Raw genomic sequence first — 54,553 nt, 5'->3', positions numbered from 1 at the left:
CTCCCGCCCCGCATCTCGGCCCAGGTGGTGCAGATCGGCCATCAGTATCAGGTTCTCACGGCCCGTGAGGAGGTTGTCCACCGCGGAGAACTGGCCGGTGACACCGATCGTGGCGCGGACTGCGTCGGGCTCACGGGCGAGATCGTGACCCGCGATACGGATGTCACCGCCGTCGGCATCGATGAGGGTGGACAGAATCTGGACGATGGTGGTCTTGCCGGCACCGTTGGGCCCGAGGAGCGAGAAGATCGTTCCCTCGCCGATGTCGAGGTCGACACCGTCGAGCACGAGCTTGTCGCCGTAGGACTTTCGCAGTCCGGTGGCCGTTATCGCTGATCGGGTGGTGGTCGACGCCGTCATCACTCTGCCTTTCGACTGGTTGACTTCTGGGAATTCGCGCGGCGAATCACGATGTCGCCGAAGCTGGTACGTGCACGCACATCGACCTTCTCGTCGACCGATTCGGGGCCGTCCACGGAGTCCAGGTGGTTGTGCACCTTCCCGAAGGACGTGTGGGCGTCGAGCCGGGCAGCGGTTCCGGAACGGATGCCGATCTCGATTCGGCCGCACGCAGTCTCGAGCGACGCCGCGCCCCGCACCACCTGCCCGACGCGGATGTCGCCGTTGGCGGTTGCGGCCGTGAGGTCGGCGCGTGCGTCGTCGACGGAGATGTCCCCGTTGGCCGTCTTCACTCGCAGTCCGCCGCCGATCGCGCCGATCCAGTTGTCGCCGTTGGAGTTCTTGATCACGGCGCTGCCATCGATATCGCCGAGTCGGAGCTTGCCCGACCCTGTGCTCACGTCCGCATCTCCCGCGACGTGTTCCACGACGACCGTTCCCGCCCCGGTGTGCACGTCGAGCGCGCCCGTGCCGCCCAGCTGAACGTCACCCGTCGACGTCGTGACGCGGCACGCACCGAGTCGGCCGGTGCCACGGAACGTCGCAACCGACGCCTCCCCCTCGACCTGGGAGCCGGTCGGCAGCGCGATGGTGACATCGACGGACCCGGTCTTGCCGAACAGGCCGAGACCACGTTGTTTCGGCGCCTTGACCAGCAGGCTGCCGGCGGAGAATTCGACGCGGGTCTGCTCGGCGGCGCGGACGTCCGCTTCCCGGGAGCCGTCGCTGGGGCGGACGTCCACGACGGTGTCGTCGCGGTCGCTCGCCGTGATGCGCGCGTCACCGACGACGAGCTCGATCGTGGCCGATATCGGTGCCGGGGTGCTGAATGTGGGCATGGTGATCCTCCGGAATGTGGTGGTGGCGAGAGTCGGTGCGGGTCGGACGGGCTAGCGCACCCAGCCCGTGAAACGGTCGCTGCCGCGTGGTGCGCGCCGTTCGGAGCGGCGACCGTCGCCGTCGGACTCCAGCGCGGCGGCCGCGGACCGGACGAGCCAGGCGTTCACCGACAGTCCGGCCTCCCGCGCCGCCTCCTCGACGCGATCCTTGAGATCCTGCGAGAGACGGAGATTGATCCGGGTCATGGCGCCGTCGTCGACTTCCGGTGTTCGCGGCGGTGACACCTCCGGCGACGCGGCCGGCTCGTCGAATGAGTGCTCGACGGGCGCGGGAGTGACGACGAAGCTGGGCTCACGTCCACGGAGACGAAGATCCACCGAGCCCGGTGCGAGGTCGCGGGTTATTTCGCTGGCGGCCGCCGACAACGCGTCCAGCAGTGCGAGCCGGACTCCGGCTTCCAGAGGTGCGGTGAGTCGCTCGGCCAGGGCCCGGGCGTCCTCTCCCCCGGCCTCGGCGGCTACCGCCAGTTCGTGGCGGAGGGAAGCGACATAGGGTGTGAGATCCATGATGCCATCATGGCATCACAATGGCACCATCGCAATGATTCACGGGAAACTCGTGTGCCATTGTGATGCCTCGGTGGCGCACGGTGGTCTCCGATCGCAGGTCAGGCAACGATTCCGGCAACCCGAAGGGCTCGAAATGTTCCGGCCCGAGGAACGAGGTCAGGTCCGCGATCTTGGTGCCACGCAGGGTCAGCACGGTGATCGACCAGCGGACGTGGGTGCCGGCCTTTTCGTCCCACAGATAGAAGGCGACGGCCGGCTGGCCGTTCGCACTCACCGGGAGGTGACGCCACGAACCGCACCCCGTGAGCGGAACCCGGACCGCGAAATCGGTCACCGCGGTCAGACCGCGGTACCAGTGCGCCATCGGCGGCATCGACCAGGTGACGTCCTCCGTGAGCAGGGCAACGAGGGCGTCGGCATCACCGCGTTCCAATGCCGTGGAGTACCCGGCGACGATGGCACGCAGACGCGTGTCGTCGATCTGTCGCACAGTTTGCGCCTGCGTGACCGGCGGAATCTTCTCGGCGACGATCGCACGCGCCCGCTGCAGCGCGCTGTTCACCGACGCCGTCGACGTGTCCATGGTGTCGGCGATCTCGGCGGCGGAAAAACCCAAGACCTCGAAGAGGAGCAGAGCCGCACGCTGATTGCCCGGCAGATGTTGCAGTGCCGCAACGAATGCCAGTTCGACAGCCTCGCGTTGCTCGTACCGCGCGGCCGGCCCCGCCGAACCGGCGGTCAGACCGGCGTCGGCGTAGGGACCCAGCCAAGCCACTTCCGTGACCGGACCGTCACCGATGACGGCCCGGTCACTGGACGGGCCCAGGTCGACGGGCAGAGCCCGCCGCCCGCGTGATTCGACGGCGTCCAGGCACGTGCGCGTCGCGACGGTGTAGAGCCACGAACGCAGCGTGCTGCGACCTTCGAACCGCGCAAAGCCGCGCCACGCCCGCAACAGAGCATCCTGCAGCGCGTCGTCGGCGTCGTGACTGGAGCCGAGCATGCGGTAGCAGTGGGCGTGCAGTTCACGGCGCAACGGTCCGATCAGGCGGGTGAACGCGGCGTCGTCTCCGCCGCGGGCGCTGACCAGGTCGGCATCCTCGGCTTCCGCCGCCGCGTCGGGTGTTCGTGCAGACATGTCGGTCACAAGGGACGATTCTGCCCGACTGCCCCGCTCGTAGGCCGAAATCATTCCCACTACGAAGGCTGGTGAGCCCGATGGCTGACGACAAGACCGTGCACTCCGTCACCTACGATCCGCTCCGATCGCTAGGTCTGACAACGGTGTTCGGAAACCCAGGTTCGACCGAGCAGACGTTTCTGCAGGACTTCCTGACGATTTCACGTATGTGCTCGGGTTGCAGGAAGCGTCGGTACTGGCGATGGCGGACGGCTTCGCGCAGTCGACGGGCGAGCCCGCACTGGAAAATTTGCATACCGCTGCGGATACCGGAAATGCGATGGGCAGCCTCGTCTCCGCGTACCGCGCCGCTACCCCGCTCATCGTGACCGCCGGACAGCAGACCCGCGAGATGCTGTTGCCGATCCGTATCTGGCCAACCGCGACGAAACGATCATGCCGCAGCCCTGGGTCAAGTGGGCCTATCAGCCCGCACGGGCAGACGATGTGCCCGCGGCGTTCATGCGCGCCTATGCGGTAGCGATGCAGCCGCCCATGGGCCCGGTGTTCCTGTCGATACCGCTGGACGATTGGCACAAGCCCGCCCTCGGGCCTGCGGTGATCAGATCGGTCAGCGAGCGAACGGCTCCCGACACGCAACGGCTGCGTAGCTTCGCGGGCCGGATCAATCGTGCTGAGCGTCCGCTCCTGGCACGGACGGTGTCCCCGCACGACCGCTGCTGATCACCGGTTGGGTCCGCGACGGGCATCCGGAACACGAAACTACCCGACTCGCAACCGAAATCGCTGCTGCCGCCGCGCGGATCACCGGAATCCCGGCCGACCGGGTGTTGGTCGTCTTCCAGAGCAGCCCCGCCCACTATGCAGTCGAAGGCGGCCGCGTCCTTCCCGAGCCCGGCGATGTGAACAGGCGGCCCGGTCCTCACCTACGTCGAGGACGCCGCGCAGCACGCTCCACCACCTCACCTGGTGGTGGTCGGAGCTGGTGTGGGCGCCAGTGACAACCCGGCGTAGATCTCGTCGAGAACTGTGGGCAGCAAAGCGTTCGCCGTGGTCTTGCCCTCTGGCGACAGGGTCAGGTTCGTCCAGATCACCAACGTGACGTCGTTGTCCGGGTCGTAACCGATGAACGAGTTGAAACCAGGCAGCTCACCGCCGTGGTAGTACATCGAGGCGTTCGGCCCGAAACGCTGATAGCTGATGCCGTACCCGTACTGCTGCCCATCAGGTGCACTCGGATCCTCGGGTTGCAGGCTGTGGAGCCATTGCTGCTGGTATTCGGTATTCAGGACGTCGCCCGACACCAGTGCCCGGATCCACGTGGTCAGGTCGTCCGCGGTGGAAATGGCGCCCCCGGCCGCGGTGGCATAGGAGGAATTCTGGTGGGTGTAGTCGAGGGGCTGGAGTGTCCCCGCCCGTGCGGCGGCCTGCATGTCGGCGGGATACTCCTCGTCGACCATCGCGTAGGACGATCCGCCGTACATGTAGCCGTGCGAGTAGCGATCCGGGATGGTCGCGGCGTCGTCGGCGGCGGGAAGCGAGGTTTGCTGCAACCCGAGGGGCCCGAACAATCGATCCCGGAATTGCTCGGCCAAAGGGCGCGCGCCGACCTTCTCTGCGATGAGACCCAGCAGGGCGTAGTTCGTATTGCTGTACTCGTAGGACGTGCCCGGCGGGAATTCCGGTGGCTGCCGGAACGCGATATCCAGAACCTCTCGAGGCGTCCAAGCCTTTGCCGGGTCGGCATCCAGAGTGGCCGCGAATTCGGGCGAACTCGTATAGTTGTACAGCCCACTGCGCATCGTCAACAGCTCTGCGACGGTGATGTTCTCGCCGTTGGGCACATCCGAAACGTAGGCGGACACCGGGTCGCCGAACTCGAGTTTGCCGTCCTGGGCGAGGAGCACGATGAGCGCCGCGGTCATGGTCTTGGTGTTCGAGGCGATCCGGAAATGAGTGTGCCCATCGGGCGGCGTCTGCGCGCCCAGTTCGGTCGTGCCGACCACGGCGTCGAAGTTCCCCTGCGGAGTGCGGAGTTGCACCACCGCGCCGGGGACGAGCAGTTCCTCGGCCGCAGCATCCACCGCGGCCTGGAAGGAAGCCGGATCGATGGGTTTCAGCGCCGCCCCCGCTGGTGCGGTACCGGTCGCGGTCGTCGCGGCGGGCTGTGCACCGTTCGACGTCTGCGACGTCGTCTGCTCGGACGTGGTGGAACAGCCCGCGATCACCAGGGCAACGCCCACCGCGAGCACAGTGAAAAGGGTGGTACGCGGTGCGCGGCGACGCCCTACGGCCGTCCGGCTCGGCGCGTTCTGCGCGGGGGAATCCGTCATCGTCGGCATAAACGCCTCCGCGGCAGGGTTCGATACCGCACCGATGAGCGGTACCAGCTGGGCAGATCTCCCTGTGCATCGTAACCCCGATGCCCCGCCCGTTCCTTTGACTTCACCGGAACAATCCTGCGTGGAACGACATACTTCTCCCTGTACGCGCGAACTGCTTCCCACCACCGACACGGAAGGCAATTCCATGAGCACGCGACGCAGCAGCCATAGCACCTCGCTGACCGACGCCGAGATCGTCGAGCAATCCGATCTCGGCTCCATCACCCGGATTACAGCGGACACGTTCCCGATACTGAAAGGAATGTCGATCAAGCGCGTGCTGATCAATCCCGGAGCGATGCGCACGCCCCATTGGCACGCGAACGCCAACGAACTCACCTACTGCGTGTCCGGAACATCGCTGGTCTCCGTTCTGGATACCGGCAGCACGTTCTCCACCTTCACGATCGGCGCCGGGGAAATGTTCCACATCGATTCGGGCTCGCTGCACCACATCGAGAACGTCGGCGACGATGTCGCGGAGTTCATCATCGCCTTCCGTAGCGAGCGGCCCGAAGACTTCGGTCTGGGCGCAGCGTTCGGCGCGATGACCGATGCAGTCCTCGGCAACACCTACGATCTGGACGCTTCGGATTTCACCAAGATCCGGCGTGACACCACCGACCGCTCCCTGGCGGCACGAATCGGCGATCCCGTGGTGTCACCGGCGGCCCACTTCTCCGATGGTCACAAGTTCGCCGTCGAAGACCAGAATCCGACCATCAGCCTCGCCGTCGGATCCGCCCACCTGGCGCGCGTCCAGTTCTGGCCGGCGCTGAAAGATCTGTCGATGTACTCGCTGCGGATCCGCGAGGACGGGATGCGGGAACCGCACTGGCACCCGATCACTGCCGAGATGGGATACGTGCGCCGCGGATCAGCGCGGATGACGGTCATGGACCCGGACGGCTCCCTCGACACCTGGTATCTCGAGGAGGGTGACGTGTATTTCATTCCCCGCGCGTACCCGCACCACATCGAGGTCGTGGGATCCGAGGACATCCATTTCCTGATCTTCTTCGACCAGCCCACCCCCGGCGACATCGGATACCGCGCAGCGGTCAGCGCGTACTCCCGCGAAGTGCTCGCCGCCACGTTCGACACCCACATCGACGATTTGCCGAACTTCCCGTTCACCTCCGCCGACCCGCTCATCGTCACCCGTAACAACCCGCTCGACGAACGCGGCGTCGGGGAATAATCACCGACAGCATGTGTCGCACACCGAGACCGTTCCCGTTTCAAGAACTGCGCCGAGGGTAATTGCGGTGTATGGGCGCACGAGAGAGGTCGAGCGGCCGGGAAACACCGGCCAGGCCTGACGGTGGAGGCGACAACCTGACGGCAACCGCGGAGTCCAGGACGACGTCTCGGTCCTCCACGAGTGGGAAAAGCTCGACGCGGCCATCCGAAGCACTCCCCGGACGGCTGCCACGAAGGCGACCGCTGCCACCCAGGCGACCGGCCGCGAAACCGACGTCCGCCGCCTCACCTCACAGCCTTCCTCGGAGAACGAAACCAGCGCCCCGATCGACGCGAACAAACGCCACCGCCGACACTGCGACGCCGACGACCCGGAAGCGTTCTCGAGACACTGGGTCCCGCGCAACGCCGGCGCACACCCGCCGGCCCGACCCGATTGCGCAGAGTTCCGAACACGGCCTGCTGTCGCATTCGGTGGAGGTCGTCAGTGAGTGGCTGAAAAACCATGTCCACCGTCTCGTGGACGCGGTGCGCGACCGCGGTGCGGCGATGGCGCAGAATATTCGCCAAAAATTCCAGGATTGGATGGACACGCTCGTCGACGCGATCGCACACAACGACGCGGGAATGGGAGCCGGAATCGCAGCCGTTCGGGCCGCCCTGACGGGTAAGAATCCCGTGTGGGCCGCGATCAAAGCACTGGTGTCCGGGTTGAGTGGCAAGGCTAAGGTCGCCCTCGTTCTCCTGCTGGCGCTCGGGCTGGTCCTTGCACCGGTACTGGTCGTGGTCCTGCTGCTGGTGCTCGTCGTCGCAGCTCTCGTCGCGGCGGTGCGCGCCGCCTCCGCGTAACGCCCAGCACATATCCGGTAAAACACACTGCGGCTCAATCACTTTCGCAATTCGGTACTCACCTCGCAACCTCGCGATACTACACATGGATGCGCTGACTCACGGGTGCGTCACGGTCACTGCGGCAGAAACGCGGGATCGTCCGCTCCCCCACCTCTCGGCAGGCAGCGAAGGGCCGCAGTCGCCGCGCGAAGTTACCTGAATCGAGTTTTCTGCTGTTGGTTGAGTGGCCCGCGGCTGGGGTAGTCGACAAGCGGCGCCCCTTACCGCGCACGGTTGTGCGAGACATTTCCGCGGACGGTTCTGTGACACATTGCCGAAGTGGGCGAGCGGTGCGCCGGTGACTACTCGGTAAAGGGGTTCGACGATGAAGACCAAAGGTCAGGTGGCAATGGCCGTCGGCGCGGGATACATGCTGGGCCGAACACACAGAATGAAGATGGCACTGATGCTCGCGGCTGCGGGTGCGACCGGACGCTTTCCCGGCGGGCCCCGCGACCTACTGGAACGCGGCACGAAAATGCTCGCGAGCTCCCCCGAGTTCGCCAAGATCAGCGACTCGGTGCGAGAAGAGCTGGTCAGTGCAGCGAAGGCCGCTGCGGTCACCGCCGCAAGCCAACGTATCAATTCGCTCAACAACCGGCTTCTGTCAGGCGGCGGAGAAGTCATCGACGACGTGGGCGACACCGTGGACGACACTGTCAGCGGTGTGGGCGGCTCGGTCGGCAAGCTCAGCAGAGTCGGAAAACTCGGACGTAAGCGGCGCGGCACGTCCCAGGACGAGGAGTACGACGAGTCCGAAGTCGACGAAGAGCAGGACGAACAGCCCGACGAACAGTACGCCGAAGAGGACGACGAGTACGAGGAGCCCGAGGAGGAAGAAGCCGCCGAGGAGGAACCCGCCCCTCGCAAGCGCCCCGCCGCGCGTCGACGGACTTCCAGCAACGGTAGCTCCCGGCCGGCAGGCAGGTCGCGGACCGCGGAATCCGACGAAGACGACGATAACGAAGAGGCTCCTGCCCGCAAACGCAGGACGCGGGCCAAGGCCACGACGGACTCTGCGCCCGTCCGACGGGCACGGAGGTGATGGCGATGACGAGCGCCGCGAAGAAACTACAAGAGGCCGTACCGGGTGACGGCAACGGATCGTCCAGCGTGCTGCAGGAGGCAATGCAGAGACTTGTTGGCACGGTCGCCGAGAAGGCACTGTCCTCGGTCTCGGACAAGGTGGCGAACACCTCGGGGCGGCTCACCGAGTACGCCGAGAACGGCGGCGAAGGAGGGCTGCTTGCCGCCCTCACCGGTTCCGAGAAATCGGATGACGATGAGTCACCGGACAAGTCCGACAACGGTGGAGGCTGGTGGGAGGGCGCCAAGCAGACGGTCAAGGACAAGGCGTCCGACCTCAAGGACGCGGTCACCGGCGGTGGCGGTGGCGGTAGCGGAAAAGGCAAGAAGCTGAAGTTGACCAACATCGTCGAAACGATCGATGTCGGGGTCCCGGTTCAGCTGGCCTATAACCAATGGACCCAATTCGCCGACTTTCCGTCGTTCATGAAGAAGGTCGAACGGGTCGAACAGGAATCGGACGAAAAGCTCGAGTGGAAGGCGCAGATCTTCCTGTCGCACCGAACCTGGGAAGCGTCGATCCTCGAGCAGGTTCCCGACGAGCGGATCGTGTGGCGCTCGAAGGGCGCCAAAGGTTTCATCGACGGTGCGGTGACGTTTCATGAGGTGACCCCGGATCTCACTCGCATCGTTCTGATTCTCGAGTATCACCCGAAGGGGTTGTTCGAGAAGACGGGAAACCTGTGGCGTGCGCAGGGACGCCGAGCACGGCTGGAATTGAAACACTTTGCACGCCACGTCATGACGCAGTCCGTTCTCCATCCCGACGACGTCGAGGGCTGGCGCGGAGAGATCCGGGACGGCGAGGTAGTCGAGCCCGAAGAGGACGAGGCGCAGCCGGAGGAGTCGGAAGAGCTCGAGGAAAGCGACGAGGCCGAGGGCGAGGAGCCCGAGGACGAAGAAGCTGAGGAGACCAACGAGGACGAAAACGAGGAAACGGACGAGGACGCCGGCGAGGAGGAAGAGGAAGAGGAAGAGGAAGCAGAAGCACCACCGCCGCCGAAACGCCGAGGTCGCCCGCGCAAGACCGCGGCTGCCGCTGGGGACCAGGCCCCGAAACGGCGAGGTCGCCCGCGTAAGACTCCGGCCGCGAAGACCGCCCGCTCGCGACAGGGAGCACGGCAATGACGTCGATTCAACCGGCGGGGGGAGGCGGCGGTGGCGGAGTCGGCGGTGGTCCCAGCTCGAGTAGCCTCGCCGACGTCATCGACACCATCCTCGACAAGGGCCTGGTCATCGACGCCTACGTGCGTGTCTCGCTGGTCGGCATCGAATTGCTGACCATCGACGCACGCGTCGTGGTCGCCAGTGTCGATACCTACCTGCGGTTCGCGGAGGCCGTGAATCGGCTCGAGATCGGCAGTGGTGAGCCGAAGGGCCTTACAGATCTGGTTGGGGACGTCACCGAGGGAGGCGCCAAATCGAAGACCAAAGGCGCACTCGAGTCCGCCGGTGAGAAACTCGGCGACATCCTCGGCGGCGGGCAGGAAGAACCCGAGCGCGAACGTGTTTCGCGCAAGTCCACACGAGGTGACAAGTGATGTCTACGTCGAAACAGAGCACCGACTCGGCCGAGGAGCCGCGCACCAGAGGTGTCTACGTGTACGGCATCGTGCCCGCGGACGTGCAAGCCGAAGAGGACGCGGTCGGCGTGTGTGACAGACCGGTCAGCATCGTCAAGCACGGCGACATCGCAGCGCTCGTGAGCGAGATCTCGGTGGACAGGCCGCTCGGCAAGCCCGAGGACCTCCGAACCCATGCGCACGTGCTGGACGGCACGTCGCGTGTGGCGCCGGTACTCCCTCTTCGTTTCGGGGCGGTCATGACCGATGAAGAGGCCGTCGAGGAGGAATTGCTCGCAGCACACGCCGACGAGTTCGCCGCGGCGTTGGAGGAACTCGAGGGACGCGCACAGTACGTCGTGAAGGGGCGCTACGTCGAGAATGCGATCCTTCGTGAAATCATCGAAGAGAACGAACAAGCGAGCAAGCTGCTCGGCGCGATCCGCGATCAGCCCGAGGAGACCACCCGCGACGCCCGGATGGCGCTCGGCGAGATCGTGAGTAACGCCATCGAGGCCAAGCGGGACGAAGACACCCGCACGGTGGTCGAGGCGCTCGACTCGCTGTCCGTTTCGGTCAACGTCCGGGAGCCGACTCACGAAGAGGAGGCCGCGCAAGTGGCCGTCCTCGTCGAGGTTGCCCGCCAGGAAGAGCTCGAGAAGGCGGTGGGAGAACTCGCCGAGCAGTGGGACGGCCGAGTCGACATGCGCCTGCTCGGACCGCTTGCCGCCTACGACTTCGTGGTGACGCAGAAGCCGGAGGGCTGACCGATGGGTCTGCTGTCGTTCATCGCCACGCTGCCACTCGCCCCCGTTCGTGGGGTGATCTCGCTGGCCGAGTTGATACAGCGGCAGGTCGAGGAGGAACTCCACAACCCCGCGAGTGCGCGGCGCGCCCTCGAGGAGCTGGAGGACGCCCGCGCGGCAGGCGAGATCTCCGCCGAGGAGGAAGAGCAGGCCCAGCAGGCCATCCTCGACCGAATGACCGGAACGGCACGGCCGTCCTCCGGTACGGAGAAGGAGTGACGGGCGATGGCAGAAGAGCAGCCACCTCCGTTGCCGGCACCAGAGATCGCCGAGATCGCCACGCGTGACATTGCGCAGTTGACCGGCAGGAAACCGCTGGGTGCGACATCGGTCATGCCGACCGACGACGGCTGGGCGGTGGAGGTGGAGGTAGTCGAGGATCGGCGAATCCCGTCGTCGACCGACATGCTCGCGTTGTACGAGGTGGTGCTGGATCTCGACGGAGAACTGTTGTCCTACCGCAGAACCCGCCGCTACGTGCGCGGCGTCGGCGACGGCGGGAGCGCGCAGTCATGACCATCGCCGGTGGCGGTACGAGCAACCTTCCGCAGAGCTCGGGCGGCGGAATGGGTGGCGGGCATCAGTCGACGAATCTCGGCGAGATCCTCGAGCGGGTGCTCGACAAGGGCCTGGTGATCGCCGGGGACATCCAGGTCAATCTGCTCGACATCGAACTGCTGACCATCAAGGTGCGACTGGTGATCGCGTCGCTGGAGACCGCGAAGGAGGTGGGTATCGATTGGTGGGAGCACGACCCCTGGCTGACCGGCAGGAACAGCGACGTCGAACTCGAGAATCGGAAGCTGCGGGAGCGGATCGCCGAACTCGAGTCGGACAGGTCGGTTCGCCCTGCCGTCGAGGCAGCCGAAACGGTCGAGGTGGAGGCGGAACGTCAGGAGCCCGGCGATGACCGCGGATGACGGTGTCTGGCTCTACGTCATCACCACCGACAGCGTCGGCGCCGCACAACTCGCCGGAGTCACCGGCGTGGCCGGCGAGCCGGTCCGCGCGGTGGCGTCGGCGGGGCTCGTCGCGGTGGTGGGGACGGTGAGCCTGAGCGAATTCGGGCAGGAACCTCTCCAGCGCAACCTCGAGGACCTCGACTGGCTGGCCGCCACCGCGAGAGCACACGATGCCGTGGTGGCTGCCGTGGTGCGCTGCGGTCCCACCGTTCCCTTGCGGTTGGCGACCCTCTACCTGGACGACGATCGCGTTCGCCTCCTCCTCGACGAACGACAGGAGGAGTTCGCTGCGACGCTGCGCCGGGTGACCGGACGAAGCGAGTGGGGTGTCAAAGCGTACGGAGACGCGAAGGCCCTGGCGCAGAACGCGAAAGAGGAGCCTTCCACGACAGGCACGGCGGGAAAGGGGACCGCGTATTTACTGCGTCGTCGTGCGGAGTTGAGCGCTCAACAGGACGTGGAACGTAGCGCGGCCGGCCACGCGGAGGAAATTCACGCCGCGCTCCTGGGCCATGCCGTCGACGGGCTTCGACGGCAAGTCACCGATCCGGTACTGACCGGTAAACGGGCCTGGATGATCTTCAACGGCACCTACCTCGTGGACAACGAGCGGGTCGACGACTTCGCTGCGCTGGTTACGGCACTCGACACCGAACGCCCGGGCGTCACACTGGATCTGACCGGACCGTGGCCGCCGTACTCATTCGCCGGGATCGACGGGTGAGCCCATGAGCGAGATGGTCCCCGCGGACGACACTCGCCGCATCGCGCTCGTCGACCTCCTCGACCGGGTGCTCGGCGGTGGCGTCGTCATCACCGGTGAGATCACTCTGTCGCTCGCCGACGTCGACATGGTCCGAATCTCGCTGCGCACACTCATTGCATCGGTCAGCGCGCTCGTCCCCGAGCCGGTCGGGGAGGAAACCGCCGATGACTGAGTCCGAGCCCGTCGATTCGGACGCACCGACCGACTTCGGTCGCCGTGTTCTGCCGCAGCGAATCGACGCCGATCCCGAATCCGTCGAGAAGGGCCTGGTCACCCTGGTCCTGACGATCGTCGAACTACTACGCCAATTGATGGAACGGCAGGCGATCCGCCGAGTCGAGCACGGCGACCTCAGCGATGAGCAGATCGAACGCATCGGCACGACGCTCATGCTGCTCGAGGAGCGAATGGCAGAGTTGCGTGAGCATTTCGATCTCCTGCCGGAGGACCTGAACATCGACCTCGGACCGCTGGGACCGCTGCTGTCGAACGAGTAGTCCGGCTCACCCGGTTTCGATCAATGTTTGAGGACGTTCTTGATCTTCTTGCCCGCGTCCTTGACCTTGTCTCCCATCTGCTTGGCGTTGCCCTTGGCCTGCTCCTTGCTCCCCTCCGCCTCGAGGTGGGCGTTCCCGGTGGCCCTGCCGACCGCCTTCTTGGTGGCGCCTTCGGCGGTTTCGACCTTGTGCCGGATCTTCTTTCCCATGTTCATGACGACGTCCTGTCCTCCGTGACCCCTTCTGATTGCCGAGGTCACCAGTTTCAGTCAACTCGCCCGCAGAGCCTCTGTCGAGAACCTCGATCGCGCCGTCACCGTCGCAGCAAGAGCGCGCTGTCTCCGAACTCGTGCCACAGGTAACCGCGTGCAAGCGCCTCGTCGTAGGCGTGGCGGACGGCGCCCTCCCCCACCACCGATTCGAGCAGCATCAGGTGCGACGCCCCCGGTGCGTGCCAACCCGTGATCAGGCCGTCCACCACCTGGGTCGGCCTCCCCGCACTCAGCACCAGGTCCGTCCAGCCGGCGCCCGCCACCGCCATACCGTCCGAAGTCGCCTGCGTCTCGAGGGCCCTGGTCACGGTGGTGCCGACCGCGATGACGCGGCCACCGGCGGCACGCCGGTCGTTGACCAGCTGTGCCGTCTGCTCCGGCACCTCGTACCGCTCCGGGATCGGCGGCTCCCCACGCTCCGGCGAGGAGACACCCGTGTGCAGCAGGATCGGCGCCATCACCACCCCCGAGGTCGCCAGATCGGTGACCATCGGGTGGGTGAACGGCCTCGCAGCGCTGGCCATCTCGGCGCTTCCACCGGTGCGGCCGAAGATCGTCTGGTACGACGGCAGCGGCCAGCGGTCGTGGACATACGCGTAGGTGATCGGACGGCCCGATGTGGCGAGCAGTTCCGCGGCTACGTCCTTGACGCCGACGATCGAGGCCCGCCACAGCCTCGTCGAGCCGACGGGCCACGGTTCCATGAGCGTCGCGACAACGCCGCGCGGCAGAATGATCCGCGTTTCCGCCGCGACCGTGTCGAGGGCACCGGAGACCGGCCCCGGCGCTCGCACCTCGACCGCCCAGTCACCGTCGCCGATGTCGGTGGAGAAATGCACGACCACGGGTCCTACGGCGTCGACGGTCCCGTCGACCGCCGCGGCCAACGTCGACGACGCGTTCACCACCACCACGTCGCCCGGCCTGAGAAAGCGCGGTAGGTCGTGAAATCTGGTGTGCTCCACTCGTCCCCGATCGGACACCAGAAGCCGCACCGCGTCGCGCAGCAGCCCCCGGCTCTCCGGTGGACCGCTCGCCTCCAATCGCCGAGGCAGCACGAACCGGAACTCGGCCGCGGATGCGACGCGTGCGCCGGTCACGACGACACCACCGTGTTCGCTGCGACCGCGAAATCCGACGCACGGTACCGGCCGCTGGGCGGGCTCGTGTCGAACAAATTCAGCAGCGCCGGTACCACGGTCTCCGGGTCGGGCCGATCCGAGATGTCCTCGCCGGGGAACGCCGCCTGGTGCATCTCGGTGCGCATGTCGCCGGGATCGAATGCGTATACCGCGAGGCCGGGCTCCTCGACCGCCAGCACCGCGGTCGCGTGGTCGAGCGCCGCCTTCGCAGCCCCGTACCCGCCCCAGCCCGCGTAGGCCTCGACCGCGGCATCCGAGGAAATGTTGATCACGGTCCCGCCCGCGTTCCGCACATACTCGATCAGCGCGGCGATCAATGCGAGCGGGGCCAGCACATCGGTCGCGAAGACCTGCGCCAACGCGTCCTCCGGATACCGGGCGAGGGTGGGCATCGGGCTGGGTCCGAGCGCGCTGGCGTTGTTGAGCAACAGGTCCAGTCGCCCCCGCGCCGCGATCTCCTCGCCGATGCGCTCGCGCTGCCGCGGATCGGTCACGTCACCGGGGAGCGCGGTGATGGTGTGTGCCCGAGCGGCGACCCGATCGAGCGGTTCGACCCGCCTGCCGGTGACGATCACCTCCCAGCCGCGTTCCGCGAGCGCGAGTGCGCTCGCCCGTCCCAGCCCTGCCGATCCCCCTGTGATCAGCGCCGTCCTGGTGTCGTTCATCGCAGACTCCTTGCCTCCAGTGACATCTGCGACCATGGTGAAACCTAAAGTCCACTTCATGTCAAGGCCGCAGGTCCAGCCGGCCGCCTGGCCGGTTCCCGGCGCGCACGCACAGGGGTGGGATTTCAGGATGGAGCGGACGATAATTGGGGTCCCTACAGTGAGACGAATCGAGAGTGACTTCGCATGGACACATTCGCAGTGCGATCGGCGGTCGCGGCGACCGCCGCACTCGCCATCTTTTCAATACCCGGTGTCGCGGCCGCGGCACCGAACCTGCACGGGGATCCGAAGACGCCGGGCACACAGGTTCAGGTCGAAAGCGAACCGGGCGATTCGAACAGCTACACGTGCGGGGCAGTCGGCGTCGCGGGGGCCGGAGTCGGGTCGAATTCCTCCGGTGGCGCCGGTCAGGTCAACGGCGCGTACTTCGGTCCCGGCCCCGTCCAGGGCGGCTGCGTGGGTAGCGACGGATCGGTCTACTTTCCGACGGGTAACGCCGAATGACGGCGCGCCCGAACGCTAGATCCTCTCGATGGTGGCGAACCAGGCCGGTGCGCCGTCGTCGTGGAATCTCGTCTCGATCCGGTCCGGTTCGATGGCGACGACCTTCCATCCATCGCTGGGGTCGAACGCCGCTCTCAGCTCCTCCCGGCTGACGGGGTGCGGGCCGGTATCGGGACCATTGTCGCTGAAGCACAACACATATACGGTTCCGCCGTGTTCGGTCACCGACGCCACACTCGCCACGTAACGGGGTCGCTCGTCGGCGTCGAACGTGTGGAACAGTCCGCAGTCCAGCACGGTCTCGAACCGGCGGCCGGTGTGTTCCAATCGGAACGCGTCGGCCAGCGCAAACTCGACCTCGATCCGACGGTCGTCGGCCTTCTCCCGGGCGATCGCCAGTGCCGTCTCAGCCACGTCGACGCCCAGCACCTGCAATCCCAGTGAGGCGACGTGAAGGGCGTTCTCGCCGGTCCCGCAGCCCGCATCGAGCACCGCTCCTGCGAATCCGCCCTCGGACGCCACCCGCACGATCGCCGGCTGCGGCCTGCCGACATCCCACGGCGCAGGCCCCTCCTGGTAGGACGCATCCCACGACCGTCCCGTCATCCGTTCGTGACTGGTGGGGCGCCGACCATTGAACGGATCGTCGGCCAGGGGTCCTGATCGCTCCGACAACTTCGTCGCCTCCCTGCAGCTGATCGTGCCACCTCATCTTGGCACGGCACTGCGCTGTTCTCGACCCTCGACACCGCGACTGCCTGCACTACAATTGCTGAATAGATTGTTCGAATGTCTTAACATACAATCTGGACATGAGCGTAAAAATCGGAATCGTCGGGTACGGGCTGGGCGGCCGGTACTTCCATGCACCGTTCGTCGACGCGGCCACGGGAATCACGCTGGGCGGCATCGTGACCCGCTCCGCCTCCCGTGTCGCCCAGGCTGAAGCGGACTTCCCTGGAGTGCCGGTGTTCGCGAGCCTCGGCGAGGTCATCGACTCCGGCGTCGATGCCGTCACGATCACCACCCCGCCGCAGACGCGGCGCGAGCTCGTACTCGAGGCAATCGGGCGGGGCGTGCACGTGATCGCGGACAAGCCCTTCGCGCCGGATGTCGAGACGGCCCGCGAGTTGGTAGCAGCCGCAGACCACGCCGGCGTGCTGCTCAGCGTCTACCACAACCGTCGATACGACGCCGACATCCGCACGCTGATGTCGGTGTTGCCGCGACTCGGCGACATCTGGCGTATCGAATCCCATTTCGACCTGGACGGCGCCGACACGCTCGAATCCGGCCCGACCGGCGGGTTGCTGCGAGACATCGGCGCACACGTCGTCGACCAAATGCTGTGGTTGTTCGGTCCGGCAGAGAGGGTCGACGCCCACCTCGATCATGTCGACCGCCCGGAGGGGCGCACCGACGCCGGTTTCGTCGTCAACATCGCACACCGCAGTGGGGTCTATTCGAGCGTCTCGTCGAGCAAGGTCAACCATCTCGAAGGGCGGCGGCTGCGCGCATTCGGCAGCTTGGGCAGCTACGTGGCGGACGGTACGGACGTACAGGCACAGGCCCTGTTCGCGGGGACACGGCCCGTCGACGATCCCACCGGATGGGGATACGAGCGACGCGAACGGTGGGGCGTCCTCCACACCGCGGATGGCGCGGAAACGGTCCCGTCGCAACGGGGTGCGTATCAGGACTACTACACGGAATTCGCGGCCGCAGTTGCCGGCACCGGCGAGCAACCGGTGCCGGCCCGTACCGCGCTCGGCACCATCGCGGTGTTGGCAGCGGCTCGGGAGGCCGCCGAGAGTGGCAGCACAGTCATCGTGCCGTCCGTCGACTGACGGCGATTGCGGCGGCACTCGCGTCGCGTCCGGGCTCAGGATGCGGAGTCGAGAAATCCGGCGACAGCCTTGTTCACGGAATGTGGTCGCTCCATGTTCGTCGCGTGGCCTGCGCGCGGGACGACGATCGACGCTCCGTTCGGTGCGAGTGCTGCAGCCGCTGCGGCGTGTGCCGACGGCCAGAACTCGCTGTCGGAACCGGCAACGAAGAGCACGGGAAGATCGCACGAACGGATCGTCGAACGCCAGTCGCATTTCGCATGATCGTTCAACAGGGCGAGTTCCGGTGACGACAGTTCCCGGTCGACGCGGCCCATCGCGGTGAGCAAGCGGACCAACCGCATGCCGCGTTTCCAGATCGGGGTGCCGTGGCCGGTCGAGGGAATCCCGTCCGCAAAGAACGTGTCGACGGCGTCCTGGTCGTAGCCGTAGAATCCATACGCCCACTCCGGTGCATTGAGCATCCGCGGAGTCTGATCGACCACAACCGCCGCACGAAGCCGCACCGTGCCGTACGTGTCGATGTACGACCAGATCGTGTTCCCACCCATCGAGCCTCCGATTATCGCCGCACCTTGCAGATCGAGTTTCTCGATGAGTACGTGGACAAGTTCTGCGCGTGTCTGCATCGTTGTTCCGTGCGGCATGGCGGGAGCCGTCCCGTGGCCTGGCAGATCCACAGCTATGACGCAGTGACCGGCCTGGATCAGCGACGCGATCTGATAACGCCACGACGTGGCCGGGGCCGTGAAACCCGCCAGCAGGATCACGCACGACGACGAGCCGCCGTCACCGTGCACGGTGTAGTCGATTCGATCCCCGTCAAATTCGATGGATGGCACTGCTTCTCCTGTCGCACTCGCGAGTCCCGGCTGACACGCCATGGTGCGCGTCTGCGGTTACTGCGACGGTAGTACGGCCTGGGGGATCCCTCCATGGAGGACTTCTCCACAACGAAAGGGTTTCCCTGTGGATCGACCCCCGAAGGTCCGTCGGTGCCGCCGTCCACGAAATTCCCGGACCGTCGGGTGTAACGTTCCGGGCTCTCGCAGACACCATTCGAGTAGCTGTGGACGTTGGGCCCACGCATTCGAACAGGACACTACGAAATGCACACCTCACTTCCCCACTCGGAGATTTCATACGCGACGAATCCTTCAGCCGCCGTGAGCCATCTCCCTCGAATCCCCCTGCGAAACCGATTCGCCACGGCCGCCGTCGCCGCCGCGCTCGCCGTCATCCCTCTCGGAGGCGCCACCGCCATCGCGACAGCGGCCGAACACCCCGTCACGACAGTCGCCGCACCCACCATCCCCGGCGACCGCGGTGACAACGGTGACGGCCCCCGCCACGACCGGCAACGCGACCAACGGCAAGAACGCAGGGACCAGAGCATGACGCTCGACGAACTCCTCGTCGGATGGAACAACAGTCGGATTCACCAGATGTGACGACGCGCGGCGGAACCGAGGACGACGCCGGTATTCGTCATCCTCGGTCCCACATGCCTTTCTCGAGTCAGCCTGGAGTGGATTCCGATCGTCGCTCATAGCGCGAGCGAGCCATCGTATGCGCCCGGCACAGCAACTCTCGCGTGACTTCGCCGGTGCGTGCGCCCGGGTCGATGACCGCCAGCCAGGCCAGGGAGCCATAGACGGGATGCGCGATGACGGTGTCGGGCGCACCGGCGTCGAGGTCGGCGACGCCCTGCTCTCGCGGTGCGCGGCCGGTTGCCTCGATGAACGCCTCCTTCCCGGCACGGATGTTCACCCGGAACGCACCCGCGCGGTCCAGACCCGAGCTTTCGTCGCCGGGGTAGTTCTTGGTGACGATCGTGGCAAAGGGCTGGGTCCTGTCGGGAACGATTCGATCCGGCGCGTAATAGAAGAAAGTGTCACCCCAGCTGATCTCCGGCGAACCGTCGCCGGGTGCAGGCCTGAGCGTCAGAACGTCGCCGAGGCCTTCGACGAAGTCGATGATGTCGTCCATGGTCATAGCTTCCAGCGTTTCATTAAAGTACTCGTGGAGACCCCGAGGAGCACATACAGGAGAAATACGGTGAAAAGTCTCCAATCACGTCAACTCCGGACCGTCGATGTGGCCCGGCGTGCCGGGTGCTCCGTGCAGCAGGTGCGCAACCTCGAACGCGACGGGGTGCTGCCTCCCGCGACCCGCACAGCCACCGGATACCGGATCTACACCGACGCGCATGTGCAATCCGCGATCGCCTATCGAGACCTCGCCGTCGGCGCCGGCCCGGTCGAAGCCAAACGGATCGTGCGCAGCGCGCACACATGCCCGGCCGCGACAACGCTCGCCCTCCTCGACGCCGTGCACGCCCGACTCCACGCAGAACGAACCGAACTCGCGCTGGCGAAGCAGGCCGCCGATGTGATCTCGACCGAGCCGATCGACGGCGTACAGGCCTCGGACTGGATGAGCGTGAGCGAACTCGCCGTCGCCCTGGGCATCCGCCCCTCCACGTTGCGGCACTGGGACACAGAGGGACTCGTCGTACCAGACCGGGACACACCCACAGGAGCGCGCCGATACTCCCCGTCCCAGGTCCGCGACGCTCGCGTCGTGCATCAGCTCCGCAAGGCCGGTTACCGCATCGCACCTCTCCGTGCGGTCATGACACAACTCGCGCGCACACCCGGATCAGGTGACATCGGCGCGGCGCTCGCTACCCGCGACCAGGCCACCACAGCCCGCTCCCGAGCCTTGCTCGACGCAACCGCCGCGCTCACCGTGCTCCTCACACTTCACGACGGGGCCGTCAGTGCGCGCGCGAAAACACCGCCACCAGAAAGTCGGAATCCTCCGTGAACGGGCGCAGATCCCATGTCGAGAACAGCAGGTCCGCCGTCAGGCCGCTGGCCTGAGCGTCCGCGAGAAATTGCGAGAACTCGTAGCCTCGGTCCGCGCCGAACCCCACAACCACTCGGCCGGTCGGGGCGAGATGAGCGGCAAACCCCGCCAGCACCGACTCCCGGGTCGACGGCGCCAGGAAAGTCATCACGTTGCCCGCACAGACGATCACCTCGAAATCGGCCTCCACCCCGCGGGCCGGCAGATCCAATTCCGCAAGATCACCAACCAGCCACGTCGGACCCGGGTGATCCTCCTCGGCCACGTGGATGAGCACGGGATCTACATCGACACCCACCACCACATGACCGGCATCGTGCAAATAGCCACCGAGGCGGCCGAGTCCGCACCCCGCGTCGAGTATCCGACCGCCGCGGCCGAGCATCGCATCGACCAGACGCGCCTCCCCCACGATGTCCTTGCCCTGCGCCTCCATCGCCCGGAACCGCTCGACGTACCACATCGAATGCCCTGGGTCAGCTGCGGTGATCTCCTCCCACTGGCTGGGGATGCGCTCCTCGGGGGTACGTGCACTCATTACCGATTCCTCCTCGATCCGGCCCGCCCGGCGAGCCACTGCCACCGTATGCGACCGAACCTCGGCACCCACCCGCAGGCCCAGCGGTGATCCGTCACCGCGACGGTCTCGATCAGCGGGACGCCGCGGCCGAGTCAGCCGGTCGTCCGAGGAAGATCGAGCCATGCCGGAGTCCCTGCCCGCCCGCGTCCAGATCGCCGACCGCCTGCACGTCGTGGCTGTCCTGCTCGACACGAAAGACTGGCCGGGGTTCGCGGCGACGCTCACCGAAGATGTCGTGGCCTACGGGCGGACCGGGCCGGCGGACGTGGTCGCCCGCGTCCGCTCCCACCTCGACGTCTGCGGCGCCACCCAGCACCTGCTCGGCAACATCCGCATCGAGGTCGACGGTGACGAGGCGCGCACTCGGTCCTACTTCCGGGCGTTTCACGTCGGCCTCGGCGACCGCGCCGGCACGACGTACGAATGCCTCGGCGAGTACCGGGACGAGTGGCGACGCGGATCGTCGGGCTGGTTGCTGGCCGGGCGGGTGATCGATGTCCGCGCCGAAATCGGCGACCGGGGTGTCATCGCGCCCCTGAGCTGAACGTGCCGAGTTCCGCCCTCGCCTCGGACACGTTCTCCTCGCCGACGGCTCAGCTGTGGTCCCCGCACACCGCGGATGCCGGATCCGGTGCGCAGATCTGCTGCCACGTGTAGAAGCCGGAGTCGACCACGACGGAGAGGTTGTCCTTCGTAATGTTCTGCACGGGCAGGAACACCGTCGGCACGGCCATGTACTGGTTGTCGATCGTGCCGTTGATCATGTCCTCCGGAATGCCTTCGCCGTGCAGGATCGACGTCGTCAGCTGCGCGGCGACCTTCGCCTGGTCGGACAGATTCTTGAAGATCGTATTGTCGAGAGTCCCCTGTGCAATCAGTTGCAGCGCAGCGAGATTGGCATCTTGTCCCCCGGTGACCGGTATCCGCCCGGCGAGACCGCGCCCGGCCAGAGCCGCGACGATTCCGCCTCCCAGGTCGTCGTTCATGGTGACGAACAGTGCGATGTCGTTGTTCTCACGGGTCAGGCATTCCTCGGCGAATGCCTGACCTTCGGCCGGGTCCCAGTCGTCGATCGCGGTCTCGCAGACCACGCGGATCTTGCCGCTGTCGGCGAGCGGCTGCAGATACTCGTCCTGACCGAGCAGAAATTGACGGGTGCCGTATTCACCGAGGTTTCCCTCCACCCGGGCGATCTTCACACCGTCGCCGGGCATCGCGGCGATCAGGTCCGCGGCGCGGCTCCCCTGCCGTCGGCCGACCTCGAGGGGGTCGAAGATCACCTGAACGTCCGCCGGTCCACCGACCGCGTCGTGGTCGTAGAGCACCACCGGAACGTTCGCCTCGGCGGCGGCGGTCAAGGCTCCACCCGAGTATCTCGCGTCCGTGGAGATCAGCACGAGCACGGACGCGCCATCCGCGATCGCCGACTCGACCTGGCTCTGCTGGCGAGCGGGATCGCCTTCGGCGTTGCGGACGGTGACCGTCGCCTCCGGCGCGAACAGCTCCAGGAAGTCGGTGAACAAGGGTTCGTCTCGCTCCACGAATCGGGTGGTCGTCGTGTTCGGCAAGAGAAAGAAGACCTTCTCCGCGGCATCGTCGCTCCGCGGCGCTGGGGCCGCGCAGGCCCCGAGAACCACCGCTGCGACGGCGGCCGCGACGCCGAACGCGCGCACCCCTGTCTTCATGAGCCCGCCTTCATGAGCTGAGGACCTCCGGGCTGATCGTGCCCAGTCTCGATGTACCCGCGGGCGACGCCCGCTACTCCTGCGCCGTCGATGCTTTCGGTGTTTTCCGACCGTGATCGGCGCACACTGAGTGCAGGGATGAGGAGGAGTGGGTTGTTCGACCAGGACCGCGGTGCCGTATCCAGCGGAGATCGTGACACTTCGCTGGCCGACGAGCATCTCCTGAACGAATCCCTACTCGTCGAACCCGAGGTCCGCCGGCGCCCCTGGCGCGAGTTCCTCGCGTCGACGCCCGGACGCCTGTCCCTCCTCGCCGTCGTCCTCGTCGTGGTGGCGCTGACGGCTGGTCTCGTGACGTCCGCCGTCGTCGCCGCGAGGCAGCAACGGATGGAAACCCTTCGCGCCCACACCGAACCGCTGGCGGACGCCGCGCAGAATCTGTTCAGCTCGTTGTCCATCGCCGACGCGGCAGCGACGTCGTCGTTCATCGCGGGTGCCATCGAGCCGCTCGCGGTGCGCGACCGGTACAACCAGGCGATCGGCGACGCGTCGAACGCACTCGTCACCGCGTCGTACGGCGTCACCTCCGGCGACGTGGAATCGCTGCGGCTGCTCACCGAGATGTCGCGGCACGTTGCCGTGTACACGGACCTGGTGGCGACCGCACGGTCCAACGATTCCGCGGGAAATCCGGTCGGGGTGGCGTATCTCGGGACTGCATCCGCTCTGATGCAGGACACCATCCTGCCCTTGGCCGAACGCCTCTACAACGACCAGGCTCGCGCCGTCGCCGACACGCAGTCCCATACCGCCAGGTTGCCCGCCACCGCCATAGCGGTCGCGTCGGCCGGGGTCGTCGTCCTCGCCGTCGCGCACGCGTACGTCGGGCATCGAAGCCGCCGCCGGGTCAATCCCGGACTGGCGTGTGCGACGGTGCTGCTGGCTGCTCTCGTCGTATGGATCGTGGTCGCCGGGCTGTTGTCGACATCGGCGAGCGAACGCGCACGGATCGACGGCGCCGAACCCCTCGCTGCGGTCACGAAGGCGAGGATCCTCGCCCAACAGGCCCGCGCCGACGAGACGCTCGGGCTGCTTCGTCCGGGTTTCGATCCGGCCGGAAGCGATTACGCCCGGCACACGGACGCACTCGCGGCGATTCTGAACTCGGACGCGTCGCGGCACACCGTCGTCGCACCGACGATCGACGATGCGTCGGCCGCGTTCGACGGATGGCGGAGCGCGCACCGGGATCTACAGCAGAAGCTCGCAGACGGCGACTACCAGGGCGCGGCGGACGTCGCGGTCGGTCCGGGATCGACGGCATCGACGGCCCAGTTCCGGGCCCTCGACGAATCGCTCGAAGACGCCATCACCGCTCTACGCACCGAGGAACTCGACGCGATGCGGGAGTCGTACCGCACGATGGCGGCGCTCGCCGTGGGTGGCATCGTGCTCGCCGTTTCCGCAGCGCTCGCCGTCGTTGCGGGGATCGAGCCCAGAGTGAGCGAGTACCACTGATGGTGCGACCATACCCGGAACGGCGACCGCGCTCCGCCCGGCTGCTCGCCGGCCTCGCGGTCGGAGCCGTCCTGCTTGCCGGTTGCGGCGCCCCCGATGCACCCACCCCGAGGTTCTCCGGGGACTTCACGGAGTTTCCCCTGTCGGCCGGCGCCCAGCTCATCGCGCCGCCCGAAGAGCCACCACCCGCCACGGAGACGTCGGCATGTGCAGCACACGCCAGTCTCCGTCCGGGGACTCCGAGCCTCGGCGGCACGCTCGGCGATATTCGTGCCCGCGGGACGGTGGTCGTCGCGGTCGACCAGAACACCAACCTGTTCAGTTTCCGCGACCCGACTACCGGCGCGCTCACCGGATTCGGCGTCGACCTGGCGCGGGAGGTCGCACGTGATCTGCTCGGCGACCCCACCAAGGTCGAGTTCCGCCCGCTCGGAACCGATGACGGCGCCGAGATGCTCGCTCACCGCGACGCGGACATGGTCGTGCGTCCGGTGGCGCTGCCCTGCGAAGCTCCCCAGGACTTGGCGTTCTCCGCGGTGTATCTCGAGGCATCCCGCCGGCTCGTGGTACGGCACGGGTCGGGCATCTCCGAACCGGCCGACCTTGCCCGGCGACGAGTCTGCACGCACCACGACCCGGCGTCGGTGTCGGCACTGTCGCGTATCGCCCCCAAAGCCACGATCCTCGCAGTACCCGACTGGGACGACTGCCTCATGGCCCTCCAGCAGCGGCAGGTCGACGCGATAGCAGGTGCCGCAGTCCTCGCCGGCCTCGTCGCCCAGGATCCGAATCTCGAAATCGTCGGTCCCGAAACCGATTCTGCCGAATACGCCATCGGCGTCGCTCCCGGAAACGACGACCTCGTCCGGTTCGTCAACGGCACACTGGAGCGCCTGCGCACTGACGGAACCTGGACTGTTCTCTACGATCGGTGGCTGTCGTCGCTCGGCCCGGCACCCGGACCGCCGGTGCCGCAGTACCAGGACTGACGATCCTCCGGACTGACCGCGTCCCGGTTCAGTTCGGATCGTCGTCAGCAACGGTCTTGGGTAGGCCGGTCCCCATCGGGTCGAGCAGGGCTGTGGTGCGGGAACCCCATCGCTCGTGCGCGGATTGACGGGTCATCCCGGCAGCCTTGCCGATGGTTGCCCACGTCGCTCCCTGAAAGCGCAGGCCGAGAACGGTTTCGATGCCGTCGAGCCCGGCGGCGAGCTGTATGCGGAGACTCAGCAGATGCCAGGCCAGGGTGCGCTGATCGGGAATGTCCGTGCCCTGCTCGGCGTCCCATTCCGCCGTGCCGGGCAGCGGCCCGGTGCCGATGATTTCGTCCGCGTGACGGCTTGCTTCGGCGGCCGCAGCCGTTATGACCGCGCGAGCAGCGGCATCGGTATTCGCACTGACGGCACGTTCGACAAGTTCCATGACAACCTCATTTCTGTCAGGTACAGCCTGACAGAGGTCCGACTCGGCGTCAAGGATTACCTGACATGAGGGACACGCGACCGGACCTGACGTGGATATGGTTGCCACCCATCGTTCGGGCTCGGCCGAATCACCCTGTCGATCCCGCCCGGAGCAGCGCTGCGAGGTGAGTGATGTCGGTCGCGGAAATGTCCCAGCTGCCTGTTGACGCGAGATCACTGCTCTGGTGAGGTCCGTGTTCGACGGGCCGGAGAATGAACGCTGTGGCCAGACCCACAGCGTGAGCGGCCTCGAGGTCGTCGTTGTGTGCGGCGGCGAGCATGACTTCGCTCGGGTGAAGACCCAGAAACTGCGCTGTGCGCAGGTAGGCCTGGGGATCAGGTTTGTATTTTCGGTTGATGTCGGAGCCGATGATCACGTCCCACGGGATTCCGGCGTTCTTGGCCATGTCGAGCAGAAGAGAAGTATTGCCGTTCGAGAGCGGGCCGATGATGTAGTCGGTCTTGAGTGCCGTGAGTCCCGGCACGCTGTCGGGCCAGGGGGTGAGCACATGCCAGGCGCGCGCGAGCTCGTCGAGCTCTCCGGCATCGTGATTCGTGGGGTCGATGCCCGATTCGCGGAGCGCGAAGTCGAGGTTCTCGCGGTGCAAGACATCGAGAATCACGAACTCGCGGGTGCCGGAAAGGATGGCTCCCATGGACGGCCGGTAACGGGCGCGCCACCGGTCGGCGAAGGCAAATGCGTCCACCTCGAGCTCATGGCGCGCCGCGTAGTCCGCGACAGCGGCGGCGATACCGGTGCGCCAGTCGACAACGGTGCCAAAGGTATCGAACAACACGGCGCGAATTTTGCTTCCCGTCGACGGGGACCGGAACGGCACACCAGCCATGGGCGTCCTTTCGACTCGAACGTACGACGTGGCATCACAATAGTGCCGTCATGCAAGGCCGTCGGCGAATCGAACGGAGCGCTCGCGGGTCAGCGCCGGCTTCAGTAGCGGGAGTAGTGCTGTCCACTCACCTGCTCACCGGCGCAGATGCACTTACGGTCGAGGCTTCGCGCCGAGGTCACGGCACAGAAGCGAATCCCGAGCGCATCGTGGGAATCAGCGGTGTGTGGGCACGCCGTGCACGACTCCGCCGATTCCAGCGCCGGCGCGGGACTCGGTGACTCGGTGACGAGGAAATCTGACACTTCAGTCGGGTTCGACGCCATGGCGGCGCTCCAGTTCTCGGCCCTTCGACTGCAGGCCGGTGTGGGCGCCGAGGACGACATGGCATGACCGCGCATATTCGAATAACCCTCGACATCCCCCACGGTACTCCCCCACCGCCCAACCCCCTCCGATCCCCGGGTGATTGCCAGCCGTCAGGGATCGTCCGGCGCTGCGGGGAGCGTGACGACCTGAGCGGCATACGTGAGACCCGCACCGAATCCGATGAGCAGTCCGGTGTCTCCCGCGTGCGCTCGACCGGTCCGCAGGAGCGTCTCCACGGCCAGCGGGACGGAGGCCGCGGACGTGTTTCCAGCATCGACGATGTCGCGGGCGACCACCGTGCTCGGTAGTAGTTTCAGGCGCTTGGAGATCGCTTCGGTGATGCGCCGATTGGCCTGATGCGCGATGAACGCATCCAACTGTTCCACCGTGACGCCGGCTCGGTCCAGGGCGGCTCGTGCAATCTTCTCCATTTCGACGGTGGCCCAGCGAAACACAGCCGGACCGTTGAACTTCACCCACGGGTGTGGCCCCGTGGGATTGTCACGAAACTCCGTCCAGGACAGTTCCTGCGCTAGGACGTGGGCGAGCGAGCCGTCCGAGCCCCATTCCACCGGTCCGATTCCTGCCTGTGGTGAAGCACCGACCACGACAGCACCCGCGCCGTCGGCGAAGATGAATGCAGTCGACTTGTCCGTGAGGTCGACGAATTCGCTGGCACGCTCGCAGCCGATCTGGTCGGCGGACACCTGCGAAGCCCGCAGAGCGTCCCGCCCCGCGGCCGTGGCCATGTCGATCACCGTTTCGTCCGGCCCGGCGAATCGCCGGTTCCGGATGCCGGATCGGACTCGGATCCATTCGTCGGTGGAATCGATCTGCCGGCAGATCTCGTCATTGGTCACCACCCGCTCCGGCCGGTAGACACCCAACCCCAGAATGGAACTGTGTTGTAGCTCTTCTGCATTGGCTATCGAAGCAGTCATGGGCTTCTCCGCTGTTGCACCCGCGACATTCATCGGTGGCATCCACGGGTGGGATTGCCATCCAGTGTCGGCGTGAGCCGCGGCGCGAGACAGCCACCCTGGGGTGGTATGACGGCACCCCTCCCTGTGTCGGCGACCGATCGCCGGCCAACTGGCGAGGTAGCCGAGTAGAAATCGCACACTTCCGCCCCGAGCCCGTGGGTCCGACAATAGGGAGCGTGAGTTCTCGACCTTCCGCCGCAGAGTGGGCGCTGAGTCAGGTCCATGCCGTGCGTGACGATCCTGCAGCCCGTCACGAGCTCATCGCCCGTACCTATCACGGTCCGATCGGCAGCGCACCCCGGCACCTGCCGTTCCGTCGGGCGGCTTTGTCGTTCATGCGCTGGCAGATTCGCCGCGGCGTGCTGGCGCCGCTCGGTGCAATGCCGCCCGGAAGTCCGTGGTGGCGAGCGGTCAACGAGCGGCTGATCCGCGACGGCTGCGAGGCTGTTGCCCGGAGCGGCGGAATGGGAGGGACGCCGTCCTCGCACACGGTCGATCTGTGGATGCGGTTCGTCGCCGATCCGACCGCACGCACGTGGTACCGCGCCCACAATGCGAGCATCGCCTCCGCCTACCTGGACCATCGCGACCTTGCCTGCACCGAGAGCCGTCCGGAGCGCTTCTTTCTCAACGTCGTACTGCTCCGTGTTCTCTATGCCCATGCCTTGGTCGCGGCGCCGCGACTGGCGCTCGGGCCGCTCGCGCCTGCCGGTCCTCTTCTGGGAGATCCCCGTCTCTCGATGACCGGGATCTTCCTGTCCCTTTCTCGGGTCCTCCCCGACCGATATCCCCTCGGGGACGACGTCGCGGCATATGTCGCCGCTGAGCACAACGTCGGCGAGATGCTGGATTACGGCCTGATCGGGCCGCGACTGCAGCGATTGTACGAATGGTCAGCCGAAAAACTCGACGAGCCGGGGCTACTCGACTGCATTTGTGACGGTAGTCCGACGTACGCCTGGTCCTACGCTGATTGCGAGGTTTGGCATCCGGCGACCCCCGCCGCCACGATTCGCGCGGTTCGGCGGATATTGCCGGCAAAATAGGGGTCGGCCTCGCTGCCGGCCGGATTCGGACCGGACGCGGCGGAGTCGCTCGAGAAGTACAGTGCTCCGATGACGGTGCGCGAAGGCCGAGTAGTGCTGCTCGACGAGGCAGGCGCCCAGGTCGGCACTGCGGCCGAAGCGACGGTACATACCTCGGCGACACCGCTGCACCTTGCGTTTTCCGCACACTTCGGAACTGCCACCAGCGGCACGCACAGCGTGAACCGCTCAACGCAAGCGGCGGGAATCTCTGTCTCGGTCAGGAGCTCGGGCGTTCGAACACATCGGTAGCTGGACACCGATCGCTCCGGCACACGGCTCGACCTTGTGATGATCCGGTCCTCGGCGTTGTACCTCTATCGGCGGGTCATCCGCGTGCCTCGACCAAGTTAAGTATCTTGAGCTACGTCATTATATTTACACGAAGGGACAGGCCCACATGACCCGCACCATCGCAGTGGTCAACCATAAAGGCGGCTCCACCAAAACCACGAGCGCGGTCAACCTCGCCCAAGCCCTCGTCGAAGCCGGCTACACCGTCCGCGTCGTCGACCTCGACCCACAATGCAACGCCACCACCTGGCTCGGCGCCACACCCGAAGCCGTCGACAACGATGTCCTGTCGGTACTCATGCTGGTGGCGAGCATCGAAGAAGCCACCACCATCACCGCGTCCGGGATCCACCTCGTTCCTGCCACCAAGGAACTCGATTCCGTCGGTCCCTACTTCCTCAAGAAGCCCGGTGCACACGGCATCCTGCGCAAAACCCTCGCCAGCGCCCCCGAAGTCGACTTCAATCTCCTCGACTGCCCCGGCGACTTCGACCACCTGACGATCAGCGCACTCGTCGCCTGCACCGAAGTGCTCGCCGCTGTCATGACGGGAGCCATGGAACTCGAAGCGCTTATGCGGATCGAGAATTACATCACTCAGCAGGTCGAACTGCTCAACCCCACTGCACGGCTCAATCACATCCTGTGCGGCCGCGTCGAACTCGGCCAGGTCATCGACCAGCAGGTCCTCGCCGCGCTCCGCGAGACCTACCCCGACCAGACGATGCGCACCATCATCCCGAAGTCCGTCCGTGTCAGCGAAAGCTACAGCGCCGAAGAACCCGTCGTCAGGTGGGCACCGTCCTCCTCCGCGGCCCGCGCCTACCGCGACGCCGCCCAAGAACTCGTCGAAAGGACCTCTGATGAGCGCGACACGTAAACCCGGACTCGCCAACAACCCCCTCGAACGCCGCCACCAGGCCCGCACAGGCGCCCACCAGGACGGGACGTACTCGAGAACCCGTCGCAAGGACCTCCTCACGAGCGTGACACGTAAACCCGGACTCGCCAGCAACCCCCTCGAACGCCGCAAGCCACGACTGCCGAACCTCGTCGAACAGTGCGTGGACGTCGCTCGAGAAGCAGCCACCGTCGCCGAACCCCAACCGGGGCCGGTGGGCCTCGGCGAGGAAAAGAAGACCACCACACGGGTCCCCGCAGACAAGAAGCAGGAATCCGTCTGCATCAACCGCGCCAAGGTCGAGAACGGCAAGAATGCCGTCGCGGCCATCGGCCACATCGCCGGTGCCCCCAACAGTTGGTCCGACCTCGTCGACGAAGCCCTGGCCCACTACCTCGCCGTTCTCGAACGCAAATACAACAATGGCGAGCCTTTCCCGCCGCGCAACGCCGAACTCGTCCGGCGACCACGCGTCAATTAGCCCGCCCAGGAGCAGCCACAATGACATGGAGACCGACCGGCTCATACGTCGCCTCGGATCAGTGAAACCCCTCGTCGCGTGGGCCGATCGGTAGAGCCGTCACCAGGTACAGCGGCCCGCCCTTCGAGCCCTCGGACACCAGAGCACGACGATTCCGGGGAGGGCCGACACCACAAGGGCGAGGATCCACGAAGGAGGAATAGTCACGACCTGTGGACCGGCGGGCCACCCCTTTCCCTGCCTGCCGTGTTGCCGACCACGCTTTGCTGTGTTCGAGTTCTGGGCCGCGTCCGGGGCGGCCGGACGCCAGGAGTCGAACGGCGATGAGTTTCGCCGAGCTTTCCTGTCTGTATCCACAGACCCGATCAACCGCACCCGAGGAGAGCATCATGACCGCCACTTACACCTTCGACGTCTTTTCCAGCCTCGACGGCTACGGCGGCATCAGCGGCGGCGACTGGGGTGGCTACTGGGGCAAGCAAGGCCCCGAGTTGCTCGACCACCGCCTTGCCTTGTACGAGACGGAGCAGCGGATGGTCTTCGGGGCCAACACCTATCGGACGTTCACGCAGCTGCTGGCCTCGAGCACCGAGGAGTCGGTGCGCGACCCATGGGTCACCCGGATGAGGAGCCTGCCGGCAACGGTCGTGTCGACCACCCTGCAGGGACCTCTCGACTGGCCGGACGCGACCGTCGTGAGCGGTGACGCCGTCGACGTCGTCGCCCGGCTCAAGCAGGAGTCCGAGGTGCCGTTGCGCTCGCACGGCAGCCTGTCGATGAACCGGGCGCTGATGGCCGCCGGCCTGGTCGACCGCCTGCAGGTGACGCTCTTCCCTGTGATCACCGGTCAGACCGGTGATGACCCGATCTTCCAGGGTGCGGCCGACTTCGACCTCGAGCTGATCGAGAGCCGGACACTCGACGGCAACATCCAAGAGCTCGTCTACCAGCCCACCCTGCATGTCTGAGTCCGTCCATGCACCCCACCCCGTCAAGCAGCCGACCTGACCTGGAAAGTTCCCTCTGACCGGCATGCCGCGATTGGGTGTTGTGGTGGATGCAAGTGATAGAACTTCTAGCCATGATCCTCCCGAAGGTCCGAGACCCTCGCTTCGTCACCCTCCGCCGCGGTGGGACCCTCACCGACTCGGATCACCAGCTTCTGGCCCTGTGGGCAGCATCGTGCGCGGAGCGCGTCCTACACCTGTTCGAGTCGACTCGGCCTGACGACCCACGACCGCGTCAGGCGATCGAGCACGCCCGCGCTTGGGTGCGCGGGGAGGTCAAGATGATGCAGGCCCGCGCGGCGGGCGGCCATGCGATGGGCGCGGCCAGGGACCTGAGTGGTGCAGCACGGCACGCTGCATACGCTGCGGGGCAGGCGGGAGCCGTCGCGCACGTTGCAGCGCATGAGCTCGGTGCTGCCGCCTATGCGATCAAAGCCGCGCGTGCTGCCGCGCCGAAGGGTGAGGGCGAGGCGGCAGGACGACGTGAATGCCGGTGGCAGCGTGACCAGCTCCCTGAAGCGATTCGCGAGCTCGTACTCGACGACCAGCGATTGCGGAACGACATCTGCTGGTCAGTGTTCGACTGCTGAGGGCGCCAGCGCCGTCCGCAATCCTGTCCTCCGGGGGATGGCTCGAGGCGCCGGTGACCGGGCAGGCCCAGCTACGGGTGATCTTCCAGGTACCGTCCTCAGCGACGCGCGCCACCGGACTCACATCACTTCCCTGTCGATACTCACGGGTTCGGTGGTGACCGACCCCGCCAGGTTTCCTCGAGACGAGTGTGGCTGTGAGCGTTCGTACATCCTCCAGCCCGCGTCAGTCGACGACAGCGCCCCCGGTGAGGTTGATCTCGGTCGCGGTCATCGTCGAGGCCCAGTCGGAGGCGGCGAAGACGGCAGCGTTCGCGACATCGGCGTAGCTCGGGCGACGCGGCAGCAGCAGACGGGTGGCGTCCGGGTCGGGCTCGCCCGGTTTCGGGGAGCCCGGCGACAGCAGCCAGGCGACACGGACACCCCGCGGACCGAGCTCGACGGCGAGCTGCCGGCACAGGCCGGCGAGTGCGGCCCACGCGACGTGGGAGCCACCGAGGTTCGGAATCGCCTCCCGTCCGCCGGCCATGACGAGGATGACGCCGGTGCCGCGTCCCACCATGTGGCGCGCAGCGGCCGTCGCCACGGTGAAGCTCGACGTGACCGCCTTGGCGACCGGCTGCATGACGTCACCGACCTGCATGTCGACGAGCGGCGTGCCTTGGATGTCGTCGTTGAAGGTGGCGTTGAAGCAGACGTCGATGCCGCCGCTCCGGTCCGCCACCGCCGCGGCATGTCGTTCAACCGCGGTCCGGTCCACCGCGTCGAGAACAGCGACGTGCGCAGTCCCGCCCTCGTCCCTGATGCGGTGGGCGACGTCCTCGAGTGTGGCTCGCGTGCGTCCGGTGAGGTGCACCTCAGCGCCTTCCCGCGCATACGCCCGTGCGACCGCGGAGCCGACGGCGCCACTTCCACCGTGGACGATCGTGGTGCGGTTCTGCAGCAGCATTACTCATCCGCCTTCCGTCGCTCGCGTACCAGCGTAGGACCGCGCAAGGTAGGACCGCGCGAGATTCCGGACTTCATCGGTGCTGCAGGTAGGTGCTGAGCGTCGGCCCATCAGTAGCGGACGTCGCTCTGCAGCAGTGGTGGATACACGGTGGACGATTCCCCGTCCACGGTGGTGCCCGCGAACTGGAGCATCGCCCGCTGCTCGCCGTGCATCGGCGCCGGGTAGTTCAACGTCGGCGCCGAGACGTCGTCGAGCGCGCGGAGGTGTTCGGGGCTGAGCGTCACCTCCAGCCCGGCTATGTTGTCCGTGAGGTGTTCGACTCGCCTGGCGCCGAGGATGGGAACGACTGTCCCGGATCGCGCGCGCAGCCAGGCCAGTGCGACAGCAGCCGAGGTGGTCGCGAGGTCGTCGGCGATTGCGGCGACGGCGTCGATGACGACGAACTCGGCGTCGGTGGGACCGCCGACGAAGGCGGTGCGCGCGGAGTCGGTGACCTCGGTGCCGCGGCGATACTTGCCGGACAGAAATCCGTTCTTCAGTGGGCTCCAGGGGACCAGAGCCATGCCCTGATCGAGTGCGAGGGGCGCGAGTTCGCCCTCGACGGTGCGGGCCAGCAATGAGTACTCGACCTGTAGCGCAATGAGCGGGGCCCATCCTCGCAACAGCGCTGTGGTCTGGGCCTGCGCGGTCACCCACGCCGGGTTGTTGGAGATCCCGATGTAGCGGATCTTGCCGGCGCGAACCAGGTCGTCGAGGGTGCGCAGGGTTTCCTCGATCGGGGTGTGGCGGTCCCAGTTGTGCAGCCAGTACACGTCGACGTAGTCGGTGCGCAGGCGCCGGAGCGTCTCGTTGAGTTGGGCGATGATGGCCGCGCGGCCCGCACCGCCGCCGTTCGGGTCGCCGGGATAGAGGTTCGCGAAGAACTTCGATGCCAGCACCACGCGCTCGCGCAGACCGCGATGGGCGGCGAAGAAGTCGCCGAGGATCTTCTCCGAGTGGCCGTTCGTGTAGAAGTTGGCGGTGTCGATGAAGTTTCCGCCGAGGTCGAGGTAGGTGGCGAGGATCTTCTCGGATTCCTCGGCGCTGCACCCCGCGCCGCCGGCATCCTCGCCGAAGGTCATCGCACCGAGGGCGAACGGGCTGACCCGCAGTCCCGAGCGGCCGAGTGTGACGTACTGGTCGAGTCGCATGATCTGCTCCCTTGCTTGTCGGAATGTGCACGTCCATCGAAACGCGAACTGCGGTACCGGTGGTAGATCGATCGGCGCTGGGCATTGCACGATCCTGCCGATGTCGCGACGATCGGGTTGCCGGACAGCGACGCGGATGCTTTCGTGAGTTGTGCGTAACTCTCCCGACCTGCTGGACGAGATCCGCGGCAGCATCACGGTGCATGCCCGGCCGGATCTGCAGACGCCGATCGATGGGCTGTTGTTGTCGAAAGTGACGGCCGAGTCGGCGGCGCCGGAGTATTCGCTGACCGAGCCACTGCTGGTGATCATGACCCAAGGCGGTAAGCGACTCCTGCTCGGCGACCGGGTGTTCGAGTACCGGGCAGGGCAATGCCTCGTCGTCACCGCCAACTTGCCTGTCACCGGTCAGTACCTCGACATCGGCGACGGCGCCCCGTCGTTGGCCATGGGACTGGTGCTGCGCCCGGCCGCCATCGCCGCACTGGTGTTGCAGGCCCCCACCGAACGGTGGTCCCGTGGCACCGCCGGCCCGCAGGCGATCGAGACCGGCGACGCAGATGACGATCTACTCGACGCCGCGGCCCGGATGCTGCGACTGCTCGATCATCCGGCGGACGCGCCCGTGCTCGCCCCGCTGATCGAGCAGGAGATCCTCTGGCGGCTGCTCACCGGCCCACACGGGAGCGCGACGCGCCAGATCGGGATGGCCGACAGCGATCTGTCGCATGTCAGCCGGGCGATCCACTGGATCCGCGACAACTACGCCGAGCCGATGAGGATCGACGACCTCGCACGGTTGTCCAGCATGAGTGCGTCGGCGTTTCACCGGCACTTTCGAGCCGTCACGGCCATGAGCCCCTTGCAGTTTCAGAAACGCATTCGATTGCAACAAGCCCGCTCGATGCTGGTCGCCCATCCCGGTGACGTCGCGGGAGTAGGGCATCTCGTCGGCTACGACAGCCCCTCACAGTTCAATCGCGAATACCGTCGCCTGTTCGGCGCCTCCCCGGGCAAGGACGCCCAAGACCTACGCACAAACACCACACTGTCGCACACCGGTCCCCTGCCCTGACGGTTTCCGTGTGCTCTCGAGGGGGTAAGCGTAACGGAAGCGCATCACAGATTCGACGAATCCATCAGTCCTGCTCGTTGATTCGACCGAAGACGAAGAAGGGCACGAGAATGGCCGACCAGTACACCCGGCAGGATCCCACTACGCAGTACCCCGCTCCCGATCGCGAACATCAACCGGAGCTACTGCACCCGGGACTGACCCCCGACATGGTGACCGCCCCGGACCACGGCGAGAGGTCCTATCGGGGAAGCGGTCGCCTCGAGGGCCGCCGTGCCCTGATCACCGGCGCGGATTCGGGCATCGGACGAGCGGTGGCGGTCGCGTTTGCTCGCGAGGGCGCCGATGTCGTCGTCAGTTGCCTGAACGCCGAGGAGTCGGATGCGCGGGAGACGGTGCGACTGGTGCAAGAAGCCGGCCGGCGAGGCGTCGTCGCGACCGGCGACATCACGTCGGAGGACCACTGTCAGACCCTGGTCGACCTGACGGTCCGTGAACTCGGCGGTCTCGACATCCTCGTGAACAACGCCGCCTTTCAGATGGTGCAGACCGGTGGTATCGCCGACATCACCACCGAGCAGTTCGACCGTGTCCTGCGGACGAACCTCTACGCGCTGTTCTGGTTGTGCAAGAAGTCCGTCGCCGTCATGGAACCTGGATCGACGATCGTGAACACCTCGTCGATCCAGGGCATGAATCCGTCTCCCGGGCTCCTCGACTACGCCACCACGAAGGCGGGCATAATCGACTTCACCAAAGGACTGGCGGCTGATGTGGCGAAACGGGGAATCCGGGTCAATGCCGTTGCACCGGGGCCGATCTGGACGCCGCTGATCCCCGCGACAATGCCCGCCGACGGTTATCGGCAATTCGGGGACGACGTGCCTCTGGGCAGGCCCGGCCGGCCGGCCGAACTGGCACCCGCGTACGTATTCCTCGCATCGAACGAATCCAGCTACGTCACCGGAGAAGTGCTCGGCGTGACCGGCGGGACGCCGTTCACCTGAGCACTGCACGGGTGACGGAGATCCTGCGAGGTCATTCCTTTTCGCGGGCGGCGACAATGGCGGCGAGGTTTGCGGCGATGTTCTCCTCGGCGGCAACTTTGTCCACACCCAGTCCGGTGAGCACACCGACCCCGTCCTCGACCTCGAGCAGGGCCAGCAGGATGTGCTCGGTGCCGATGTAGTTGTGCCCCAGACGAAGCGCCTCACGGAATGTCAGTTCGAGCGCCTTGCGTGACTGAGTGTCGAAGGGGATGAGTGCGGGCACCTCCTCGACCGCGGGGGGCAGCGTCGCGGTTGCGGCGTGCCGGACCGAATCCAGTTCCACCCCCTGCGCGGCGATCGCCCGGGCGCCGAGCCCTTCGGGGTCGGTCAGGAGTCCGAGGACGAGATGCTGGGGCAGGATCTCGGCGTTGCGAGCGGCCCTGGCCTCGTTCTGAGCGATCACCACGACCTGTCGTGCGCGCGGAGTGAACCGACTGAATCCCTGATTCGGATCGAGGTCGGAGGCTTGCCCGGGGTCCTTGGGGACGAACCGCTTCTGCGCGGCCTGCTTCGTGACGCCCATGCTCTTGCCGATTTCGGTCCACGATGCCCCCGAGCGGCGAGCCTGGTCGACGAAGTGACCGATGAGATGGTCGGCCAGTTCACCGAGGTGTTCCGCAGCGAGAACCGCGTCGGTGAGTTGCTCGAGCGGGGCTTCTGCGTGCACCTTCTTGATCGCATCGATGAGCTCGTCGAGCCGGATGGGTGGGGTCGTGCGGTCCGAATTCTCCATGCGTCAACTCTAGGTTGACGATCCAATAGCGTCAACCCCAGGTTGTCGCTTGCGGCTTCCGCCGGCAGCCCACCGACCCTCGACCGGATCTGTTACTTTGATGACTAGCAGATCTAGGGATAGGGGTTCTATGCATATTGAGAAAGATCTGGTGGCGGCCTCGGCCACTCCCCTCGTGCTCGGAATTCTCGCGGAAGGCGAGTCTTACGGGTATGCAATCTTGAAGCGAGTCAACGACCTGTCCGGCGGACGGATTCAGTGGACCGACGGAATGTTGTACCCCCTTCTGCATCGTCTGGAAAGGTTGGAATACGTGTCGGCGTCGTGGGGAGCCTCCGACAGCGGGCGCAGACGCAAGCACTACACGATCACCGCTGCCGGCCGGGAGATGCTCGCGGAGCGGCGCGCCCAATGGGACGTCGTCGCGGACGCTCTGAGCCAGGTGTGGCGCTCCGTCCAGCTGCCCCCCGCCTCCGCCGAAGGATGGACGTGATGGATACCGACAAGGAGCTGGAATCGCAGATCGGTCAGTGGCGGGGCTACGTCGAACGCCGTCACGCGATATCCGCCGCCGACACCGACGAGATGGAAGACCATCTACGCGATCAAATTTCGGACCTGTCCGCCGCCGGGCTGAAGGCCGACGAGGCATTCCTGGTCGCGGTCAAACGCATGGGCAACGTCGACGACATCTCCCGCGAGTTCGCACGCGAGCACTCCGATCGGCTGTGGAAGCAACTCGTCCTGATGCCCGCCGCGTCGGATGGCGATGGCACTCGCCCCACGCGTGAGCTGTTCGTCGTTCTCGGGCTCGCCGTCGGCGCGGCACTGTCGGTCAAGGCCGGCGTCGCGACGCTCGACGAGCAGGACCTCGCGCGCAACCTCAGCCTCTTCGTTCTCCCGTTCCTCGCCGCGTACTTCGCCTGGAAGCGTCAGGTGACGCCCCGCCTCGCCGCGGTACTACTGGTGCCGTTCGTTCTGGCGGCGGTACTTCTGAACGTCTTCCCGTTCGCGTCGAACGGTTCCACCGAGGTGATCGCGGCGATCCACGCACCGATCGCGCTGTGGTTCGCCGTCGGCCTCGCGTACGTCGGGGGTCAGTGGCGATCGGATCGGCGGCGAATGGACTTCATCCGTTTCACCGGCGAATGGGTGGTCTACCTGACCCTCCTCGCCCTCGGCGGCGGCGTCCTCATCGGCCTGACGATCGGTGCGTTCGACGCACTCGGCCTGAGTGTCGAGTGGTTCATCGAGGACTGGGTGCTGCCGTTCGGGGCGGCAGGCGCGGTCATCGTCGCCGCATGGCTCGTGGAGGCGAAGCAGAATGTGGTCGAGAACATCGCCCCAGTCCTCACCCGCGTGTTCACCCCCCTGACGACTCTCATGCTGCTGGTGCTGCTGACGGCATTCGCGACGACCGGCAGCGTCGTCGACGTCGACCGAAATCTGTTGATCCTGATGGATCTCATCCTCGTCGTCGTCCTCGGATTGCTGTTGTACGCGATCTCAGCCCGTGACCCCTACCTGCCGCCCGACCTGTTCGACCGCCTCCAACTCGTCCTCGTCGTCAGTGCCCTCGCGGTCGATCTGCTGATGCTGTTCGCCATGCTCACGCGAATCGCGGAATTCGGCTTCACCCCGAACAAGGTGGCGGCGCTCGGAATGAATCTGGTCCTCCTCGTCAACCTGGCGTGGTCGGCTCATCTCATCGTCGGGTTCCTTCGCGGCCGCCGCGGATTCAGCTCCACCGAACGCTGGCAGACCCGCTACCTCCCGGTCTTCGGCGTGTGGGCGGCGTTGATGGTCGGCGTTCTCCCACCGGTTTTCGACTTCGTGTGACGACAGTGCGGAGCTGAACGAGAGTGTTCTCCTCGCAAAGGGAATTCACGGCGTACGGACCGTCCTATTGGGCCATGATCGTGCTGTTCGTCGTGGGGGCCGCGATTCTGGTCTGGCTCGGACGAAGGCAGACCGAATCGCAGGCCCGACGCCTGGGCCGCGTCCTTGCGGTGCTGACGGCCGCGATATACGGCGCGACGCTGGTTCATTTCTCGATTCCGCCCACGATCGCCGACTCGGTACCGCTGCGCCTCACCGATCTCGCGACCGTGGCGGCGGCCTGTGCGCTGTGGTCCCGGGCGCAGTGGGCCTACGCACTCACGTACTACTGGGGACTCGTGCTGAGCACCCAGGCGTTGATCTCGCCTGTTCTGACCGGCCCGGACTTTCCCCATTACCAGTTCCTCGCGTTCTGGGCGATTCATCTGCTCGTGGTCTGGGCGGCCATCTATCTGACGTGGGGACGAAGGATGCGGCCCCGGTGGCGCAGCTACCGGTTCACGGTCCTGGTCACGGTCGTGTGGGCGGCAGCTACCTTCACGTTCAACAGCATCGCCGGAACCAACTACGGCTTCCTCAACAGAAAGCCCGCCACCGCGACCCTCCTGGACGTGCTGGGTCCCTGGCCGGTGTACCTAGTGACCGCGACAATGCTGATTCTCGTCGTGTGGGCGCTGATGACCTGGCCGTGGGAGCGGGCACGACGACGCACCGACGAAGGCCCTCTGCCGTCCTGACGTTGTCCGGCGTCTTTGGTGTCGCGCGTTATCTTCCGAATGACGCTGCCGCTGCGTAACATCAGATCCATCTCGCTGGAATCCCTCTGGAGGCCGACGTGGGTGGACTTGGTATCGATCTCGGAACTGCCAACACTGTCGTCGGAACTCCCGACGACGGCATCGTACTGAACGAGCCGTCCTTCATGCTCGTTCGAACGAAGGATCCGCATCGTGCTCTCGCGATCGGCACGGAGGCGCGAAGTCTCGTCGGCCGCACTCCTATCGGAATCACGCCGGTTCGACCGTTGCGTGACGGGGTGATCGTGGACCTGGAGTCGGCGCGGGCATTCGTCACGGCCGTCGTCAAACGGGTCTCCTCGGCCAGGCGATACGGTCTGCGTCCCAAGGCCGTCATCTCGGTCCCTGCGGGCGCAACCCCGCTCGAGCGTCGGGCACTGCTCGAGGTCGGACACGAGGCGGGCCTGCGGAAAGTGGGGTTGGTGCCGGAGCCGGTCGCGGGTGCCCTCGGCTGCGGGATCAACCCGCTCGAACCACGGGCCCACCTCGTCGTCGACATCGGTGGCGGCACTTCGGAAATCACCGCCATCTGTTTCGGTGGCATTCTCTCCCACCGCAGTTGCCGACTCGCGGGAGACGAACTGACCAACGCGCTGTACCAGTACTTGCGGTCGGAGCACAAGATCGTGGTCGGCGAACTCACCGCCGAGCGGGCGAAGCTCGGCGCACCGGACACCGACGAAGGGCAGTCACTCGTCGTGGAGGGCCGCGACGCAGTCACCGGCCGGGCGCGATTCGTCACACTCGAGACCGCGGAGATCGTGGATGCGTTGCGTCCGACCACAACCGGAATCGTCCAGACACTGACCGAGTGTCTCGAGGACCTTCCTCCCCAGGCGATCGGCGACGTGATGTCGGAAGGGCTCCTCGTCATCGGCGGCGGGGCGATGCTGCGTGGTCTGTCCCAGCTGCTCGAGGAGTCCTTCGGGTTCCCGGTGAAAACGGCCGAGCGCCCACTCACCTGCGTCGCCGAGGGCGCTACGGCGTGTCTGGTGCACCCTGAGGTGGTTGCCGCCTACAGCGCCTGATCACCGATTCGGCGGCGGCGCGGACGGTCGCGGGAAGTAGTGTTCGAGGAGTTTCTTGACCACGGGGCCCGCTGTCGCCGACCCGAAGCCACCGCCGCGGATCAACACCGACACCTGGATCTGGGGGGCGTCGAACGGCGCGACCGCAGAGAACCAGGCGTTGAGTCCTTCCCCGGGCGCCGACGGGTCCTCCGCCGTGCCGGTCTTCGCGCCGGCCGGTACGGGGAGGTCCGCGAGTTGCCCGGCGGTCCCGGCCGACGCGGACGCCCGCATGCCTGCCCGGACGGGACCGAGCAGGTCCGCGAACGGTAGGCGCTGCGGCTCCGCTGTCGGGATGGGGGTCAGTTCCGACCCGTATGCGGCCGCGAGCTGAGGCGTCACCATCGCACCCGTGGCGATGCCCGACGTCCAGCGCGCAACCTGGATCGGGGTCGCGCTGACGGTGCCCTGCCCGATACCCATCAACAGGGTCGACCCGGGATACCAGGTGGCCCCGATGCTTCCGACGTTCTCCGGGGTGCCGAGAAATCCCTCGGCCTCGCCGGGCAGATCGATCCCGGAGCGACGGCCGACGCCGAGTTGCCCCGCGACGTCCGCCATCTTCTCCGGGCCCAGGAGTTCACCGAGTTTGTAGAAGTAGACGTTGTCGGACCACTGAATCGCCTGGAGCAGATTGTGCGGGCCCATCGGTTGCCAGTTCCGGAAGGTGTGGCCACCGTAGGTGTAGGCCGCGCCCGTGTCGATCACCGTGTCGGGCGACAGAACCGGGTATCGGGTATTCGCCGCCGCGACGACGATCTTGAAGGTGGAACCGGGCGGGACCGCGGTCTGGGTGGCGTTGTTGACCAACGGGCTCGGCCCCGGGGTCTGGCTCTGCGCCGCGAGGGCGACGAGGTCGGCCGGAGGTCCGTAGACGTTGTTGTCGGCCCCCGGGACGCTGGCGAGGGCCAGCACGGCTCCGGTCCGCGCGTCCATCACGACGGCGGCACCGAGGTCGCCCTTGCTGGTTCGCATCGCCTCCACGAGCGCGTCGGTGGCCAGGTTCTGGACACCGATGTCGAGGTGCAAGCGCAGATCGTGGCCCCGCACCGGGTCCACGCGTTCGCCGGTGGCCACCGGACGCCCGGATGGATCGACGTAGATGCACTGTTTGCCGTCGCTGCCGCGGAGCAGAGCGTCGTACTGCTTCTCGAGTCCCGCCTTGCCGACCCGTGACCCGAGCGCCAGATGCGGCCAGCGTTCCATGTCGTCGGCGTCGGCGACCCCGACGTGGCCGAGGACGGAAGCGAGCACGGCACCATACGGATACTGCCTGCGACCGGACGGCACCACGAGCACACCGGGAAGTCGCGCATCCACGATGCGCCGAGCCTGGTCGGGTGCGACTCTGCCCACGGCCACCTGAGACTCCCCCTCGCCACCGGCGTCGATCAGGTCCGCCAACCCGCCGGGGGACGTGCCGAGCAGCGCGGCGAGCCGGTTGCGGGCGTCGTCGTCGTTCTCCTCGAACATCCGAGCGACCACCGCCACCGCATACTCGGCGACATTGACCGCAAGAGGAACACCGTTGCGGTCGAGGATCAGCCCGCGCTCTGCGGGCAGGCGGATGCACCGCATCATCTGCTGGTCGCTCATCGCCCGAAATTCAGCACCCCGGTCGTGTTGCAACTGCCAGGCGAACATCGACATCGCGACGAGTGCCGCGGTCATCGTCAGGGTGCCCGCCGACATTCCGCGCGGTCGGCGCCGCCGTCGGGGATCCGGGGCCCACAGGGGTCGCGCGACGCCGTCTCTGCGCACCGCGAGTATCAGTCCGATGGCGGCGAATCCGACGATGGCGGCCGTACCCCCGTAGCTGAAGAGGGGAATCGGCATCCCGGTGTGGGGCAGCAGCGACAGACTCTGACCGATCGACACCAGCGCGTGGATCCCGAACAGTCCGCCGATCCCGGCCGCGACGAGCGCAGCCTCCCGGGTCCGTGCCGTTCGCGCGGCGAGGGCTGCCCGCCACACGATGACCGAGGTCGCCACCACGACGGCCAGGCCGGCGATCAGACCCCACCCGTACACGAGGCTGGCGAACGCGAGATCGTGCTCCGATTCGGGTAGATACTCGGCCCGCACGTCGTACAGCGGGTCACGCGCCAGACCCCACAGCCCACCACTACCGATCGCGATGTTCGCCTGCAACTCGGCCCATCCCGCGCCGGCGGGATCGGCGTTGCTCGACAGGAACACGTGCACCCGTTCGAGCTGGTAGGGACGGAGGAAGAGCACGGCCAGCGGAAGCGACGCGATACCCAGCACGAACAGCGGAACCAGAGGCAGCAGCGGGACCCGGGCGAGGATGAGCATGAATCCCGCCGTCGCAACGAGGACGACGGCAGTCGACAGGTCGGGTTGGAGTGCGACGAGTGCGATGGGCACGCCCGCGATCACGAGGGTCGCGACGAATCGTGCCAGGGTGAACCCCACGGCGAGCATGCTCGCGGGCACGAGAACCAGAGCGAGCTTGGCCAGTTCGGACGGCTGGACGGTGAATACGCCGAAGTCCAGCCAACGTTGAGCACCCTTGGTCGCGACCCCCGCGAGCGGCACGACCGCCAGTAACACGGTCGCCACGGTGAACACCGCCCAGCCGAAGGCGCGGAGATCACTCATCCGCAGGCGGGACACCACATACATGATGCCGAGACCGGCAACGGCGAAGAGCGTGTGGCGAACAGCATCTGCCGTCTTCCCTGTCGACAGCAAATTCAGAAGGCCGAGCACGACGAGAACGATCGCCGCACCGACGATCCACGGGTCGGATTCGTGCTTGTCGTCGTGCTTGCCGTCGTGCATCCCACCCCTCCCCCCGGCGCTCAGCAGCGAGCGTTTTCGGCGGGCACCAGCAGCGGCTCGGACGCGGCCGTCGCCGGGGCGCTGGTGACGGCTGCGACGGCGAGCGCGGCGTCCGGCGGCAGATCCGTCCGGACGATGCCGTACACCTGTTGTGATCCGGGCTGAACGGGCAGTGTCACGTCACTGGTGGCCCGCACCTCGCCGGAACAGCGGTCGTACACGTTGACCTTCCAGGTCACGGCGCCGACAGCCGCTGCCGGATCGAGGCGAATGTCGACGCGGATCGCGCATGCTTGCCCGGGCCGGCACTCCCCGTTGGCGCGTGTGACCGTGACGAGGGTGATCGGCCCCGCGCTCGCGGGGGCACCGACGTCGACGGGCGGCGGCGGCCGGCCGGCATCGATCGTCGGCGGCGCCGGCTGATCAGCCGGGGGTTCCGGTGGAGGCGGCGGCGACACGGCCCGAATCTGATTCTGCTCCGTGGGATTCACGGGATTCAGGACGGCGTCCCATCCCCGGCGCAGCTCCGACCACACCCGTGGAGCCATCCACGCTGCAGCGACGAGCAGCAGGATCGCGATCAGGCCGACTGCTCCTTGCCGCCGCGACGGCCGTCTCCTCTTGCGATGCCACGGATTCCGGACCGGCGGGAACCATCCTGACGGCGCGAGGGTGGGTCCGGCCGCCACAAAGGGCCAGTCCTCGACGTCCGCTCGCTCCCCCACCACCCGGCTGTCAGGACGCGGCCGTCCCATGGTGGCCGCGACGAGCCCGGCGAGTTGGCAGCGCTTCCTTCTCTCCTCGGCCGGGTCGACGTCCGGTGCGATCGCTCGACGAACCCTTTGCACCAACGCATCCAGATCCGTTGTTTCGGCGAGCGATTCGTGCAACCGGTCGGCCAGTGCCGAATCGCGGCCGTTCGTCGCGATACTTCGGAGAAGGTCGGCCACCTCCTCGTTCGTGTCGTGCCGGGACGCACTGTCCGCGCACTCGATCGTGAGCTGGCCACTGTCGGACACCGTCACTTCCCGGAGGCGGAGCGGGTAGGGCCACTCGCCACGCGCCAATTCGAGCTGATGGAGCGCATCCGCGACGAGCAGCGCGGCCTGCGCTGGTGTCAACGTCGCCACCGCAAGGAGTCTTCGGAGTGCGACGCCGCCGACACGTTCGTCGTGATCCATGTGATCGGGTGAGTCGGATCGCACGTCGGCGGGTTCGGTTCTCCTCGCAAGGAGCCCTGTCACTGCTTCGATCATCGCGCACCCCGACGCTATGCCTCCCGCACGGTTGCGACGCGACCGGAGCGGGCGGCGGCGGACCTTGAGTTGGGCTTACTCGCTGCCGAAATCCATTACGCCTGCGTCATTCATTTAACTCCGCGGCGCACTCCGGCGTCCGAGAAATCGCCTCGTCCGCTTCGACACAATTCGGTGTCGTCGATCCGGACCGCCGGGGCGCACCTGTGGCCGTCAGCTCCCGCTCGGCGGTACGCCGAACGCGCGCATCACGATCGCACCCCAGTCCCGCGACATCGGGCACGGTGGAGGATCCCGGTGGTCCAGGAACCGGATCACCTCGTCGTCGAAGGCTGCCGATGTGGGCAGCGACGAGTGTGCGGCGCGGACCGGGCAGCCATTGCGTTCGACGTCCAGCCTCCAGCCGTGCGGCATCAGCGGAAGATCGGCAGCCGAGGTGATACTCAGAACACGCACCTCCCCGGGCAGCGGCTCGCCGAGAATGGCTTGTGCGCTGCCGGCGGTGCCGAGCAGTTGCCGTGCCGCGGGCGTGTCCGGGTCGAAGTGGAAGAAGACGACGTCGGTCACGGGCGCCGCCCACCGCAACAGGTCGCCGAACACCCTGCCCGGTCGGTCGACATCCGGAGGCGGAAAGCCGAGCGGGGTCTCCGGAAAGACACCCACCAGCACCAGCACATCGACCCGCGCCCGACCCGTGGCGACCGCTTCCCACGCAATCCAGGCGGCGTGGGAATGTGCGGCAACGGTCAACGGCCGCTGCAGGTTCACGATCTGTTCGGCAAACAGCGAGACCTGTTCCTCGACGGGCCGCTGGGTGTCGGCAGGTTCGTACGGGGCCCCCGATCTGATCGGACACGTCGAGTCGCGCTGAGGCTGTCCGTCACCGGGGCCGGCGTAGGAGAAGTAGTAGACCTGATCGCATTCGTAACCCAGCCGGCGCACGTCCGCCCGGTGCATGCTCCCCTGCCCCGAACGCGAATTGATTCCGGACATGATGAACAGCGAACCGGCCTGTGGTGACCCGGGTTCCGGATCGTCATAGCGTCGTGTCTGAACAAAGACCACCGACATCGCAGTCAACGCGACGAGGACGGCAGCGAGCGCCGTGACGGGCCGGGTGAGCGGCGCACGGTCCATCGCCCACACCGTCAGTCCCGTCGCCGCAGCCGAGATCGGCACGAGCAGCACAGTGACGGCCGGGGCCCGGTCGGCCAGAGCGCCGAGCCCGAGGACCGCCGCGCAGTACGGCGCCATCACCTCGATCCGCAGGCCGCGGCGCCACGCCCGCGCCATCGCCCCGCGCAGGGTGACCTCGCCCTGCCACGGGACCGGGCCGAGTATCACGACCAGCAGTCCGATCAGCGCCACCGCCGGCCAGAACGCCCGCGAATACAGCGCCGCGTAGGCGGTCGCGTCACCGAGCGTCGCCAGGAGTACGGGGCCGAACGCCGTCGCGTAGAACATCGCGGCGAAGCGGACGCGTCGGGCATCGAGTCCACCGAGAAGCCAGGCCATCAGCATGACCCGCACGACCGACACCACCGCCAGCAGCACCAGGAACTGGGGCCACGAGGCGGTAAGCACCAGCAGAAGTCGCAGGTCCGCGAACTGATCCAGCGGCGGCAGCGCGACCAGGTGCAGCAGTCCCGGCCAGACGGGAATCATCCCGCTCGCCGCGAGCACGACGACGAGCACCGCGACGGCGGCCAACGGCAACCACCGCGTCCACTTCGTCGACGTCATATCTTTCGCTGTACTCGCTGTTCGTGGTCCTGCACAACCCATGAGCAGACCACACAGGCCCGGTTCTCACGTCCGGAGCGTGGACAGGACGGCCCTCACACCGGACGTAGGACGTCGTGCCGGACAACGGCATACCCTGTGCGCGCGGTTCGCCGGATGTGTGACCGCATCGCGGGGGATGATCACCTCATGAAACGTGCGGAGGTCGGAAGCCACGGGGCGCTCATGACGTTCGACCAGTTCGCGGACATCTTCCGGGACGTCGCCAGCCTCGGCGTCGTCAGGGACGACTTTCACCGATTCGACGACGTCGTCACCGCGAAACTCTACGACCTGCTCCTCGTCGCGCAGGAGAGCGCGGCGGCCCAGCACCGGCACATCGTCGAACCCACCGACCTGCCGATCACCAGAGGGTTGCAGGAGAACATCGGGTTGTTCCGCGAGCTCGGCCCCAGCCTTCGGGTTGACCCGATCGTCGAGCGGCTGGCCGACTACCCGCCTCTCGACGGCATCCTCGCCACCGAAACCCGCTCGGGGCTGCCCGACATCACCGGCGGACTCAGCGTGGCCCTCGCGCGCACCTTCCGCACCGTCTACCCCGAGTTGAGAACCGTGCGGGCACGAACCACGCACTGGTCCGTGATCAGTACCCTCGTCGACCTCTATCTCTGACGTCCCGGCCGCAATAGGCCACTGCCCTTTCACGCATTCGGAACTCCCCTGGGGTGCAAACATCCACCCCTGGATGGATGGCCGATCACCCCTTTAGGGGGCGTTGCCGGGCCCGCGTTCCGGCGAAGACTGGTGTTCGTCCACAAGGGGACACGGAAATCCACACACCACACTCAGGAGCAACGCAATGAACTCGACGAAGACACGCATCGCCGCAGCAGCCGCAACGGGCGCCGCCCTCGGACTGGGAATGTTCATGGCCCAGAGCGCCACTGCCGCCGCCGCACCCGCCCAGTCGACGTTCCCGCAAGTCGTCTCCCCCGAATCCGGACTCTCCCCGTACAAGGTCGAGGTCAGGGACCGTATCGGCTGCGCAAACGCATGGCCCATGGTCGCCTGCGACGCCCCCGACGAGGACGTGCCCGACCAGGTAACCCTCGTCGAGCCCGGCACCACCCTGGTCGAGCCCGGCGGCACATCCCTCTTCGGCCCCGCCGCCGCTTCCGTGCACTCCCAGCAGGGCGCCACCATCCACCAGGTCAACTACCCCCTCGAGCCCGACGACGGCGTGATCTCCCACTCGCTCGATCCCGACATGCCCTGGATGTGACATTGGTGCGACGCCGACTCACTCAGGATCACTAGTACAGTCTCGCGGCCGCCGGGGCCAATGGCCTCGGCGGCCGAGACGTGTGCGATGACGCGTGCCGTGCGCGTCTCGGAGTATTTAGACAGACGAACCATCGATGACATCCGCACCCTCGAGGAGGACGATAAAACAGACCGGTCTCGCTCTGATCGCGGAACGAGCCTCGTTGTGACGGGTCTCTTCGAACGATTCCACTTCTCCGCAGTTCCCGATTGAACGTGAGGCGGCCGAGATGACGGCAGAAAACGTGATGGGCGCACAGAACGCCGATCAAGAATGTCAAGACTGCGGCTACAAACCGGAGCTGAAGCGAACCCTGGGCTCCTTTCAGGTGTTCGCCGTCTCGTTCGCATTCATCTCGGTGGCGGTCGGGATCTTCGGCACCTACGACGACGTACTCCGAGACGCCGGGCCGGTGGGAATCTGGCTCTGGGTCATCGTGGCACTGGGGCAGACCCTGGTGGCGCTGGTGATCGCCCAATTCGCGGCCCGCATCCCACTCAGCGGCTCCTCCTACCAATGGGCCTCGCGGCTGGCGAACCCGAAAGTCGGCTGGCTGTTCGGTTGGCTGACCTTCTGCTACCTGGCGCTCGGCGTGGTGACGGTCGACAACGCGATGGCAAGCTCCGCGCTCATGCCGCTGTTCGGCATGCAGCCCGACGAGGACACGGCACGCGTGATCACACTCGTCGTAGTGCTTGTTCAGGCGGTGCTCGTCGTGTTCTCGACGCGCCTCGTCGGCTTGATCACGTCGGGCGCGGTGGGGCTCGAACTGGTGATCGTCGTGGTGCTGGCAATCGGACTCTTCGTCGCTGTGGCGATCACGGGCGAGGGCTCGGTCGACAACCTCACCTCGCGCGGTATCACCGAGGGCGCCCCCAACTATTTCGCTGTCGGCGGCGGGTTGATGGCTGCGATGATCATGGGGCTCGCCACGCTCGTCGGCTTCGACTCCGCGGCGAATATGGCTGAAGAGGCCAAGGATCCGTTTCGCAGCGTCCCGCGCGCGATCGTGGGATCGGTCGTGGCGGCGGCAGTGCTGGGACTGGTGTTCTTGATCGCGCTCACGATCGCGATCAAAGATATCCCCCGGGTGAGCGCCAGTGACACGCCGGTGGCGGCGATCCTGCGCGATCAACTGGGTCCGGTGATGGAGAGGACGCTGCTGGTCGCGATCGCGTTTGCATTCTTCGGCGCCGGGATGGTGACCCTGGCCACCTGCTCGCGGATGGTGTTCGCGATGTCGCGCGACGCACGTTTCCCTGCTTACCGACTGATGCGCCGGGTCAACTCGCGTACGCAGACACCCATTCCGGCGACCATCTTGATCGTCGTCGTGGGAGTCGTCCTGATGGCCGTGCTGCCTGGTGGCGCACTGCTGGAGTTGCTCACGGTCGGGACGGTCATCTCGGCGGTCCTCTACGGCGCGATCATCGTCCTCTATCTTGCGGTGCGGAGACGACTGGATCGTAAGGAGGGCGCGTTCGATCTCGGTCGCTTCGAAATGCCGGTCGCGATCGGTGCGCTGGTCTGGTCGGCTGTCGTGCTGTTCGTCATCGTGTCGCCCTCGAGTGCCGTGACCTCGATCCTGATAGCGGTCGGGTTGCTCCTCGCGGGCGGGGTGTACTTCGCCTACCTGTTGATCTTCAAACGCGAGGTACTGGACACCGAGCCCGGAGACGCCGATGTCTTCTCACACTGATCGTGAGGTGAAGCCCCTGACTGCCACTGTCGCGAAGCTGACGGGTGAGGTGGTCCGTGCGGGCGATTCCGGCTACGAGGCGGCGCGGGTCGGCTGGAACCGCCTGTATTCCCGGTACCCCGAGGCCATCGTGTTCTGCTGTGACACACAGGACGTGATCAATGCGGTTCGCTGGGCTCGCGAGGAAGGCATCGCCCTGCGTGCCCGCAGCGGCCGCCACAGCCTCGAAGGCTGGTCGTCGATCGACGGCGGGCTGGTCGTCGACGTCAGTCGGATGAAGAGCATCGTGATCGACGAAACGGCACGCACGGCGACGGTCGGGACGGGTCTGACGCAGAAGGAGACGGTCGCGGCCCTCGGGCAACGCGGCTTCGTCGTACCGACCGGCTCGGAGGGCGGCGTCGGTCTCGGTGGTGTGATTCTCGGGGGTGGCTTCGGGCTGCTGACCCGCTGCATGGGCATGGCGTGCGACAACCTGCTCGCCGTGGACGTCGTGGTGGCCGACGGCTCGCGCTCGGCGAAAATCGTGGAGGCCACCGAGCACAGCAACTCCGACCTGCTGTGGGCGTGCCGTGGTGGAGGCGGCGGTAACTTCGGGATTGCGACGTCCTACACGTTGAGGCTTCACGAGCTCTCGAACGTCACATTCCTCGTCGCGCGGTGGACCGGTCACGGCGACCTGGCCGCCCTGCTTCGCACGTGGCAACGCGACGCGCCGGTCGCCGACGAGCGGCTGACCAGCGCGCTCGAGGTGGATTCGAGCGCGGTCGAACTGTCTGCGCTGATGTATGGCGGTTCGCGGCGAGAACTCGAGGACCAGCTGCGCTCGCTGCTGACGATCGGGAATCCCGACGTGAGTGTGACGGAGGACGCCTGGCCGACCGTGTACGGCGAGGTCGACAGGGGGCCGAACGACGTCGCACTCTGGAAGTTCTACTCGCAGTTCGTCACCCGGCCCTTCCCTGACGAGGCGATCGATCTGATCGTCCGCTGTATGGGTAACACGCCCAGTCCGCCGAGCAACTTCTTCTGCTCGAGCTTCGGTGGGGCTGTGCGGCAGGCGCCGCCCGGCGGATCCGCGTTCCCGCACCGTGACGCGCTGTTCTACTGCGAGCCGGGCGCCGCCTGGAACGACCCGACCCTGAACTCGACGGCGCTGGGCTGGGCGACCGACTTCTGGCGCGCACTGCGCCCCTACGGCGACGGCGCCTACGTCAACGTGCCCAACGCCGCCGAGTCGGAGTGGGAACGTGAGTACTACGGCTCGAACCGCGAGCGGTTGCGCGAGGTCAAGGCCACCTACGACCCGGAGAACGTGTTCAGCTTCGAGCAGAGCGTGCCCCCTGTCACCGGCTGACCCGTCCCGAGTCCTACGCTGGGGCGATGGCGGTCAACCGGAGTCGCAGGGCCAGGGGCGCCCGTAAACGCAAGCGTCGGATGGAGAGTGTCGAGCACGACCTCACCGCCGAGCAGTGGAGTGCGCTGACCGAGGCGTGGGGTGGCTGCGCGTACTGCGGCGCGACCGACAAGCCGCTGCAACGCGACTGCGTGCAGGCACTGTCCCGCGGCGGACGTTACACCCTGGACAACATCGCCCCGGCCTGCGGCTCGTGCAACGCCAGTAAATGCAATGACGAAGTGACCGGCTGGCTGCGGCGCAAGCGACTCGACGAGCGCGCCTTCCTGCTGCGTCACGTCGAGATCAAGACAGCACTCGCGCTGCGATTCCCCAGCCACCCGGACACCGAACTCGAAGCGCCGGAAACCACTGCCCTGTGACGACAGCGCCTACTACTTGGTGCCGAAGAGGCGGTCGCCGGCGTCCCCGATACCGGGCAGAATGTAGCCGTGTTCGTCCAGTTGGCGGTCGACGGCGGCGGTGTAGATCGGGACGTCGGGATGCGCCTTGTGCAGGGCGGCAACGCCTTCGGGGCAGGTCAGCAGGCACACGAACTTGATGGATTTGGGGCCGCATTCCTTCAGCCGCTCCACCGCCGCCACGGCAGAGTTGCCGGTGGCCAGCATCGGGTCGATCACCACCACGTCGCGCTCCTGCAGATCGCCGGGCATTTTGAAGTAGTACTCCACGGCTCCGAGGGTTTTGGGGTCGCGGTAGAGACCGATATGGCCGACGCGCGCGCCCGGCACAATTGTCAGCATGCCGTCCAGGATGCCGGTGCCCGCGCGCAGGATGGAGACGAACACCAGCTTCTTGCCGTCGATGACCTTGCCGGTCGTGAATTCCAACGGTGTCTCGACGTCGATCTCCTGCATCGGGATGTCGCGAAGGACCTCGTACGTCATCAGCGCGGAGATCTCGTTCGCCAGTCGACGAAAGCTGTTGGTGGAGGCATCCTTACGGCGCATCATGGTGAGCTTGTGCTGCACCAGTGGGTGGTCGATCACGTGTACCGTGCCCATGTATTCGTCCTCGTTTCGTTCTAGAAGACCGTGCCGTCGCTGACGACGACCAGCGGCGGCAGCCCGCCGCGCGAGCGCTGTGCCAGCGCACGGCCCGCCGCCCAGGTGCCGCCTTCCAGGACGCAGGCCAGCGGCATCGCCCGGGAATCCACGCCCAGGCGCGCGCGCACCTGCGGGGCCAGTTCGTCCAGGAGTGCAACCGTCAACGCCCGCCACTCGACTACCAATTCGTCGCCGGCCGTCCAGCTTTGCGCAGCCCAGGCCCGATCGTGCAGGCGGAGCACGCCGGTGTCGAGAAGCAGGCCGCCGTTCCGGTACTCGGGCAGGCCGGTCAGCGCATCCACCCCGACCACCCGAACGCCGGCCCACTGGAAGGGCTCCAGCAACGAATAGCACAGCCACTGCGACAGTTTGTGAAACGGCATCCAGCCCTGGGTCAAGCCGGGACCGGCCACCGCGTCATGGCGCCAGCAGTCGCCCAACGGCTCGGCACCGATGGCGTTGCCCGCAGGCCAGATGCCCGACAGCGACGTCAGGAGCTGCGACAGGATGTCGTGGGCCGCGACCGTCGCCGTGGCCGCACCCTGCGGGGCGACCAGCAGGTCGAACAGGCCACCCGGCCTGCCCTGCGAGCCGAACACGTCGGGCCGTGCGCCGAGCACCTCACCCAGCCGTCGCAGGAGCAGCACGCGACCTTCGAGTCCCACCAGCGGATTGGACGGGCCGGCCTGGAACACCTCGGCCAGCCGGTTCGCATCCAGGCCGCGCAGTCCGGCCGCATCTACCTGAAGCGGGTGTGCCGCGTCGCTCGAGAACAGGCCGCCGAGAAACGCGTGCCAGCTCGCGACGCCCAGGCCCTCGGAACGGGCGAAGCTCTGCCCGCTGGCTGCCTCGTCGTAATGCCAGTCGGGACCGGCGCCTGCATCGAGCAGCACGCTGACCACGGCCAGGTCGATCATGGCGCGAGCGCGGACCGGCGCGTCCAGCGCAGCCAGCCGTGTGTCCAGCTCGGCCTTGCGGTCTACGCCGCCGGCTTCGAAATGGCGCCAGCGGCTGTGGTACGGGATCTTCAGGTCCGGATAGCGGGCACGCGTGACGTCGGCAACCTCGGCCGCGGCCGAGTGCAACGCGTCGTCGTCGACGGCGAACCAGAGTGAATCGCCCTCGCGCGCACGGGACAGCAGCTGTCGTGCGCGCTCCCGCACAGCCGACGTGGTACGCAGAGCCGCGGCCGCACCCTCCGCCCGCCCGGTGTCCAGGTCGGGACGGACGCCGATCACGCTCATCCGTCCAACTCCCGGCCCTTGACCTTCGCCAGTTCGTCCGCGTCCGGCACCGCGCCCGGCGTGAAGTAGCCGGCCGCCATCTTGGCGTCGATCTCCACGCGCGCGTCGGCCGGGATCAGATCCGCGGGGAGGTCCACCCTCTCCACGACCTCGATACCCGAGCCGGTGATGGCGTCGTACTTCATATTGCTCATCGAGACCAGGCGGTGGATCTTTCTGACGCCCAGCCAATGCAGAACGTCGGGCATCATTTCCTGGAAGCGCATGTCCTGCACGCCGGCCACGCATTCGGTGCGGGCGAAGTACTGATCGGCCGTGTCGCCGCCCACCTGGCGCTTCCGCGCGTTGTAGACCAGGAACTTGGTCACTTCGCCGAGCGCACGGCCCTCCTTGCGGGAGTACGCCACCAAGCCGACACCACCACGCTGCGCACCCTGGATGCACTCCTCGATCGCATGCGTGAGGTACGGGCGGCAGGTACAGATGTCGGAGCCGAACACGTCCGACCCGTTGCATTCGTCGTGTACGCGTGCGGTCAGCTCCACGCCAGGATCGGCCAGGTCACGCGCGTCGCCGAAGATGTACACGGTCTGACCCCCGATCGGGGGCAGGAACACCTCGAGGTCCGAGCGCGTCACGAGCTCGGGGTACATGCCGCCGGTCTCCTCGAACAGCACGCGGCGCAGATCCGTCTCGCTGCAGTGAAAGCGCTCCGCCACACCCGGCAGGTGCCAGACGGGTTCGATCGCCGCCTTGGTGACCAGCGCAGCACCACTGGGCAGCAGGAAGCGGCCGTCCGGATGCAGACGACCTTTCTGGATAGCCTCCATGACCTCCGGCAGGATCACGTGCGCCTTGGTCACCGCGATGCTGGGGCGGATGTCGTGACCGGCCGCCAGTTCGGCGGCGAAGACCTCGGCCACCGTGGCGCCCCACGGGTCCAGGCTCACGATCTTGCCGGGCTCGCTCCACTGCGGATACGGGCCGATGATGTTGGTGGGCGCGGTATTGGTGAGGTCGGCCTTGTGGTGGCGCGACAGCGCGCCCGACGCCACCGCCAGTGCCCGGTAGATGCTGTACGAGCCGCTGTGCGTTCCGATCAC

Annotated in this window: 61 protein-coding genes and 1 pseudogene (2 of these 62 running past the window's edge); 36 read left to right on the top strand and 26 right to left on the bottom strand. The window is 66.6% G+C overall.

All coding sequences use genetic code 11. From position 1 onward, the window contains the following. The 4 genes in view from WKC72_RS22465 to WKC72_RS22450 are tightly spaced (at most 51 nt apart) and all read right to left on the bottom strand, a layout consistent with a single transcriptional unit that may run on beyond the window. Positions 1–360, bottom strand: the beginning of a protein-coding gene (locus WKC72_RS22465; RefSeq protein WP_370179260.1) for an ATP-binding cassette domain-containing protein. Its footprint begins 606 nt before the window's first position; the window shows 360 of its 966 coding nt (coding positions 1–360); its start codon is at positions 358–360; the stop codon falls past the left edge of the window. Then, complete coding sequence (locus WKC72_RS22460) at positions 360–1,238, bottom strand: DUF4097 domain-containing protein (protein ID WP_370179258.1); 879 nt, start codon at positions 1,236–1,238, stop codon at positions 360–362. The genes WKC72_RS22465 and WKC72_RS22460 overlap by 1 nt, the downstream gene beginning before the upstream one ends. Before the next feature lie 51 nt (positions 1,239–1,289). Further along, positions 1,290–1,805 (bottom strand): toxin-antitoxin system HicB family antitoxin, encoded by a 516-nt coding sequence (locus tag WKC72_RS22455; protein ID WP_128638546.1) that lies wholly within the window; start codon positions 1,803–1,805, stop codon positions 1,290–1,292. Between the two features lie 7 nt (positions 1,806–1,812). Beyond that, positions 1,813–2,955 (bottom strand): sigma-70 family RNA polymerase sigma factor, encoded by a 1,143-nt coding sequence (locus WKC72_RS22450; RefSeq protein WP_370179255.1) that lies wholly within the window; start codon positions 2,953–2,955, stop codon positions 1,813–1,815. Positions 2,956–3,026: 71 nt separating this feature from the next. Between WKC72_RS22450 and WKC72_RS22445 the strand changes: the two are divergent. After that, positions 3,027–3,639 (top strand): annotated as a pseudogene (locus WKC72_RS22445) (thiamine pyrophosphate-binding protein); the annotation flags it as partial. Between the two features lie 272 nt (positions 3,640–3,911). Here the strand turns inward: WKC72_RS22445 and WKC72_RS22440 are convergent. Further along, a complete protein-coding gene (locus tag WKC72_RS22440) occupies positions 3,912–5,201 on the bottom strand; it encodes a serine hydrolase domain-containing protein (protein ID WP_370184456.1) in 1,290 nt (429 codons plus the stop codon). Between the two features lie 277 nt (positions 5,202–5,478). On the opposite strand from WKC72_RS22440, the gene WKC72_RS22435 reads away from it, so the two are divergent. The 12 genes from WKC72_RS22435 (at position 5,479) to WKC72_RS22380 (ending at position 13,106) form a co-directional block, all read left to right on the top strand. After that, positions 5,479–6,534 (top strand): cupin domain-containing protein, encoded by a 1,056-nt coding sequence (locus tag WKC72_RS22435; RefSeq protein ID WP_370179253.1) that lies wholly within the window; start codon positions 5,479–5,481, stop codon positions 6,532–6,534. 551 nt (positions 6,535–7,085) lie between these two features. After that, on the top strand, positions 7,086–7,385 hold the full coding sequence (locus WKC72_RS22430) for a hypothetical protein (RefSeq protein ID WP_235214370.1): 300 nt from the start codon (positions 7,086–7,088) through the stop codon (positions 7,383–7,385). A 367-nt stretch (positions 7,386–7,752) separates the two neighbouring features. Beyond that, positions 7,753–8,472, top strand: coding sequence for a hypothetical protein (locus WKC72_RS22425; protein WP_037233793.1), 720 nt, complete (start codon positions 7,753–7,755; stop codon positions 8,470–8,472). Between the two features lie 5 nt (positions 8,473–8,477). Further along, a complete protein-coding gene (locus tag WKC72_RS22420; protein ID WP_037234025.1) occupies positions 8,478–9,641 on the top strand; it encodes an SRPBCC family protein in 1,164 nt (387 codons plus the stop codon). Next, positions 9,638–10,054, top strand: coding sequence for a gas vesicle protein GvpJ (gene gvpJ / locus WKC72_RS22415; RefSeq protein ID WP_037233794.1), 417 nt, complete (start codon positions 9,638–9,640; stop codon positions 10,052–10,054). Before WKC72_RS22420 ends, gvpJ begins: the two co-directional genes overlap by 4 nt. After that, positions 10,054–10,842, top strand: coding sequence for a GvpL/GvpF family gas vesicle protein (locus tag WKC72_RS22410; protein WP_370179249.1), 789 nt, complete (start codon positions 10,054–10,056; stop codon positions 10,840–10,842). Before gvpJ ends, WKC72_RS22410 begins: the two co-directional genes overlap by 1 nt. A gap of 3 nt (positions 10,843–10,845) precedes the next feature. Then, positions 10,846–11,100, top strand: a complete 255-nt coding sequence (locus WKC72_RS22405; protein ID WP_112298246.1) for a gas vesicle protein GvpG — start codon at positions 10,846–10,848, stop codon at positions 11,098–11,100. A gap of 6 nt (positions 11,101–11,106) precedes the next feature. Beyond that, the gene (locus tag WKC72_RS22400; protein ID WP_037233798.1) at positions 11,107–11,397 is read left to right on the top strand and encodes a gas vesicle protein; all 291 of its coding nucleotides are present in this window, start codon (positions 11,107–11,109) and stop codon (positions 11,395–11,397) included. Next, entirely contained in the window at positions 11,394–11,801 is a 408-nt protein-coding gene (locus WKC72_RS22395; protein ID WP_112298247.1) for a gas vesicle protein, read from the top strand. Before WKC72_RS22400 ends, WKC72_RS22395 begins: the two co-directional genes overlap by 4 nt. Beyond that, complete coding sequence (locus WKC72_RS22390) at positions 11,788–12,567, top strand: GvpL/GvpF family gas vesicle protein (protein ID WP_037233802.1); 780 nt, start codon at positions 11,788–11,790, stop codon at positions 12,565–12,567. The genes WKC72_RS22395 and WKC72_RS22390 overlap by 14 nt, the downstream gene beginning before the upstream one ends. A gap of 4 nt (positions 12,568–12,571) precedes the next feature. Beyond that, a complete protein-coding gene (locus WKC72_RS22385; protein ID WP_370179245.1) occupies positions 12,572–12,781 on the top strand; it encodes a gas vesicle protein in 210 nt (69 codons plus the stop codon). Beyond that, on the top strand, positions 12,774–13,106 hold the full coding sequence (locus WKC72_RS22380; RefSeq protein WP_037233807.1) for a gas vesicle protein K: 333 nt from the start codon (positions 12,774–12,776) through the stop codon (positions 13,104–13,106). Before WKC72_RS22385 ends, WKC72_RS22380 begins: the two co-directional genes overlap by 8 nt. 20 nt (positions 13,107–13,126) lie before the next feature. Here the strand turns inward: WKC72_RS22380 and WKC72_RS22375 are convergent, their stop codons facing one another. The 3 genes from WKC72_RS22375 to WKC72_RS22365 form a co-directional block, all read right to left on the bottom strand. Then, the gene (locus WKC72_RS22375) at positions 13,127–13,321 is read right to left on the bottom strand and encodes a CsbD family protein (protein WP_112298249.1); all 195 of its coding nucleotides are present in this window, start codon (positions 13,319–13,321) and stop codon (positions 13,127–13,129) included. Between the two features lie 98 nt (positions 13,322–13,419). Further along, positions 13,420–14,478 carry an S-adenosylmethionine:tRNA ribosyltransferase-isomerase gene (locus WKC72_RS22370; protein ID WP_370179242.1) on the bottom strand — a complete coding sequence of 353 codons (1,059 nt, stop codon included), beginning with the start codon at positions 14,476–14,478 and terminating at the stop codon, positions 13,420–13,422. Then, a complete protein-coding gene (locus WKC72_RS22365; protein ID WP_370179240.1) occupies positions 14,475–15,185 on the bottom strand; it encodes an SDR family NAD(P)-dependent oxidoreductase in 711 nt (236 codons plus the stop codon). Before WKC72_RS22365 ends, WKC72_RS22370 begins: the two co-directional genes overlap by 4 nt. Positions 15,186–15,371: 186 nt before the next feature. Between WKC72_RS22365 and WKC72_RS22360 the strand changes: the two genes are divergently transcribed. Next, on the top strand, positions 15,372–15,692 hold the full coding sequence (locus tag WKC72_RS22360; RefSeq protein WP_268790542.1) for a hypothetical protein: 321 nt from the start codon (positions 15,372–15,374) through the stop codon (positions 15,690–15,692). A gap of 15 nt (positions 15,693–15,707) precedes the next feature. Here WKC72_RS22360 and WKC72_RS22355 read toward each other — a convergent pair whose 3' ends face one another. Next, positions 15,708–16,367, bottom strand: coding sequence for a class I SAM-dependent methyltransferase (locus tag WKC72_RS22355; protein ID WP_370179238.1), 660 nt, complete (start codon positions 16,365–16,367; stop codon positions 15,708–15,710). Between the two features lie 137 nt (positions 16,368–16,504). On the opposite strand from WKC72_RS22355, the gene WKC72_RS22350 reads away from it, so the two are divergent. Continuing rightward, a complete protein-coding gene (locus WKC72_RS22350) occupies positions 16,505–17,539 on the top strand; it encodes a Gfo/Idh/MocA family oxidoreductase (RefSeq protein WP_112298254.1) in 1,035 nt (344 codons plus the stop codon). A gap of 35 nt (positions 17,540–17,574) precedes the next feature. Here WKC72_RS22350 and WKC72_RS22345 read toward each other — a convergent pair whose 3' ends face one another. After that, on the bottom strand, positions 17,575–18,381 hold the full coding sequence (locus WKC72_RS22345) for an alpha/beta fold hydrolase (protein WP_370179235.1): 807 nt from the start codon (positions 18,379–18,381) through the stop codon (positions 17,575–17,577). A gap of 324 nt (positions 18,382–18,705) precedes the next feature. Here WKC72_RS22345 and WKC72_RS22340 point away from each other — a divergent pair, with 324 nt between their 5' ends. Then, a complete protein-coding gene (locus WKC72_RS22340) occupies positions 18,706–18,990 on the top strand; it encodes a hypothetical protein (protein ID WP_370179233.1) in 285 nt (94 codons plus the stop codon). A gap of 67 nt (positions 18,991–19,057) precedes the next feature. Here the strand turns inward: WKC72_RS22340 and WKC72_RS22335 are convergent, their stop codons facing one another. Beyond that, complete coding sequence (locus tag WKC72_RS22335) at positions 19,058–19,534, bottom strand: DUF6194 family protein (RefSeq protein ID WP_112298256.1); 477 nt, start codon at positions 19,532–19,534, stop codon at positions 19,058–19,060. A gap of 63 nt (positions 19,535–19,597) precedes the next feature. Here WKC72_RS22335 and WKC72_RS22330 point away from each other — a divergent pair, with 63 nt between their 5' ends. Then, positions 19,598–20,368, top strand: coding sequence for a MerR family transcriptional regulator (locus tag WKC72_RS22330; RefSeq protein ID WP_037233834.1), 771 nt, complete (start codon positions 19,598–19,600; stop codon positions 20,366–20,368). Here WKC72_RS22330 and WKC72_RS22325 read toward each other — a convergent pair. Continuing rightward, positions 20,319–20,948, bottom strand: a complete 630-nt coding sequence (locus tag WKC72_RS22325) for a bifunctional 2-polyprenyl-6-hydroxyphenol methylase/3-demethylubiquinol 3-O-methyltransferase UbiG (RefSeq protein ID WP_037233837.1) — start codon at positions 20,946–20,948, stop codon at positions 20,319–20,321. The two genes, WKC72_RS22330 and WKC72_RS22325, sit on opposite strands and share 50 nt — an antisense overlap. Before the next feature lie 163 nt (positions 20,949–21,111). On the opposite strand from WKC72_RS22325, the gene WKC72_RS22320 reads away from it, so the two are divergent. Continuing rightward, positions 21,112–21,534, top strand: coding sequence for a nuclear transport factor 2 family protein (locus WKC72_RS22320; protein ID WP_037233840.1), 423 nt, complete (start codon positions 21,112–21,114; stop codon positions 21,532–21,534). Positions 21,535–21,583: 49 nt separating this feature from the next. On the opposite strand, the gene WKC72_RS22315 is transcribed toward WKC72_RS22320, so the two are convergent. Further along, positions 21,584–22,675 (bottom strand): substrate-binding domain-containing protein, encoded by a 1,092-nt coding sequence (locus WKC72_RS22315; RefSeq protein ID WP_037233844.1) that lies wholly within the window; start codon positions 22,673–22,675, stop codon positions 21,584–21,586. 153 nt (positions 22,676–22,828) lie between these two features. Between WKC72_RS22315 and WKC72_RS22310 the strand changes: the two genes are divergently transcribed. Together WKC72_RS22310 and WKC72_RS22305 are read left to right on the top strand one after the other, a co-directional pair. After that, the gene (locus tag WKC72_RS22310) at positions 22,829–24,193 is read left to right on the top strand and encodes a hypothetical protein (protein WP_370179228.1); all 1,365 of its coding nucleotides are present in this window, start codon (positions 22,829–22,831) and stop codon (positions 24,191–24,193) included. Beyond that, a complete protein-coding gene (locus WKC72_RS22305; RefSeq protein ID WP_370179226.1) occupies positions 24,193–25,182 on the top strand; it encodes a glutamate ABC transporter substrate-binding protein in 990 nt (329 codons plus the stop codon). The genes WKC72_RS22310 and WKC72_RS22305 overlap by 1 nt, the downstream gene beginning before the upstream one ends. A gap of 28 nt (positions 25,183–25,210) precedes the next feature. Here the strand turns inward: WKC72_RS22305 and WKC72_RS22300 are convergent, their stop codons facing one another. The 4 genes from WKC72_RS22300 to WKC72_RS22285 form a co-directional block, all read right to left on the bottom strand. Beyond that, the gene (locus tag WKC72_RS22300; protein ID WP_370179224.1) at positions 25,211–25,615 is read right to left on the bottom strand and encodes a hypothetical protein; all 405 of its coding nucleotides are present in this window, start codon (positions 25,613–25,615) and stop codon (positions 25,211–25,213) included. 130 nt (positions 25,616–25,745) lie between these two features. Then, the gene (locus tag WKC72_RS22295; RefSeq protein ID WP_037233857.1) at positions 25,746–26,504 is read right to left on the bottom strand and encodes a haloacid dehalogenase type II; all 759 of its coding nucleotides are present in this window, start codon (positions 26,502–26,504) and stop codon (positions 25,746–25,748) included. A gap of 101 nt (positions 26,505–26,605) precedes the next feature. Next, positions 26,606–26,830, bottom strand: coding sequence for an RGCVC family protein (locus WKC72_RS22290; protein ID WP_235214366.1), 225 nt, complete (start codon positions 26,828–26,830; stop codon positions 26,606–26,608). 153 nt (positions 26,831–26,983) lie between these two features. After that, a complete protein-coding gene (locus tag WKC72_RS22285; RefSeq protein ID WP_370179221.1) occupies positions 26,984–27,814 on the bottom strand; it encodes a 3-oxoacyl-[acyl-carrier-protein] synthase III C-terminal domain-containing protein in 831 nt (276 codons plus the stop codon). Between the two features lie 269 nt (positions 27,815–28,083). Between WKC72_RS22285 and WKC72_RS22280 the strand changes: the two genes are divergently transcribed. From WKC72_RS22280 to WKC72_RS22260, 5 genes are all read left to right on the top strand, one after another. Beyond that, entirely contained in the window at positions 28,084–28,902 is an 819-nt protein-coding gene (locus WKC72_RS22280; protein ID WP_370179219.1) for a hypothetical protein, read from the top strand. Positions 28,903–29,341: 439 nt separating this feature from the next. Next, on the top strand, positions 29,342–30,115 hold the full coding sequence (locus WKC72_RS22275) for a ParA family protein (protein ID WP_037233866.1): 774 nt from the start codon (positions 29,342–29,344) through the stop codon (positions 30,113–30,115). Then, positions 30,099–30,617: a hypothetical protein gene (locus tag WKC72_RS22270; RefSeq protein ID WP_037233869.1), complete on the top strand. Its 519-nt coding sequence runs from the start codon at positions 30,099–30,101 to the stop codon at positions 30,615–30,617. Before WKC72_RS22275 ends, WKC72_RS22270 begins: the two co-directional genes overlap by 17 nt. 389 nt (positions 30,618–31,006) lie before the next feature. After that, positions 31,007–31,585: a dihydrofolate reductase family protein gene (locus tag WKC72_RS22265; protein WP_112298834.1), complete on the top strand. Its 579-nt coding sequence runs from the start codon at positions 31,007–31,009 to the stop codon at positions 31,583–31,585. Positions 31,586–31,698: 113 nt separating this feature from the next. Beyond that, positions 31,699–32,214, top strand: coding sequence for a putative immunity protein (locus tag WKC72_RS22260; RefSeq protein ID WP_037234034.1), 516 nt, complete (start codon positions 31,699–31,701; stop codon positions 32,212–32,214). A gap of 226 nt (positions 32,215–32,440) precedes the next feature. Here WKC72_RS22260 and WKC72_RS22255 read toward each other — a convergent pair whose 3' ends face one another. Next, positions 32,441–33,163, bottom strand: coding sequence for an SDR family NAD(P)-dependent oxidoreductase (locus tag WKC72_RS22255; RefSeq protein ID WP_037233872.1), 723 nt, complete (start codon positions 33,161–33,163; stop codon positions 32,441–32,443). Positions 33,164–33,273: 110 nt separating this feature from the next. After that, positions 33,274–34,356 carry an aldo/keto reductase gene (locus WKC72_RS22250; RefSeq protein ID WP_370179212.1) on the bottom strand — a complete coding sequence of 361 codons (1,083 nt, stop codon included), beginning with the start codon at positions 34,354–34,356 and terminating at the stop codon, positions 33,274–33,276. Between the two features lie 151 nt (positions 34,357–34,507). Here WKC72_RS22250 and WKC72_RS22245 point away from each other — a divergent pair, with 151 nt between their 5' ends. Further along, positions 34,508–35,431 (top strand): AraC family transcriptional regulator N-terminal domain-containing protein, encoded by a 924-nt coding sequence (locus WKC72_RS22245; protein WP_370179210.1) that lies wholly within the window; start codon positions 34,508–34,510, stop codon positions 35,429–35,431. A gap of 110 nt (positions 35,432–35,541) precedes the next feature. Then, a complete protein-coding gene (locus tag WKC72_RS22240; RefSeq protein ID WP_370179208.1) occupies positions 35,542–36,438 on the top strand; it encodes an SDR family oxidoreductase in 897 nt (298 codons plus the stop codon). A 31-nt stretch (positions 36,439–36,469) separates the two neighbouring features. On the opposite strand, the gene WKC72_RS22235 is transcribed toward WKC72_RS22240, so the two are convergent. Further along, complete coding sequence (locus WKC72_RS22235; protein ID WP_037233882.1) at positions 36,470–37,213, bottom strand: Clp protease N-terminal domain-containing protein; 744 nt, start codon at positions 37,211–37,213, stop codon at positions 36,470–36,472. A gap of 130 nt (positions 37,214–37,343) precedes the next feature. On the opposite strand from WKC72_RS22235, the gene WKC72_RS22230 reads away from it, so the two are divergent. The 4 genes from WKC72_RS22230 to WKC72_RS22215 all read left to right on the top strand — a co-directional run bounded on the left by WKC72_RS22230 (position 37,344) and on the right by WKC72_RS22215 (position 40,877). Then, on the top strand, positions 37,344–37,706 hold the full coding sequence (locus WKC72_RS22230; RefSeq protein WP_037233884.1) for a PadR family transcriptional regulator: 363 nt from the start codon (positions 37,344–37,346) through the stop codon (positions 37,704–37,706). Beyond that, a complete protein-coding gene (locus WKC72_RS22225; protein ID WP_037233886.1) occupies positions 37,706–39,052 on the top strand; it encodes a permease prefix domain 1-containing protein in 1,347 nt (448 codons plus the stop codon). Before WKC72_RS22230 ends, WKC72_RS22225 begins: the two co-directional genes overlap by 1 nt. 23 nt (positions 39,053–39,075) lie before the next feature. Continuing rightward, positions 39,076–39,789: a TIGR02206 family membrane protein gene (locus WKC72_RS22220; protein WP_370179204.1), complete on the top strand. Its 714-nt coding sequence runs from the start codon at positions 39,076–39,078 to the stop codon at positions 39,787–39,789. Between the two features lie 98 nt (positions 39,790–39,887). Beyond that, the gene (locus WKC72_RS22215) at positions 39,888–40,877 is read left to right on the top strand and encodes a rod shape-determining protein (protein WP_370179202.1); all 990 of its coding nucleotides are present in this window, start codon (positions 39,888–39,890) and stop codon (positions 40,875–40,877) included. Here WKC72_RS22215 and WKC72_RS22210 read toward each other — a convergent pair whose 3' ends face one another. The 3 genes from WKC72_RS22210 to WKC72_RS22200 form a co-directional block, all read right to left on the bottom strand. Then, positions 40,878–43,721 carry an FtsW/RodA/SpoVE family cell cycle protein gene (locus WKC72_RS22210; protein ID WP_370179199.1) on the bottom strand — a complete coding sequence of 948 codons (2,844 nt, stop codon included), beginning with the start codon at positions 43,719–43,721 and terminating at the stop codon, positions 40,878–40,880. A gap of 20 nt (positions 43,722–43,741) precedes the next feature. Next, on the bottom strand, positions 43,742–44,977 hold the full coding sequence (locus WKC72_RS22205; protein WP_370179197.1) for a hypothetical protein: 1,236 nt from the start codon (positions 44,975–44,977) through the stop codon (positions 43,742–43,744). 213 nt (positions 44,978–45,190) lie between these two features. After that, on the bottom strand, positions 45,191–46,720 hold the full coding sequence (locus WKC72_RS22200; RefSeq protein WP_370179195.1) for a hypothetical protein: 1,530 nt from the start codon (positions 46,718–46,720) through the stop codon (positions 45,191–45,193). Between the two features lie 189 nt (positions 46,721–46,909). Here WKC72_RS22200 and WKC72_RS22195 point away from each other — a divergent pair, with 189 nt between their 5' ends. From WKC72_RS22195 to WKC72_RS22175, 5 genes are all read left to right on the top strand, one after another. Continuing rightward, positions 46,910–47,392, top strand: a complete 483-nt coding sequence (locus tag WKC72_RS22195; RefSeq protein WP_370179193.1) for a DUF1931 family protein — start codon at positions 46,910–46,912, stop codon at positions 47,390–47,392. Positions 47,393–47,579: 187 nt separating this feature from the next. Continuing rightward, positions 47,580–48,002 carry a hypothetical protein gene (locus WKC72_RS22190; protein WP_112298269.1) on the top strand — a complete coding sequence of 141 codons (423 nt, stop codon included), beginning with the start codon at positions 47,580–47,582 and terminating at the stop codon, positions 48,000–48,002. 271 nt (positions 48,003–48,273) lie between these two features. Further along, complete coding sequence (locus WKC72_RS22185; protein ID WP_370179191.1) at positions 48,274–49,743, top strand: APC family permease; 1,470 nt, start codon at positions 48,274–48,276, stop codon at positions 49,741–49,743. Beyond that, a complete protein-coding gene (locus tag WKC72_RS22180; RefSeq protein WP_370179189.1) occupies positions 49,727–51,100 on the top strand; it encodes an FAD-binding oxidoreductase in 1,374 nt (457 codons plus the stop codon). Before WKC72_RS22185 ends, WKC72_RS22180 begins: the two co-directional genes overlap by 17 nt. An 80-nt stretch (positions 51,101–51,180) precedes the next feature. Continuing rightward, positions 51,181–51,522, top strand: a complete 342-nt coding sequence (locus WKC72_RS22175; RefSeq protein ID WP_370184453.1) for an HNH endonuclease — start codon at positions 51,181–51,183, stop codon at positions 51,520–51,522. A gap of 12 nt (positions 51,523–51,534) precedes the next feature. On the opposite strand, the gene upp is transcribed toward WKC72_RS22175, so the two are convergent. The 3 genes in view from upp to WKC72_RS22160 are tightly spaced (at most 20 nt apart) and all read right to left on the bottom strand, a layout consistent with a single transcriptional unit that may run on beyond the window. Beyond that, positions 51,535–52,164: a uracil phosphoribosyltransferase gene (gene upp, locus WKC72_RS22170; protein WP_005246597.1), complete on the bottom strand. Its 630-nt coding sequence runs from the start codon at positions 52,162–52,164 to the stop codon at positions 51,535–51,537. A 20-nt stretch (positions 52,165–52,184) separates the two neighbouring features. Next, the gene (locus WKC72_RS22165; RefSeq protein ID WP_112298272.1) at positions 52,185–53,450 is read right to left on the bottom strand and encodes a URC4/urg3 family protein; all 1,266 of its coding nucleotides are present in this window, start codon (positions 53,448–53,450) and stop codon (positions 52,185–52,187) included. Next, positions 53,447–54,553 carry the 3' portion of a GTP cyclohydrolase II gene (locus WKC72_RS22160; protein ID WP_112298273.1) on the bottom strand. The gene runs 165 nt beyond the window's last position, so 1,107 of the gene's 1,272 nt are visible here — the last part of the coding sequence; its start codon lies off the right edge, out of view; the stop codon is at positions 53,447–53,449. The genes WKC72_RS22165 and WKC72_RS22160 overlap by 4 nt, the downstream gene beginning before the upstream one ends.

Origin of the sequence: Rhodococcus wratislaviensis (assembly GCF_041228765.1) — a bacterium.
Taxonomy (GTDB): domain Bacteria; phylum Actinomycetota; class Actinomycetes; order Mycobacteriales; family Mycobacteriaceae; genus Rhodococcus_F; species Rhodococcus_F wratislaviensis.
The sequence above is the reverse complement of the archived record's forward strand: the minus strand, read 5'-3'. Positions and strand labels throughout refer to the sequence as shown.

What these genes read in the sequence shown, in the direction of transcription:
- WKC72_RS22460 (WP_370179258.1), bottom strand. Translation starts at nt 1,238, where the DNA reads ATGCCCACATTCAGCACCCCGGCACCGATATCGGCCACGATCGAGCTC.
- WKC72_RS22455 (WP_128638546.1), bottom strand. Translation starts at nt 1,805, where the DNA reads ATGGATCTCACACCCTATGTCGCTTCCCTCCGCCACGAACTGGCGGTA.
- WKC72_RS22435 (WP_370179253.1), top strand. Translation starts at nt 5,479, where the DNA reads ATGAGCACGCGACGCAGCAGCCATAGCACCTCGCTGACCGACGCCGAG.
- WKC72_RS22430 (WP_235214370.1), top strand. Translation starts at nt 7,086, where the DNA reads ATGGCGCAGAATATTCGCCAAAAATTCCAGGATTGGATGGACACGCTC.
- WKC72_RS22425 (WP_037233793.1), top strand. Translation starts at nt 7,753, where the DNA reads ATGAAGACCAAAGGTCAGGTGGCAATGGCCGTCGGCGCGGGATACATG.
- WKC72_RS22420 (WP_037234025.1), top strand. Translation starts at nt 8,478, where the DNA reads ATGACGAGCGCCGCGAAGAAACTACAAGAGGCCGTACCGGGTGACGGC.
- gvpJ (WP_037233794.1), top strand. Translation starts at nt 9,638, where the DNA reads ATGACGTCGATTCAACCGGCGGGGGGAGGCGGCGGTGGCGGAGTCGGC.
- WKC72_RS22410 (WP_370179249.1), top strand. Translation starts at nt 10,054, where the DNA reads ATGTCTACGTCGAAACAGAGCACCGACTCGGCCGAGGAGCCGCGCACC.
- WKC72_RS22405 (WP_112298246.1), top strand. Translation starts at nt 10,846, where the DNA reads ATGGGTCTGCTGTCGTTCATCGCCACGCTGCCACTCGCCCCCGTTCGT.
- WKC72_RS22400 (WP_037233798.1), top strand. Translation starts at nt 11,107, where the DNA reads ATGGCAGAAGAGCAGCCACCTCCGTTGCCGGCACCAGAGATCGCCGAG.
- WKC72_RS22395 (WP_112298247.1), top strand. Translation starts at nt 11,394, where the DNA reads ATGACCATCGCCGGTGGCGGTACGAGCAACCTTCCGCAGAGCTCGGGC.
- WKC72_RS22390 (WP_037233802.1), top strand. Translation starts at nt 11,788, where the DNA reads ATGACCGCGGATGACGGTGTCTGGCTCTACGTCATCACCACCGACAGC.
- WKC72_RS22385 (WP_370179245.1), top strand. Translation starts at nt 12,572, where the DNA reads ATGAGCGAGATGGTCCCCGCGGACGACACTCGCCGCATCGCGCTCGTC.
- WKC72_RS22380 (WP_037233807.1), top strand. Translation starts at nt 12,774, where the DNA reads ATGACTGAGTCCGAGCCCGTCGATTCGGACGCACCGACCGACTTCGGT.
- WKC72_RS22375 (WP_112298249.1), bottom strand. Translation starts at nt 13,321, where the DNA reads ATGAACATGGGAAAGAAGATCCGGCACAAGGTCGAAACCGCCGAAGGC.
- WKC72_RS22365 (WP_370179240.1), bottom strand. Translation starts at nt 15,185, where the DNA reads ATGAACGACACCAGGACGGCGCTGATCACAGGGGGATCGGCAGGGCTG.
- WKC72_RS22360 (WP_268790542.1), top strand. Translation starts at nt 15,372, where the DNA reads ATGGACACATTCGCAGTGCGATCGGCGGTCGCGGCGACCGCCGCACTC.
- WKC72_RS22350 (WP_112298254.1), top strand. Translation starts at nt 16,505, where the DNA reads ATGAGCGTAAAAATCGGAATCGTCGGGTACGGGCTGGGCGGCCGGTAC.
- WKC72_RS22335 (WP_112298256.1), bottom strand. Translation starts at nt 19,534, where the DNA reads ATGACCATGGACGACATCATCGACTTCGTCGAAGGCCTCGGCGACGTT.
- WKC72_RS22325 (WP_037233837.1), bottom strand. Translation starts at nt 20,948, where the DNA reads ATGAGTGCACGTACCCCCGAGGAGCGCATCCCCAGCCAGTGGGAGGAG.
- WKC72_RS22320 (WP_037233840.1), top strand. Translation starts at nt 21,112, where the DNA reads ATGCCGGAGTCCCTGCCCGCCCGCGTCCAGATCGCCGACCGCCTGCAC.
- WKC72_RS22315 (WP_037233844.1), bottom strand. Translation starts at nt 22,675, where the DNA reads ATGAAGACAGGGGTGCGCGCGTTCGGCGTCGCGGCCGCCGTCGCAGCG.
- WKC72_RS22305 (WP_370179226.1), top strand. Translation starts at nt 24,193, where the DNA reads ATGGTGCGACCATACCCGGAACGGCGACCGCGCTCCGCCCGGCTGCTC.
- WKC72_RS22300 (WP_370179224.1), bottom strand. Translation starts at nt 25,615, where the DNA reads ATGGAACTTGTCGAACGTGCCGTCAGTGCGAATACCGATGCCGCTGCT.
- WKC72_RS22295 (WP_037233857.1), bottom strand. Translation starts at nt 26,504, where the DNA reads ATGGCTGGTGTGCCGTTCCGGTCCCCGTCGACGGGAAGCAAAATTCGC.
- WKC72_RS22290 (WP_235214366.1), bottom strand. Translation starts at nt 26,830, where the DNA reads ATGGCGTCGAACCCGACTGAAGTGTCAGATTTCCTCGTCACCGAGTCA.
- WKC72_RS22285 (WP_370179221.1), bottom strand. Translation starts at nt 27,814, where the DNA reads ATGACTGCTTCGATAGCCAATGCAGAAGAGCTACAACACAGTTCCATT.
- WKC72_RS22275 (WP_037233866.1), top strand. Translation starts at nt 29,342, where the DNA reads ATGACCCGCACCATCGCAGTGGTCAACCATAAAGGCGGCTCCACCAAA.
- WKC72_RS22270 (WP_037233869.1), top strand. Translation starts at nt 30,099, where the DNA reads ATGAGCGCGACACGTAAACCCGGACTCGCCAACAACCCCCTCGAACGC.
- WKC72_RS22265 (WP_112298834.1), top strand. Translation starts at nt 31,007, where the DNA reads ATGACCGCCACTTACACCTTCGACGTCTTTTCCAGCCTCGACGGCTAC.
- WKC72_RS22260 (WP_037234034.1), top strand. Translation starts at nt 31,699, where the DNA reads ATGATCCTCCCGAAGGTCCGAGACCCTCGCTTCGTCACCCTCCGCCGC.
- WKC72_RS22255 (WP_037233872.1), bottom strand. Translation starts at nt 33,163, where the DNA reads ATGCTGCTGCAGAACCGCACCACGATCGTCCACGGTGGAAGTGGCGCC.
- WKC72_RS22250 (WP_370179212.1), bottom strand. Translation starts at nt 34,356, where the DNA reads ATGCGACTCGACCAGTACGTCACACTCGGCCGCTCGGGACTGCGGGTC.
- WKC72_RS22240 (WP_370179208.1), top strand. Translation starts at nt 35,542, where the DNA reads ATGGCCGACCAGTACACCCGGCAGGATCCCACTACGCAGTACCCCGCT.
- WKC72_RS22235 (WP_037233882.1), bottom strand. Translation starts at nt 37,213, where the DNA reads ATGGAGAATTCGGACCGCACGACCCCACCCATCCGGCTCGACGAGCTC.
- WKC72_RS22230 (WP_037233884.1), top strand. Translation starts at nt 37,344, where the DNA reads ATGCATATTGAGAAAGATCTGGTGGCGGCCTCGGCCACTCCCCTCGTG.
- WKC72_RS22225 (WP_037233886.1), top strand. Translation starts at nt 37,706, where the DNA reads ATGGATACCGACAAGGAGCTGGAATCGCAGATCGGTCAGTGGCGGGGC.
- WKC72_RS22210 (WP_370179199.1), bottom strand. Translation starts at nt 43,721, where the DNA reads ATGCACGACGGCAAGCACGACGACAAGCACGAATCCGACCCGTGGATC.
- WKC72_RS22205 (WP_370179197.1), bottom strand. Translation starts at nt 44,977, where the DNA reads ATGATCGAAGCAGTGACAGGGCTCCTTGCGAGGAGAACCGAACCCGCC.
- WKC72_RS22200 (WP_370179195.1), bottom strand. Translation starts at nt 46,720, where the DNA reads ATGACGTCGACGAAGTGGACGCGGTGGTTGCCGTTGGCCGCCGTCGCG.
- WKC72_RS22195 (WP_370179193.1), top strand. Translation starts at nt 46,910, where the DNA reads ATGAAACGTGCGGAGGTCGGAAGCCACGGGGCGCTCATGACGTTCGAC.
- WKC72_RS22190 (WP_112298269.1), top strand. Translation starts at nt 47,580, where the DNA reads ATGAACTCGACGAAGACACGCATCGCCGCAGCAGCCGCAACGGGCGCC.
- WKC72_RS22185 (WP_370179191.1), top strand. Translation starts at nt 48,274, where the DNA reads ATGACGGCAGAAAACGTGATGGGCGCACAGAACGCCGATCAAGAATGT.
- WKC72_RS22180 (WP_370179189.1), top strand. Translation starts at nt 49,727, where the DNA reads ATGTCTTCTCACACTGATCGTGAGGTGAAGCCCCTGACTGCCACTGTC.
- WKC72_RS22175 (WP_370184453.1), top strand. Translation starts at nt 51,181, where the DNA reads ATGGAGAGTGTCGAGCACGACCTCACCGCCGAGCAGTGGAGTGCGCTG.
- upp (WP_005246597.1), bottom strand. Translation starts at nt 52,164, where the DNA reads ATGGGCACGGTACACGTGATCGACCACCCACTGGTGCAGCACAAGCTC.
- WKC72_RS22165 (WP_112298272.1), bottom strand. Translation starts at nt 53,450, where the DNA reads ATGAGCGTGATCGGCGTCCGTCCCGACCTGGACACCGGGCGGGCGGAG.